This window comes from Blautia acetica, assembly GCF_038739805.1.
Taxonomy (GTDB): Bacteria; Bacillota; Clostridia; order Lachnospirales; family Lachnospiraceae; genus Blautia.
Map to the genome: position 1 here is coordinate 56,590 of NZ_JBBEWO010000007.1, position 57,287 is coordinate 113,876.

Consider the following 57,287-nt stretch of genomic DNA (forward strand, 5'->3'; position numbering starts at 1 on the left):
GCCCCTGCCTTTAAAGCCGCTTCCACTACTTCTCCTTTATAGCTGTCAATGGATACCGGAATGTCAAATTCCTTTTTTACCATTTCAATCACCGGCACTACCCGGTCAATTTCTTCCTGAATGGAAATCTGCACATGACCGGGGCGGGTGGATTCTCCGCCAATATCAATAATGGCCGCACCTTCCGCAATCATATCTGCTGTGTGCTTTTTTGCCTTTTCTATATCATTCCACTTGCCCCCGTCAGAAAAAGAATCCGGGGTTACATTGAGAATTCCCATAATGGAACAGTCCTGTTCCACATCAAACATACGATTTCCGATTTTCATCATAAGAAGTTCCTCCTAGCTTACACCTCTATGGTAAGATTTTTCTTTTCTGTGCTCCATTTACATTCTGCCTGTGCCGAACAAAAGAGACAGGTCCTGGATTTCTTGTCTGCGCGGTATAAGAGTCCCGCCAAATCCGCTCTGGTTCCGGTATCTGCTGTTCTGTGGCCGGAAATTGCCTCCAGAATTGCGTTTTCTTCTTCTTTCGTATAGCCGCAGTCCGGCAGAATCTTTTCTGCCAGAAGCTGGCTTCCCTGGTCATGGGGTATGTTTTGGGTGTATTCCAGCCCTCTGCCGATGTCGTGAAGCAGGGCAGCACCATATATCAGTTCCTTATCCAGAGCCAGACCTTTCTCCAGATTTTCAATATAGGCCAATCTTGCCACATCTAAAAAATGCGCCACATCATGCCCGCAGAAAACCCGCTCTTTTTCCAGTTCCTGTATCTTGGCCACCGCCTGCTGCCACAGCGCATGACTGCAGATTTTATTTACTCTGTCCATATTTACCGTCTTTCCAGCATACGGTAGAAATTGTTCTGCAGCTTTTCATTGTCATCAAAGACGCCTCTGGTAACCACAGTAACCGTTTTTGTACCCGGTTTTTTAATGCCTCTCATAGTCATACACATATGCTCTGCTTCTACAAGCACCATAACGCCCTGAGGTTTCAGCTCCTCCATAAAAGCATCCGCCACCTGCGCGGTCAGACGTTCCTGAAGCTGAAAACGCTTTGCAAACACTTCCACGGTTCTTGCCATTTTGCTCAGTCCCACCACTTCGCCATTTGGAATATAGGCAATGGCTGCGGTACCGTAGAAAGGCAGCATATGGTGTTCGCAGAAGGAATAAAAAGGAATATCCTTTTCCAATACCATATCGTTGTTATCTACATGAAATCTCTTTTTCAGGTGTTTTGCCGCATCATCTGTATAGCCTGCTGCCAGTTCCTTATACATTCTGGCAATCCGGTCCGGAGTCTCTAAAAGTCCCTCCCGGTTAATATCTTCTCCGATTCCTTCCAGAATCAGTCTTACGCCTTCTTCGATTTTTTCTTTATCCATTTTGTTCTTCGTCATTTTCCTTACCCTCACATGAAATTGCTTTTACTGCGTCCTTTAAAAAAGACAGGGAACCAAAGATAATCACTGCGTCTTCTTTGTCCGCGCGTTCCAGAGTCTTTTGGACTGCTTCTTTGATACTTTTGGCCGCCTCCACAGACGGATTCACCTCTGCCACCGCATCCCGCAGTTCTTCAGCCGGCAGGGCACGGGGATTTCCCGGTGTTTCCACGGTTATAATGTCCTTTGCATAAGGTGCGGTCAATGCAATGATTTTCCGGTAGTCTTTATCCCTAAACACACCGAAAATATAGTGCAGGTTTCTGTCCTTGTAATACAGTTCTATGGAACGCTTTAATTCCAGAGCTGCAGCCGGATTGTGCGCACCGTCCAGAATCACATCCGGATTTTGGGCAATCCGTGTAAATCTGCCTCTCCAACAGGCCTTGTGCATACCTGCCCGAACCTGCTCGTCAGAAAGAAGGAAGCCTATTTCCCGCAAAGCCTCCACAGCCTCCAGCGCCAGAGCGCCATTCTCCACCTGATAACTTCCGGCCAGGGAAATTCTCACCTCTTCCCATTTGCCGTAGGTAAAACTCTGCCCGGAAAGTCCATAGGAAATCTGGCTTATCTGTTCCTGCTTTACCGTCCGCAGGCAGCAATGCTGCCTTTTGCAGGTTTCTTCTATCACTTTTTGGGCTTCTTCCTTCTGGGCTGCACAGACTACCTGGGTATGGGGCTTAATAATGCCCGCCTTCTGCACGGCAATTTTCTCCAGGGTATCTCCCAGAAATTCCATGTGGTCCATACTGATAGAGGCAATGACCTCCAAAAGTGTGGTAGTAATCACATTGGTAGCGTCCAGAGCCCCTCCAAGCCCTGTCTCCAGCACTACCACATCACATTTTTTCTCCTTAAAATAGAGAAAAGCCAGAGCAGTCTCCACCTCGAAAATCGTAGGTGTTCCCGCATGCTGCTCCGCCATATCTTTCACAGCCTCTGAAATGGCTGTCACATGACGGGCAAGAGATTCTTTTTCAATTTCTTTCTCATCGACCTGAATCCGCTCCCGATAAGAAAACAGTGTAGGGGATATGTACCTTCCTGTGCGATATCCCGCGCCGGACAGTATCGTTGAAAGATAAGCCAGCACAGACCCTTTCCCATTTGTTCCGGAAATGTGGATAAACTTTAAATCTTCCTGGGGATTACCAAGTCTGACCAGCAGCTCTTTCATATTCTCCAAGCCAAGTACACTTCCGTATTTGGAAATTTCGTCCAAATATACTCTTGCTTCTTCGTAATTCATATTACTCCTATCCGAGACGGTTTCCCACCTCTTAATCTATTACAACCCCTATTATATCCCTTTTTCCCCCATATCTCAACGGGATATTTCAGCAAGTGCCTTTTTAAATTGACGGGCAAAAAGAACCACCGTAAAAATCACGGCAAACGTGTCTGCCACCGGCTCTGCCATATAGACTGCTTTCGTCTTATCCCCGTCAAAAATCAAGGGCATAAGGTAAATCAGAGGAATCAGGAGCACAAATTTTCTCATAACGGCTACTAGGATAGAGGCCTTTGCGTTTCCGATAGACATAAAAGTCATCTGACACGCCATCTGAATACCGAAAATAAACAGAGCGGCCATATAGACACGCAGCGCGGTCTCTGTAAAATTCATCAGGGTTCCGTCAGAAGTAAACATTCCGGCAAAAGCCCTTGGGAACAGCATCACCAGTCCCCACAGCAGCAGGGAATAAAACAAACTGACTTTCAAGAGCAGACGGAACGCCGATTTTACACGTTTTTCATTGCGGGCACCGTAATTATAACTGATAATGGGCTGCGCTCCCTGTCCCAGTCCCTGCAGCGGCAACATGGCAAACTGCATCACACTGGTAAGAATCGCCATGGCGCCTACGGCAATATCTCCGCCGTATCTCTGCAAAGAAGAGTTAAAACAGATGGAGATAATACTTTCACTGGCCTGCATAACAAAAACAGAAGAACCCAGAGCAATACACGGAAAAATGACCTTCCTCTGCAGTTTCAGATTCTTCTTCTGAATACGCAGGAATGTTTTCTTTCCGAAAAGAAATGCCATTACCCAGATACAGGATAATCCCTGAGAAAGGATGGTGGCAAGGGCCGCTCCTTTTACCCCCATGTCCAGACCAAAAATAAAAATGGGGTCCAGGACAATATTGGCAACTGCACCAATCAGCACAGACAGCATACCCGTCTTCGCAAATCCCTGAGCTGTAATAAAAGCGTTCATACCAAGGGTAAGCTGTACAAAAATAGTTCCCAGTGCATAAATATTCATATAGCTGACACCGTACTCAATGGTATCCTCACTGGCCCCGAACGCCATGAGAAAATCTCGGTTCCAAAGCAGCAGCACGGCTGTTAAAATAGTGGAAATCACTATCTGCAAAGTAAAGCAGTTGCCCAAAATTTTCTCTGCAGACTCATTGTCACCTTTCCCCATGGCAATAGAAGCTCTGGGAGAACCGCCGTTTCCAACCAGTGCTGCAAAGGCAGACACAATCATAATCAGAGGCATGCAGACTCCCACTCCGGTCAGCGCCATGGCCCCCGCCTTAGGAATATGTCCGATATAAATACGGTCTACAATGTTGTAAAGCATGTTGATAATCTGCGCGGCAACCGTGGGCAGCGCCAGATTTAAAAGCAATTTTCCAATGGGCTGTGTACCCAGAAAATCTTTGTCACTTTTCATGAAAACTCATTCCTTTCTCAATATTTTCCATAAGCTGTCTGTTGATTCTCTCGTATATCTCTTTTTCTTCTCCGGAAAGACCGGCAAAAAGCTGCTCCTCAAACTTTTGATTCACCTTTTCAATTCCGCTGCAAATGGGAATTGCCGCCTCCTCCAAAAACAAATGCACTTTTCTGCGGTCCGTTGTATCAGCGTTTCGTTTTACAAGCCCTTTTTTTACCAAAAGTTCCACGCCCTGTGATACATTTCCCTTGGGAAGCCTTCGCAGCTCCACAATCTCTGCAGCAGTATCCTTTCCCGGATTGTTATACAGAAATCCGATAATGGCGATTTCTATCTGTGAAAGCCCATATTCTCCCCGAATATTTTCCAGACACTGCTCATACAGCTTTGTCACACACCGCATCAACAGCCGCATATCTGATGCTTCCGGCCTCATTTTCCACCTCTCCTTTCCCGTTGCTGATAGTTTTAAAAAGAACCGTTTTACAAAGAACTATTATAGGCCTTTTTTCTTTTTTGTCAAGACTTTGCCATATTGAGAAAATCTCTCCTGCACAGTATAATAGAGTAACAGAAAGACATCTTTAGGAAGACAGACAACAGGAAAGGGGATACCTTATGCGCGTAAAACAATATCTGAGAAATCAACTGCCCGTTATTTTTATCCATGTTTTGGGTATGCTGGCACTTGCCCTGTTTTTACTGGCCAATGGCAATGCCGTACAGACGGTTCTGTTTATTCTTATGGTCTGGCTGCTTGTTTTGCTTTCATACTTAGTCATTGTCTGCTGTATGCAAAAGACTCGTCTGAACAAATTGTTAGACATGGCAGAGCAGTTAGAGGAACGGTACTTAATACCGGAAATCATGGCTGTACCGGAGAAAGCCGCCGATCAGGTCTTCTACCAGATTATGAAAATGGCAGAAAAATCTATGATTGAAAAAATAGGGGAAATCCAACGGGAACGAAAAGAATATAAGGAATACATCGAGCAGTGGATACATGAAGTCAAAACCCCAATCACAGCCATGAAGCTGCTTTGCGAAAATAACCGTTCCTCCTTTACCCGAGAACTGCTGGCAGAATTGGAAAATGTCCAGCAATTTACAGAACAGGCGCTCTACTATGCCCGTAGTGAACATACAGAAAAAGATTACTCTATACGGGAAATCCAGCTAAGTGATGTGGTACATAACGCCATTGCAGACAACAAATATCTTTTGCGGCAGAGCAATATGAGAATTACTGCAGACAACCTGGAGCACTGTGTTTATACGGATGATAAATGGATACGGTTTATTTTAAACCAGCTTATCAGCAATGCTGTCAAGTATGGTACAGAACAGCCGGCTTTACACTTTTTTACGGTAAGAAAGCAGGAGCATATTCTTTTATGTATAGAAGACAACGGAATCGGCATACCCCCAGGCGACCTGCCCCGCATTTTCGAAAAAGGCTTTACCGGACAGAATGGGCGAACCGGCAGAAATTCCACTGGAATTGGGCTGTATCTGTGCAAGCGTCTTTGTGATAAGCTTGGAATTGGGCTGACTGCTTACTCGAAAGAAAAAGGGACAACTCTTACGCTGTCTTTTCCTGTCAACGATTTTGTTACCGGGGTACAGAACTGACAGGCTCTGCAATTCTTACATTTCTGTAAGAACTGTGTAAGAAAACCTGATACAAAAAAATTCCCAGGCCATTTATAATCCAATACAGAAAAGACTTAAGGAGGTCAGACACATGAGTACCATTTTGAAATTGGAACATATCCAAAAATACTATGGCAATGAAGGGAATATCACGAAGGCCATTCAGGATATCAGCTTTTCCGTTGAGGCCGGAGAATTTCTCGGTATTATGGGGGCGTCCGGCTCCGGAAAAACAACGCTGCTTAACTGTATCTCTGCTATTGATACCGTAAGCGCAGGCCACATTTATTTAGAAGGAACAGACATTACAGAAATAAAGCCAAAGTCTCTTGCCCGGTTTCGCAGAGAAAACTTAGGTTTTGTCTTTCAGAACTTTAACTTATTAGATACCTTGACAATTTCCGAAAACATTGCCCTGGCTTTGGCCATTCATAAAACCCCGGCTCAGGATGTGGAACCCCGCATTTGGGATATGGCGCAAAAGCTGAATATCTGTGATATTCTAAACAAATATCCCTACCAGGTATCCGGCGTCCAGAAACAGCGCTGCGCCTGTGCAAGGGCTCTCATCAACAATCCCAGGCTGCTTTTGGCAGACGAACCCACAGGAGCTTTGGACAGCCATTCCTCTCAAATGCTTTTGTCCACCATGCAAAGTATCCACGAACAGATGGGCGCTACGATTCTCATGGTAACCCATGACGCTTTTACAGCCAGTTATGCCAATCGTATCCTCTTTCTCAGGGACGGGGAAATCTTCACGGAACTGTGTAAGGGACATGACAGCAGAAGTGCTTTTTTCAATAAAATTCTGAATGTCCTTACCATGATTGGAGGAGGGCAAAGCCATGTATGTTAAACTTGTTCTCAAAAATGCCCGCCGGTCTGTAAAAGACTATTTAATCTACATTGTAACCATGACTATCTGCGTTGCCCTGTTTTATTCTTTCCTGTCCATTGCCAGCAGCTATTACAGGCCGGATATAGGAAGTGAATACGACTTCACACTCTTAAGTGACGGCTTGAAAGCAGCCATTTGCCTCATTACATTGCTTGTGCTGTTTTTGATACATTTTGTCAATCGTTATATGCTTCAGCGCAGGCAAAAAGAATTTGCAGTGCAGTCCGTCATGGGTATGGAACAAAAAATCATTGGCAGGATTTTCTTTGCCGAAACCTTTCTCATGGGAACACTCTCTATTGTGATTGGAATTTTCCTTGGTGTGTTCTGTTCCCAATTTATCACTGCCCTGCTGCTGACCTCCTATGGGAAAAGTTATGAATTGACATGGACCCTGTTTCCAGATACGGTTTTGCTGACTGTCTGCTTCTTTGTATGCAGTTTCCTGCTTGTGGGGATGTGGAATATCCACGCCATCCAAAAGGCAAAAATAATGGATATGCTTTTATCAGGCAGGGAAAACGAGCCTGCATTAAAAAGGAGTCGTTGGATTTCTGGTGTGATCATCCTCTTTGAAGGATTGTCCGTGTGGATGCTCCTTACAGGAATACAAAAAGTCTGGTTTTACTATGACTCCCGATTCGCCCTTCCTGTACAAATCATGTTCTGGGGAAACATTCTCTTTCCGGCCATGACTCTGCTTTGGTCTGTGCTGTGCCTGATAAAAAAGAAAAAAGCAAGTGATTCTACACTGCTTTCAAGTTTGCTTGTATGCTCTGTTCTAAATGCATGCACAGCAGCCAGTGTCCCCGCATTGACAAAGGAATACTATCTGGCCTTAGGCAGCGGAACCATCCATCAATATCTGGTATTTGTCCTGATGGATTTGCTTTTCTTTATTTGTGCTTTCCTTTACCTTGCCGGCAGCTTCCTTTTGGCCTGGAAAGAGAAATCGTCCAAACACAGATACCGCCAGGAAGCTCTTTTCTTTTTTGGACAGATTTTATCGAAGCTGAATACAACCAGCAAGACCATGACTCTTATCTGTATAACCTTAGTGCTTGCTGTTTTTCTGTTCATTGCGGCCCCCATTTTGGTAAATTGGGCTTCCGGTTATCTGGATATACGCTCTATGTATGATGTGCAGATTTATTCCGGATACAACGACGTATATGAAGAAGAAAATCTGCCCCATGATACTTATGACCTGGTGACAGATTTTTTAGCAGAACACAAGCTTGAAGCGGCATACGACTGCACTTTTCATCTATACCTTCCAAACAAAGATGATTTTCACAGCCGCTCAAAATACGATTTTCCTGTTGCGGCAATTTCTTTAAGCGACTACAATGCCATACGGGAAATGCTTGGATATACTCCTGTTTCTCTGGCAGAAAATGCGTTTACCACGCAGTGGAAGTCCATTGCAGAGACGGAAGAAATCGACCGCTTTCTGGAAAGTCATACCCGTGTTGCAACAGACGCCGGAACATTAACGCTCTCTAAGCAGTCCTTTTATGAAGACTCCATTGGGGAAACGGCCTACAATTCCTATACCAATGTCCTTTATGTGTTCCCGGATAAGGTGTGTGAGCGCTTGCTTCCGGTTATGCAAAACCGCTATATTACAACAAAGGACACGATTTCTTATGAAAACGCCCGCCAACTGGAAAAAATTTTCACAGCAAAATATCCAGAAGAGACAGATAAAGAAACCAGTTATGGAATTCGTTTAAGCACCCTGCAGATTAACAGCACAAAAGCAAGTAATTTCATCTTACAGGCTGCAATGCTTTATGGTGCTGTGGTAATCATGGTGATTTGCCTTACGATACTTTCCCTGCAGCAGCTTTTGGACGCAGACCAGTACAAATACCGCTTCTCCGTACTTAGAAAATTAGGCGTGGAGGAGCCGCGTATACAGAAACTGGTGCTGAAGCAGTTAGGTGTCTGGTTTGGCCTTCCAGTCCTTGTAGCTGTCATAGTTGCTGCTGTTGTGATTGCCTATTTTGTACAATCTATATCAGCAGAAATCTCTGCGTATATTGGGGTTACCGCCTTGCTGCTGCAGGCAGGCACAACTGTAAGTATTCTGGCCGGTTTATTCCTCTGCTATTTTATAAGTACATGGATACTTTTCAGCCGCTCCATCCATTCATAAGGCATTATATCCGGTATCCCTGTCTGTGTTTTGTAATAATAAAGTCTTGTACTCCCATGCAGGAAAGTTTCTCCCGGATACGATTGATATTCACGCTCAGGGCATTGTCATCTACGTAAAGACGGTTGTCCCACAGGTATTCTATCAAATCCCCTCTGGCGCAGATACTTCCTGCATGGCAAAACAGATAATATAAAATTTTCACTTCATTTTTTGTCAATTCTACACTCTCTTCTCCCCTGGATATGGTGCTGTCCTCCAGATGAAGGGTGACACCTCTGTGTGTCAGACAGGTATTCTGTTCCCTTGGATAGGCTTTTTTGAGAAGGGAATCCATTTTTGCCAGAAGAATGGCTGTATGATAGGGTTTTGTGATAAATGCATCTCCTCCCAGCATAATGCTGTTCAATTCATCCATATCTGTGCTGCAGCTGGTGACAAACACAATGGGCACAGCGGAAAAGCTGCGGATTTTCGCACATAGGGAAAATCCATCTTCTCCTGGCAGTTTAACGTCCAGGAGAATTAAATGGGGGGAAAATTGCTTTACCGTTTCTATGGTTTGACGGAAATCTTCCACAGCCTGCACCTCATATCCGTGGCCTTTTAAAAGTGTTTTCAGTTCTTTTTGTATGACAGAATCATCTTCTATAATCAAAATTTTACGGTTCATTTTCAGAATTCCTTTAAATCATTCATTTTCAGAAAGAATGGCTCCGCTTCCCACCGTGCTTTCTGCTTTTTCTTTTTTACGGTCAAGACCTGCAAAGAAACCGGCAATCAAGGTTCCGGAAATGGAATGCCATACACAGGATACCGCACAGATAATTGCGGACTGCGGGGTGCTGGCAAACTGTGCCGTAGTAGTGGCCAGGTTGGTGGCAAGTCCCGCATTCTGCATACCCACTTCAATAGAGATTGTTCTTTTCTTCGCAGTGTTCATGCCTGTCAGTTTACCGGCACCGTAGCCCAACAGATAGCCAAGTCCGTTATGAAGCAGAACAGCTACAAAAATGACAACACCTGAGTTGAAGAAGTTTGCGCCCTGTGAAGAAATAACACCGCCTACTACGCAGGCCAGACCCAATACAGCAACACCGGGCATCATTTTCTGGATATTCTGGAAAGTCTTTTTCTTTCCCCAGAGATAGTTAAGAAGAAATCCTACGGCAATAGGAAGAATCACGGTTTTGATAATGGACACAAACATGGGCAGCCCCTGAATATTGATTTTTGTTCCGCTTGCCAGAAAAGCAACCAGAAGCGGTGTCATAATCGGGGACAACAGTGTGGATACCGTAGTCATGCCCACAGAAAAGGCCACGTCACCGCCGCACAGGTAGGACATGATATTGGAGGAAACTCCCCCCGGACAACAGCCTACTAAAATCAGTCCCAGGGCAATGCCATCCGGCAAATGCAGGGCACGGCTGACCGCAAAAGCCAGAAACGGCATAATCAGATATTGGGCAGCTGCACCGATACAGATATCCAGAGGACGCTGCGCCAAAATTTTAAAATCCTGGGTCGTCAGTGTCAGTCCCATACTGAACATGATAATTCCGATAATCAAAGACTGGCTGGTAAATTTATTGCCCACCATATCTGTAAACAACTGGAAGTTGACCCAGCCCATCAGCCCCGGAAGGAAAAAGGTGACAACCGCTATGGCAATCACCACGGCCGAAGTGTAATTGGATAGAAATTTGCTTGCTTTTTGTAATGCTTTCATAGAAATCCTCCTTCTTCTGTGCAAACACCCAAGAAAAGTTTCATGAACTTTCACACGACAAAAAGCCCCCTCCGGCTCTTGCCGAAAGGGACGAATATAATCCGCGGTACCACCCTCATTCTGCAGATTTCCTGCAGCGCTCACATACTTCATATGTTTTCCCTTTAACGGAGGATTCCGGCTGAACCTACTGCTTCTTTCAGTCAGCTCCTTAGGGAGGATATTCACATTTCCCGCTATATCTGCTTTCACCAAACGCAGACTCTCTGAAATACCGTTCTGAAATATGACCTTGTTCCCTTCATCGGATTTCGGTGTTTTATCACATTAATATGTTGTAATTGATTTAATAACCATTATAGCCCTGATTTCTGAAATGTCAACTACTTTTTTTATTTTCCGCCATTTTCCTTTCATCATGGAGCTTATGCAAACATAGAAACGACCAGTCCTACAAGCAAACTTGTAACACCTACGATTGTCTCCATAATGGTCCAGGTTTTCAATGTAGTCTTTTCATCAATTTCCAGAAATGTTCCCACCAGCCAGAAACCTGCATCATTCACATGACTCAAAGCCGTAGCTCCCCCGCAGATAGCCAGACACATAGCCCCGCGGTACAACATATTCTCTCCCATGACCGCCGGCATAGAAGCCATGATACCTGATGCCATAGTAATGGCTACAATAGAACTTCCTACAGACGCTCTCACAAGAAGCGCAATGAAAAAAGCCACAAGTATCAGAGGTAAGTCACTGTTCTCCAGCATAGGTCCAATCACATTTCCCAGGCCGGAATCCTGAAGCATCCAGCGGATAACACCACCGCTGGCAATCACCAGAAGAATCATGCCAACCGGGCGCAAAGAGTGCTCCAGTATCTGCTTCAACTGACTTTTGGACATTCCTCTCCGTATTCCAAGAAAATACATAGAGAATAAAGTAGCTATCGTAAGTGCCAGAAAAGGTTCTCCTAAAAATTTCAATCCATCTTTCACTTCTTGTGGAAAAGGTATGTATTCTGCAAGTGTGCTGCAAAGAATCAAGATCAGCGGCACCAGAATAACCCCCAGCACAAGTCCGAAAGAAGGAAGGGTTTCCTCCTTTTCATCATGAATTTCCTTTACATTCTGGGGTAACTCGGTAAAAATCTTATTTCCAATAAATCTGCCCCAGATAATTCCTGCTGTGGTCATGCTGAGAATTGCTGTAGGAACGCCAAGTAAAATCATAGTTCCCAGATTTACGCCAAGAGCATCGGAGACCAGCACAGACGCAGCAGAAGGCGGCACGAAGGCATATCCGCTGGCCAATCCTGCCAGAAGAGGAATCGCATAATACAGGGTGGACTTTCGGGTCTGCTTTGCCACGCTGAAAACCAGCGGAATCAATACCACAACTCCGGCTTCAAAAAATACTGTAGTTCCAATGACCAGTCCGGTGATAGCCAGCGCTGCCCCTGCCTTTTTCTGTCCAAATCTGTTGATTAACGTCTGGGCAACTACTCTCGCACCTCCGCTGGATTCCAGAATGCCTCCAAACATAGAGCCAAGTCCTACCAGTAAGGCAATTCCCTGAAGGGTTTCTCCCACTCCCTTTTCCACAGTCTCAGAAATCATAGACAGCGGCATGCCTGCTCCGATTCCAATGAGAATAGCGGAAATCATCATAGATAACACCGGGTGCAATTTCATTTTGATAATAAGCACCAGCAAAACTACAATTCCAACTGCGGCAGCCACCATCAGTCTTGTTGGGTCGGCTGTAAATGTTGTATCTGCCATTTTTGTATTCCTCCTAAATCATCTGATGTTTTTTCATGTTTTTTTGATTTTCACTTTGTTTTTTTGTTTTTACTTCATTGCAATCTATTTATTCTCCAAATTCATCCGATGTTTAACATTATAATTTTTTCATTTACAAAAAAACAATATCGTAATTTTATCCAATTTTCACTTTTGTTTTTTGTGCATTTTCACGATTTGACAAGAAATCTCCTTCTACTTTATTATATAGAACAAAGGATACATTTAAAAGAAACGAGGAAAACGTATGACCAATCCGATCTCACCAGACGCTTTAGATGAAAAAAGTCTTCCGCAGAAAATAGCCGAGGATATCATTGCATTGATTTTAGAAGAACATCTGCAGCCCGGAGACAAGCTGCCTAACGAATCAAACCTGTCGAATCGGCTCCATGCCGGGCGCAGTTCCATTCGTGAAGCCATGAAGCTTCTCGCTTCCCGAAATATTGTCACTATCCGTCAGGGTTCCGGAACTTATGTAGCTGCTTCTCCCGGAATGGTAGAAGACCCTCTTGGTTTCACTTTTATAGGCGATAAAAAGAAACTGGTGGCAGACTTGCTGGACGTACGCTTTTTACTTGAACCTTCCATTGCTGCAATGGCTGCAAAATGGGCAGATGAAAACGACATCCGGAAAATCACTGCTTTGTGCAGCGAAGTGGAAGATTTACTGCTCCAACAGAAAAATCACATTCAAAAAGATATTGAATTTCATACGGCCATTGCCATGAGCAGCAAGAATCTGGTGGTTCCCCGCCTGATTCCTGTCATTAACAGTTCTATTCCTTTGTTTGTGGAAATAACCAAAAGCCGTCTCTACACAGAGACGATAGAAACTCACAGGGAAATCACAGAAGCTATCTGCGCCCACGACTCTGTCCGTGCGCAGGATGCCATGTACTTGCATTTAGTCTATAACCGGCGACTGATTCAGAAAATGGCAGAAACCTGATATTTTCTGGCCCGCAGATAAAAAGAGAGACTTCTCAGCAGCCCTCCAGGGTCTATCTGAAAAAAGTCTCTCTTCGCTCATTGCTAAAAATATTTTTCCTCTACAGCTCTTTTTTCTCCATAATTTTGACACTGATACTGTAGGAGATTCCCAATGCCAGTACACACAACACGATACTGCCCAAAATATATCCCCATACGGGAATATCTGCCAAAAATCCCACGGCTTTCTCTGCTTCTATGCTAAGATGAAGCAGACGATTGAGCACAGCTATACTTCCCATTACTGCTATCACAATAGCAAAGAGAAAAATTCTTCCCTTTTCACTCCCAAATTTCAGTTGTATGGGAATCATAATTGCAAAAAAAACTATCATAATTACAGCTGTGACTCCTCCTTGAACAAAATAGGGAATCATCAGAAAATCATCATGGAATATGCCATATCCTATACCCAAAAGCTGGCATAACACCAAAGTTCCAACTCCACAGATTATGCCGTACACATATTTTTCTCCTGCGTATTCTCTTCTGCTAACCGGAAGAATCAGCAAAAAGGGCAGGCTATTGTCAATCTCATCATAACTGATAGTAGATATGGTAAAAAAGCAGAAGCCAAAAGGCAGATAGACGGTAAGAAAACCCACATTGCCTCCGGCCAGCGCCGGAATCATTCCAATCAGCAGCAACATCAAAAAAAATCTTCGCTGTCCCTTCATCAGGGCAAAATCTTTCAGTAATAATCCTTTCATATTGCTTCTCCCTTCACCATCATGGCAATCACTTCGTCCACGTTTCCCTTTTCTAACGCAAGGTTAGGATAATTTTCCATATAAAACTGCTTTTCTCTGGTCAGACAACGATAACCATAGCTTTCTTTCATTACCCGCAGCAAATACTGTTTTTCCATGGCATCGAACTGGCTCTGTGTCACCTTTAAAATACCGTACTGCCCCAGCAGTACATCCATTTCCTCATGAAGTACAATCTCTCCGTTGTCTATCATATACAAATCATCACAAAGCCCCTCCAAATCTGTAGAAATATGAGAGCTAATCAAAATGGTTCTCTCTTCGTTTTCCTCCATGTAGGCCCGCAGCATATCCAACAACTCTTCTCTGGCCAGAACATCCAGTCCGGTGGTGGGCTCATCCAAAAGCAGTAAATCTGCTTTATGAGTAATGGCTGCCAGAATTTTCGCCTTTGCCAGCATACCTGTGGAAAACTCTTTGATTCTTTTGTCTGCCGGAAGTTGATAGCGGCGGCAGTATTCCCGGAACATGGCTCTGTCAAACCGGGGGTACATCCGGGAAAGCACGGTTTCCATATCTTTCATCGTAAGATATGTATTAAATCCCCCATTTGCCAGCACCACTCCCATCCGCTGCTTTTCCGCTTTTGTCCAGGTATGTATCTCCTTTCCGAAAACCTCTATGCTTCCTCCGTCTATGGAAATCAGCCCTAAAACAGATTTAAAGGTTGTGCTCTTTCCCGCACCGTTGGAGCCCACCAGTCCGGTAATGCAGCCTGCGGGAATTTCCATGGAACAATTTAACTCAAAGGTTCCGTAAGACTTTCTTAAATCTTTGATTTTCAACATACTCTATTCCTCCATAATCAGGTCGAAAACTGCCCGGATATCTTCCTCTGTCATGCCGTACCTTCTGGCTTTCTCTATGGCATGCTCAAATTCTGCCTCTATTTCCTTCTGCTGCTCCTGCAGCTTGGCATCCCGGTTGGCCTGGGCCACATAAGTCCCCTTTCCGTGTACGGTAATGGTAAAGCCTTCTGCCTCCAGGGTATCGTAAGATTTCTTTACTGTGAGGGCGCTGATTTTCAATTCTTTTGCCAGACCGCGCACAGAAGGAAGAATCTCTCCCGGATTTAATTCTTCGTTTAATATCATAGTTTTTATCTGGTCCACGAGCTGCTCGTAAATGGGGACCATGGATGAGTGATGGATTATAATCTTCATGGTTTTCCTCCTCTTGTAAACAGTATATAACAGCATAGAACTGTTGTCAACTGTTTTATACTGTTATATACTGTTTTTTATTTTTTAAGAGAAAAACCGCTGCGACAGACATTTTTCTGTCTCACGCAGCGGTTTTTCCTGCAACTCTATGTTTCCAATCTATTTGTCATTCGCTGAAGCGAATTCTTTCCATTAAAGACTCTTTTTTCAAAGATTTTCCAATGGCCGTACTGAGGATAACCTGAAGCAGTATCATCACAATAATCAGACCAAGAATCGCCTGGGTAGGATAATGGAAATACTGAATCCCCATGATATGGTTTTCTTTTGCATAGAGGAAAAACAGGTAACCTGTAAAACTGCCCAGACTCACAGAGCAAAGCAGAGTTCCCATGGTATAGAACAGTCCTTCCAGATTCAGCATCTTCACAAGCTGTTTATCTGACAAGCCGATGGCCTGCATCATACCAAGTTCTTTCTTCCTCACATGAATGCTGTTTATCATGGTATTCATCATGTTCATCATACAGATAACACCTAAGATTCCAAGGAAAACATAGCAGGACAGATACATAAAGGACATAGATGTTTTATATTCTTCATACCCCTTCTGCCAGGAATCTGCAAGCTCGATACCACCGGCCTTTTCACAGGCAGCAACCAAGGCCTTTTCCAACTCTGCATCATAGTCCTTGTCTGCAAAAATACTCAGGGCGTCATTGACATTGTATTGGCTCATAGCATTGACTGCGCTCTTGGCAGTGAGAAAAGTTGAATAATTGACAATACCCTCTGAATAATTCCCAATTGCCGCAATCTCCAGGCTTTTCTCCTTTTCTACATTGCCGTCCGAATACTGGAACGTAATTTTATCTCCTACTTTCAGTTCCGGATACCAGTGAAGCGCTGTCTTAGAAAGAATGACTTTATTGCCTTTCTGCAGTTCTTCATAAGTTACTTTTCCTTCTACAATACCCTTTTCCAGTATTTCAGCATAATTTTCCGAGTAACCTACAAGGGATAACTGTTCTTCAAATTTTTTATTCTTCAATGGAATACACGGTTTTACTTCTGTCTTCTCCACACCATCCAGACTCTCAATTCCCCGGATAAATTCCGGTGTCAGAGGATTGTTCTGCTGAACCTGACTCCATTCCAGTTCCGGATGTTCTTTATTTCCGGATTCTGTAATAACAGAAAGATAATACTGTCCGTCAATACTGGAAGCAGCAGACTCTCTGGGAGCTGCGCAGGATAAACCGGCAGACACGGTCACGAAGAAAACTCCGGTAATCGCCATGGAAACAATGGTAATCACTGTTCTCTTTTTATTCCTTGACAGATTGGAGCAGGTCAGGCGGAACAAGTTCAGATATTCGTAACCCTTTCTCGTTCCTTTTCCCTTACGGCCTTCTCCGTTATAGCGAAGCGCCTCTATGGGAGAAATTCGGGCGGCAATTTTCATAGGCTTCAAAAGTGAAAGGTAAACGGTCATAAGCGCCACACCTGCAGCCAGAAAATACAGCCATGCATGAAGATACTGTACTTTGTGATTCTTTACAATCTCAGATATGGCAGTTATCACCATGTCTTCTTTCTTATCCGCATTTATGATTTTATACATCAAAGGAAAAACTCCCTCCAATGTAGCTGTTCCTGCCAACAGACCTGCCGGAATGGCAAACGCTGCCGTAAAAAATCCTTCCCTCAGAACAATCTGGCGAATCTGGTGTTTTGTGGCTCCTATGGCTTTTAATCGGCCGTACTCCTGTACCTTATGAATCATGGATACATAATATATACTGTAAATGGTAATCACTCCGGCCAGTACCACAATCAGCATAATCATTATAATCATAGGAATGGTAGAGGGATCCACATAATTGGCTGCCAGATATTCTGTATTTACCACCAGGCTGTCTTCAGGAATCTCAAAGGCAGCAGCAATGTCTTTCATCTCCTCTTCCATGTCATCTGTTGTAGCTGAAGGTACCGTTGGAAGGCGAAAATAGACGCGGTAGGAAATATCTGTCACGGGAAAATTCTGCTTCACAAATTCTTCAGAAACAAAGGCGCTGTATAACTTCTTGTCTTCATTTATCTGGCTGTCTGCTGTCATACCGCAAATAACGAAATCCTTTTCCCTGCTGTAATCCAGGCCTTCATTTGTTATAGGCTGGTAGGGCACGCGGATAGTATCACCTATCCTTCCCTCCAGTCCCATGGCCTTTAACAGTCCTTCGGACACCACAATTTCATTCTCCTTCTGTGGAAAATGCCCCTCTGCTAATTCTGATTTGTTCAGTTCGGCACAAGTTTCGTCCAGATACACCATACTGATGGTGTATGTTTCGTTTACCATAACAGCCGGGTCACACCGCAGGCCCATACTTTCCAGACGGTCCGAAGCCTTCAGATTCTGTGCAGTCTGGGGAGACACGTCGCGATACAGCCCATGAAAGGTTGGATATACCTGATTTACTGCCGCAAATTCCAGATTCACAACACCAAATCCAACGCCGGGAATCACAAACAGCAGAAGGGTGGTGAGAAAAATGGCGATACCTGTTAAAATATTTCGGCTTTTATTCGCCCTGATATTGGAGAAAGCCGTTCTGGTTACCGTCTTCATTCTGCCGTCACCACCTTACCGTCTTCAATGACAATAATCTCGTCTGCCATCTGAGCAATGGTTTCATCATGGGTAATCATCACCAAAGTCTGTCCGTATTTGGTCACACAGGTTTTCAGAAGTGCAATAACCTCCAATTCTGTCCGGGAATCCAGATTTCCGGTGGGTTCATCGGCCAGAATAATCGAAGGCCGTGAAGCAAGTGCTCTGGCAATGGCCACTCTCTGCTTCTGTCCTCCGGAAAGAGCATTGGGAAGATTTTTCAGCTTATCCTCGATGCTAATGGTTTTTATAATTTCCATAACATAATTATGGTCAACCTTTTTATTATCCAATCCCAGAGGAAGTACAATATTTTCCCATACGTTCAAAGAAGGAAGCAGATTGTAGTCTTGAAAAATAAAACCTATTTTTTTCCTTCGGAATACTGCAAGCTGTTCATCCTTCAGTTTAAAAATGTCTTCCCCGTCAATAAACACCCTGCCTTTATCCGGTCTGTCCAGACCGCCCATTAAATGCAGCATGGTACTTTTTCCGGAACCGGACCTTCCTACAATCGCTGTAAACTTCCCTCTCTCTATCGTCAGATTCGTATGGTCTACTGCCTTTACCAGATTTTCTCCCTTTCCGTAATATTTCTTTAAATTTCTGATTTCTACCATTGGTTTCATCTGTCATGCTCCCTTCTGTTCTGTTCTTTCTGTCTCTACTATGCATAATACAACAGAAGACTTGCAATTTGCTGACAGGAACCTTACAGTTTTGTAATTCTTTTTGTAATTATCCGCGAATAAAGTTTGTTTTGATTTTTTCTTCCGGCTTGGGTGCTTCTATTCCCGCTTTTTTTCCGGCCTCAATGCATTTCAGTGTCCATGCCATATTTTTTCCCAGCACACGCATAATCTGCAGTCCTTCTTCATCCTGTTTTACCTCTTCCGGTGTATTTCCATGCACCATATTCCAGTAATTGGAGGAGATAATTGGCATCTGATGAAAGGCAAAATATTTTGTCAGAACATCTAAGGTCGCGGTTGTGCCGGCTCTTCTGGCAGAAGCTACGGCAGCAGCCGGTTTATACAGCATATCCTTTCCTGCCAGGGAACACAACTTATCCATGAATTCTATAATCTGCCCTGTGGGAGAAGCCCAGTATACCGGAGAACCTACAATAATACCATCTGCTTCTTTCAGCTTCAGAGCAGCTTCCTTTACCAGCTCTTTATCCGGATTTCCTGCCTGAAAAATTTCTGTCTCAATACCATTTTCCTTTAATGCCTCTGCAACTGTACTTAAAGCTGTAAAGGTACAGCCTGCCTTTCTGGGACTTCCATTTAATAACAATACTTTCATATTATTTTCATTCCTTTCTCCATAACTTTTAAATTTCTATCTTATTATACTCTAAGAACGGCTTTTCAGCAATTCCGTCTGTTCATTTTCTCCCAGCAGATACAACTCATGCAAAGCTCTGGTAATAGCCACATACAGCAGTTTGGCTTCCTTTACATTCATTCCGTATCGCAATGTATCCGGCTGCCATAAAACTACGGCGTCAAATTCCAATCCTTTTGTCAGCGTAACCGGAAGTACCATAATTCCATTATGAAAGCCCTCTTCCTGTTCTGTCTGCAGAACTTTCCGTACAGTCTCTGTATCCTTTTCATCTCTGCAGATGACAGCAATCGTTTCAAAGCCTTTCTGCTGTATGTTTTCCAGCAATGCTTTCAGTTGTTTTCCAATGTCTTTTCTTTGCTGCATTTGAACGCAGACCGGATTTCCATGGCGGATAACCGGCTGTATTTTATAATTCCCAAGAGAGGCTTTTTCCAAGACTCTTCCTGCGTACTGGGAAATTTCAATGGTGTTTCGGTAACTCTTAGCCAGCAGATAAAAACTATCCCTGTCATCTCTTAGAAGAATCTTTTTCAAATCTTCCCAGTCATTTAAACCTGTCTCATACCGAATATTCTGAGATACGTCTCCCATAATGGTAAAATAACAGCGGGGAAGCACCTGACGAAGTACATAGTATACCGTCTCTCCAAAGTCCTGGGCTTCGTCCAGAATTATCTGACTGAATTCATCCGTCTCTTTTTTCAGAAAAATTCTCTTTCGGATAAGACACAGCGCCGCTGTATCATACAAATCCATCTGCCCCTTTTCCACATGCGCTATGGTTTCCTTATACCCGCCTTCAAATTTATGTGTTTCATCGCCTGCCTGTTCCAGTTCTTCCAGAAACGTTCTGTATATCTGTATTTCTGTCCACTTATTTTTAGAAGAACAAAAATAATTCCGGTACGCTTTCTGCTTTTCTTTGCGAAATCCCTCTTCCTTTTCCGTACACAAAAACTGAATTCGCTGACGGGTTCGCTGGTTCAACAGCTTCTCTAACTGAAACAGGGACAGATCCGGGTTTCGGCTTCTGGTATCCTGCATATTCTCTTGAGACAGTATCACACCTAATTCCCGGTCCCGAATATCCTGTAAATTCAAATGTTTCTCTATCCACTTTTTCAAAAAGCATTCCAGTGCATATACAAAATCCAGTCTGCTTTTTTTGCAGGCCTTGGTGTCTTCTTCTATGATGCTGAACTTTTTCTTCCAGGACTTTTCCATGAGGTAAGGAAGGAACACGTCCATCCTCATCTGACGCACATGGTTCACGTCCAGTTCCGGCAAACCGCTGCTGATATAGTTCAAAAGCATATCGCTGCTTCCCACAATACAAAATTCCGATGGCTTATATACCTCTTCATAGTTATACAGAATATAAGAAATCCTGTGAAGTGCCACTGTGGTTTTCCCACTGCCTGCCACGCCCTGTACAATCATGTTTTTATATGGCGTAGCACGGATAATTTCATTTTGTTCTTTCTGAATGGTTGCAATGATGTCTCCCAGCACGGCTTCCTTATGCTGAGAAAGATATTTTACCAAAAGTTCATCACTGGCCGCTGTATCATTGTCATAAAATCCCAGCAGCTTCTCTCCCTGCAAATCATAAGTTCTCTTTTTGAAAAGCCGGATGTTTACAGGCTCACTCCCCGGTACTTCATAACTGCCTTTTCCCAGTTCATTTTCATAATAAACACTGGAAACCGGGGCTCTCCAGTCTACAATCATTACCTCATTGGAATTTCGTGTAACACCGTTTTTTCCGATATAACGGCTTTCTGTCACACCATAAGATTCGTCATCATAGTCAATTCTGCCAAAGTATGCCTTGTTCAGCGCTGCCCTGTTTTTCCGCAGAGAATTCTGTATGTGCTCCAGAATATTTTTCTCCGCTTCCAGCAGACCAAAGGAGTCACCCTCCCCTTTCTTCACAGCCTGAAAAAGTTGTGTCACTTCTTTTTTACTGACCGCTTCTTTTTCTTCATACTCCCGAATGTTTTCCCGGATGATTTCCAGACACGACAATAGACGCTGTTGTTCTAACAGCATATCCTGATTTTTTTCCATTTTCTTTCCCTCACTATTCGCAAATTTCACTCTAAAATCTGACTCGGACACCGTTTTCTCAAATTTTACAGCATCCTCCAGTTTAGGCGGTTTACCATTATAGCACAGGATTGAAAAAAATACCAGAAGTTTTATCCTCTCTTTGTCAAGCTTCAGCCAAGGGCAGCATAATGTGAAAACAGCTTCCTAAAATACCGCTTCTATCTTTGACGCAAATGGTGCCCCCCTGCTGTTCCAGAATCTGCCTGGCCAAATAAAGACCTACGCCTGCACCATCACGTTCCATTTCTCTCGCTTCCTCACCACGATAAAACCTCTGAAAAATCTTGTTTCTGTCCTTTCTCGGAATTCCAATTCCCTCATCGAATACTTCAATGAGTACATAAGAGGTCAGCTTCCGCATGCGTATTTCTACTTTCTTCCCTGGCTTTGAATACTTAATGGCATTGTCCAGAACGTTAATCATGGCCTCCTGGGTCCAGCGAAAATCATGATTTGAATAACAGTCCTCCAGTTCTGCCGAAAGTTCTATGTTTTTATCTACAGCCTTCATAATCACCGTATTGACTGCTCCAAGAATGGTTTTCTTCAGACTTCTCACCTGCGGCTCCAAATGAATCATGCTGCCTTCCAGCCTGGACATATTCAGCAGCAGTTCCATGAGTTTTCCCAGGTTCTCCAATTCCTGCTTTCCCTGTATGTAAAACTCCTTCCCCTCTTCTTCTGTAAGTGTATCATCCTCCATCATTTCATAGCATACTCTGAAAGCTGCAAAAGGAGTTTTCAACTGATGGGAAATATCCGTAATCAGGGCTTTTGTACTGCTCTCTTCCTGTTCCAGGCGCTCCTTCATATTTTCTATGTAAGTTCCCAGCTTTTCTTCTTTCTCTCTTAAGCCCCACAAATAATCTGACTGGATGTTCAAAAGTTCTGCGGTATCAAAATTTCCATCCATAAAGCGTTCCATACTGTCTTCCAATACTTTTATCTGCGCCCGTTCCAGATTTTCTTCTGTTTTTGCTCTTTTTCTGATAAAAAACACCGCACCTGCAAAAATCCCTGCAATTATCAGTATCTCCGAAGCAAACAAAAGCAAAATTTCTTTGCTTTCCTTTGCAGAGAAAAAATAGTATCCGTATTTTTCCTGCAGTTCTTTCTGTTTTTCTCGATCCGCCTGTTGGGTATCGGCAGTATTCTTTGCTTCTCTGATTTCTATCCAGACACCTTCTGACCATGGATACCGCAAAGCCAGTTGTGCTGCCTGCCTATTCCTCTCCTCATAACGATACACCAGATAAACCGAAGACAGCAATAAAATTCCTGCCATCACACACCCAAGCACTGCGGCCATGCTTTTTATTTCTTTGTTACTGTGTCTGTCCATATGTATCCCAATCCCCTTACATTTTCTATGGCATTGGTATGCAGTTTGCTTTTCAGCCGGCTAATATTAACCGTCACCGTATTTTCGTCTACAAACTGTCCCTCTCTGTCCCATACCATTTCCAGTATCTGCTCCTTTGTCATAACGGTTCCTTCGTGTTCCATCAGACAAATTAAAAGCTGCAGCTCTTTCTTACTCAATATTACAGGTTCTTTCTGCCTGTATACCTGCATAGTAAGACAGTTCACTTCGATGCCATCCGAAAGCAAAATCTGTCCCTCTTGCTGCCCGGCTCTGCGCATTAATGCATTTACTTTGGAAATCAATACCAAAAGACTAAAAGGTTTTGTCATATAGTCATCTGCACCACAGTCATATCCATTGACAATGTCCACTTCCTGGTCCAGGGCAGTAAGAAAAATAATAAAAACTTCGCTTTTTTGTCTTACCTCTCTGCAAAAATCCATTCCACTGCCATCGGAAAGCGTAATATCGCTAATAACCAAATCTATGCTCCCTTTCTGAAACAGCGCTTTTGCTTCTTTGAGAGAAAAAGCGGACAAAACTTCGTATCCTTCCTTTTCCAGTTTCAGAGAAATTCCCCTATTTAAGGCTTTATCATCTTCCAGTAATAATATTCGTTTCATCGTCTGCACTCCTAAAACAGATATGATATAGACAAAGGTACGGCTGCCGCATTAAGTACCTGTCAAGAATATTCCTGCTTCATGCAGCAGCCGCAACTCCTTTTAAGATATGTTCAGAACTTTGTCATTTAAAATTCATTCCCCGGAAATCTGGGAATTCCTGCAAATCCCTGTTCCAAATCTTTCTCTGTGGGAATATAATCTGTCATCTGCCCATTGTTGAATTTTTCATATGCGTACATATCAAAATATCCAGTTCCGGTCAATCCGAAAACGATGGTTTTTTCTTCTCCAGTCTCTTTGCACCGAATTGCTTCGTCTAAAGCCACACGAATTGCATGTGCGCTTTCCGGCGCAGGCAGAATTCCTTCTATTCTTGCAAACTGCTCTGCAGCCTCAAATACAGATGTCTGTTCTACCGCCCGGGCTTCCATCAGGCCATCATGATACAGCTGAGATAAAATGGAACTCATGCCGTGATAGCGAAGTCCCCCTGCATGATTGGCAGAAGGAATAAAATTATTGCCCAATGTATACATTTTCTGCAAAGGCGTAACCATACCTGTATCACAAAAATCATAGGCAAACTTTCCTCGGGTAAGGCTCGGACAGGAAGCAGGTTCCACTGCAATAATCTGATAATCCTTTTCTCCTCTTAATTTTTCTCCCACAAACGGAGAAATCAGACCTCCCAGATTAGAACCACCTCCGGCACAACCAATAATGATATCTGGTTGGATATCATATTTTTCTAAAGCTGTTTTTGTCTCCAGTCCAATCACTGTCTGATGCAATAACACCTGATTTAACACACTTCCCAAAACATAGCGGTAGCCTTCCTGCTGTACAGCCCTCTCCACAGCCTCTGAAATGGCACAGCCAAGACTTCCCGATGTGCCTGGGTGTTCCCTCAAAATTTTTCTTCCTACCTCTGTCGTATCTGAAGGCGATGGTGTGACTGCAGCACCATAAGTCCTCATTACCTCTCTTCGGAATGGTTTTTGTTCATAAGAACATTTTACCATATATACCTGGCAGTCCAATCCAAGATAGGCGCAGGCCATAGACAGTGCAGTCCCCCACTGTCCTGCTCCGGTTTCTGTAGTAACCCCTTTCAATCCCTGCTCTTTTGCGTAATAAGCCTGTGCAATCGCAGAGTTCAGTTTGTGACTTCCACTGGTATTATTTCCCTCAAACTTATAATAAATTTTAGCCGGCGTCTGCAGCTTTTCTTCCAGACAATACGCCCGAACTAGCGGGGAGGGACGATACATTTTATAAAAGTTTCTGATTTCTTCCGGTATTTCTATAAAAGGAGTTGTGGTGTCAAGCTCCTGTTTTACCAGTTCCTCACAAAAAATCTGTCCCAATTCTGCCTCCGTCATAGGCTGATAAGTCTTAGGATTTAACAGAGGCGCTGGTTTGTTTTTCATATCCGCCCGGACATTATACCATTCTTTTGGCATCTCACTTTCTTCCAGATAAATTTTATAGGGAATTTCCTTTTTTATATTCGACATAGGCTTTCTCCTGTATTTCTATGGTTATTTTTTATATACGGTTATCGTGTAATTTTGATGGAATACGTCTCCCGCTTCTACAGAGACAATATCTGGTTTCTCTGAAATGTCTCCTTCAAAACCGTAATCATCACATCTTCCTCTCCATGGTTCCAGGCAAATATAAGGTGCGCCCGGAAGACTCCAGATACCAAAATTCGTAAATCCTTCACATTCCATAAGAATATATGGAGTACCATCCGGATACGCAATCCCTGCAAGCGTAATCTGAGAACCATCAAAAATCAAAGCATCTTTATCAAACATATGCTCCGTAATCGCACATCCGCTGTAAGCACCGTATGTATCTAAAGGCAGCCTGTAAGTTTTTTCCCCATCTGCATTGCACGAATCTCCATAGACAAGGCGGTATTCCAGTGCTTCTTTTCTGTTGAAGAGAAGCTTATATTCTGTCTGCCGGGTATCCTCCAAAATCGGCACATTAAATCCCGGGTGCCCTCCTATAGTAAAGTACATCTTTTCTTCATTGTTGTTTTCTACGTCCCAGACAACCTCCAACGTTCTTTCTGTCAGCCGATAAGTCACATTTAAAACAAAAGAAAATGGAAAATAAGCTCTGGTAGCTTCATCATCTCTCAAAGAAAATGTCAAAAGATTATCTTCCTGTTTTATACATATAAACTCTGAATCTTTTGCAAAGCCATGTAGGTCTGTATCAAAGCGCCTTCCGTTGTAATAGCAGCAATTTTTATAATGACGCCCTACATTGGGAAATAAAAGAGGCGAATGGCGTTTCCAGAACTTTTCATCTCCATACCATAAAACTTCTTTGTTCATTTCCTTATCAAAAAGACTCTGTAACTCTGCTCCTTTTGAGGAAACTACAATTTTTAAATACTGGTTCTCTATCTTGTACATTGTAAAAACTCCCTTTCCCAGATACCAAGTCTGTAATCTTTTCACTTTTTTATAGTTTATCACAGCCGGACAAGGGATACAAGAAAGTCTTTAAAAGGCTCTGCAATTTCAGACAATATCATCTGTAAAACTCTTCTTCCAGGATTTCACTGCATGTTTTCTGTAAACTGAAATCAAACAAAATCTGCAGCAGTCCAAAACGATTCCTCAAATCTTTTGCAAAATAAATCCCCTTTTTAAAAGTTTCCAAAGACACTTGGATTTCTGCCGGAGAACTGGGTGCTCCCATCGATTTTAAAATCTGTGCAACCGTCTTTGCAGAAGGAAGATTTTCCAGAACAGACCCGATTTCTTCCTGTTTTTCTTCCCACACGCTTCGTCTTCTCAGAACCTCATTATCCGCATTTTTCCCAACCTCCTGTTCCAGCTTTAGAACTTCCGGCGCTGCCGGACCATAGGCCTCCTCAATTTCTTCTGCCCACTTTTTATACGAAAAAGCTGATACTTGCTGCGAAAGCCCCATGTTTTTCTTCTCTTTCAGTATTTCATATAACCGCAGGGCAGCCACTGTTGCCACTCCTACTTTTGTTCCGTGCAAAGGGTCAGATTGGTGTCTCAGCAAAAACATCATTTCCCAATAGTGAGACATATGATGTTCACTTCCTGAAGCCGGACGGGAATTTCCAATATAGCTCATTGCAATACCGCTTAAAACCAGTCCTTCCATAAGAGCAGCTACTGCATTCTTCTCTCTCTTTGCTGCTGCCTCGGCATTTTCTGTTACTTTCTCTATCGATTTTCGAACTAATGCTGTCACTTCCGGACAAAGATACTCCTCATTTATTTCATGAGCCAGCTGCCAATCTGCCAAACATACATATTTCCCAATAATGTCCCCGACGCCTGCAGCAAGCATATGCATGGGTGCTTCACAAAGTACCTGTAAATCTCCGATAATCACTCTGGCCGGTCTTGCTGTATAAGTTGTTTTTAAATGACGGATAATCAGTGGAGATACATTTGAGGCATACCCATCCATAGAAGGAGCTGTTCCCACAACATAATAATCTATTTTCATTTTATAACTGACGTACCTGCACAAATCATTAATCGTTCCGCTTCCTACAGCTATGATTAAATCACAGTCCTGAGGTACCTGTGTAAAAAGGTAAATCAAGGCCTGTTCATCCGGCACCAGTTCCGGCTCATGATAAAGAACCTTGCTAAAGTTGTATCCTGCTTTTGTAAGTTCCTCATACACCCGGAAACCGGCGGCTTTTTCCGTATGCTCGTCACATACCACACACAATTTTTTATAGGAATGACGACTTAAAATCCCCGGCAGGCGGCAAATTGCATTCTCCTCAATAAGAATTTCCTCAATATCACAAAAATGTGTTCTTCCACAGCTGCATTCAATTTCTTTTTGCAAATAAGCCTTCCAATCTGTTTTTTCCATATCTTTCTGTCCTTTCTCTGCTTCAATGGCATGAATTCTAACAGCAGAGTAGCATAAAAGATACTCATGGTCAAATTGGATGTCAAAATATTAATCCGTTCTATTATTAATATTTTAAAATATTAATTACAATTTCCGAGGATATGATGTACTTCCTCTAATAATCAAGCGAGGTTCATATTCTATATGATGAATCATTCCCTCCTTCAAAAAACCGCCTCTTTCCTGTTCTGCTTCTATCTTGTCAAGAAGAAGGCGACAGGCATCTTCCCCTTTTTTGGGGGCAAAATGCTCCACAGTTGTCAAGTCAATCCCTTTCATTCCGGAAATTAATAAATTGTCGCAGCCCACTACGGAAATTTCTTCCGGAATTTTGTAATGCAGGTTTAAAAGTGCATCGCGGATTCCCAGAGCAACCATATCACTGCTTCCGGCTATGGCAGTTAAATCAGGAACTTCTCTAATCATTTCCAAAGCCAGCTCATATCCTGTCCTGTATTCCATATCTTCCTCTTGAAATAAAATGTCCATCTGTTCCGGAAGGCTCTTAATATAAACACTGTCTCCATATCCTGCTTTTTCAAAAGTTTCACAGAAACCTTTCATTCTGGCTCTTCTGGCGGATTGCCTCTGTGTCAGAGGAGTGGATAAAAAGGCTGCTTTTCTGTGTCCCAGTTCCAGCAAATGCCCAGCAAGAAGTTCACCTGTTTTCTTACTGTTCAGTTCCACTGTGTCCATTCCTTCCACAACAGCTTTCTCTCCAATAAGTATAACCGGTATCTTTTCAGAAATCTTTTGAAGAAGTTCCGTAAATACCGGCGTGAAAGTACAAATGACTCCCGATGGATTCAGTTTTTCTATTTTTTTCAGGTACTTCTCCTCTGTTTGATAATCCCTCCTGGTATTACATAAAAACACGTCATACCGATTTTTCTGTGCTGTCTTTTCAATTCCCTGTAAAAGAGAACAATAATACGGATTGGATAAATTGGGACACATGACAAAAATAGTTCCTCTCATGGACACCCTGGTTCTTGAAGCCTTCTTTTCATTCGTATATCCCAATGTCCGAGCTGCCTCTTCCACCCGCTCTATCGTTTCTCTTGAAAAAGAGACATTATATTTTTTATTAAGAATCATGGACACAGCTGACTGAGAAACGCCTGCCTTTCTGGCTACATCTGTAGAAGTAATTTTTTTTCGGTTCATGAATGCCTTTCCTTTCCCCAATTATAAAATATCTTCTCCTATTGTATCATAGCGAAAAAGCATTGCAAGAACTGAACACGCTTATTTATTTTCTGAAGAGTAATATGGAATGCACAAATAGGAGCCCTCATAAATTACATCACTCTTCATGTGGTTAATCTTTTTAACTTCTCTGATATAGTCTTCTGTGGAATCATATTCTTCCGTCTGATATTCCTGAGCTATTTCCCAGAGACTTGTTCCCTCTTTTATTTCGATACTGGTAAAATACTTATGCCGTACAGACTCCTGTGTACCCGCACTGGCCGTATCAGAAGTAACCCAGAGCATTCCTAATACCACTGCACACAATAAAACTATAGCATACAAAAAACTTCGTTTTCTTCTTAATTTACTTCTCATTCTCATACCCTCCGTAAAATCGCGAAAATATGTTTGCGAACATCTGTTTGCTTTCTATCTGCAATCAGCATACTACAAGAACACATGTTTGTCAATACTTTTATCGAACATATTTTCGTTTCACGAACAAACTTTCCGAATATCTGTTTGCATTTTCTGTAAAGCTGTGATATGATAAAAGTAAGATTTCGATGATTCGGAGGTACCAGATTATGTCATATGGAAAAATAAGTCAAAAACAATCTGAAATTTTAGAATATATGAAAAATGAAATTTTAAACAGAGGATTTCCTCCTTCTGTAAGGGAAATTTGCGAGGCTGTGAATCTGAAATCCACATCCTCTGTCCATTCCCATCTTGAAACACTGGAAAAAAACGGCTATATTCGCAGAGACCCAACCAAACCCCGTGCCATAGAGATTGTAGATGACAATTTTAATCTGGTTCGGAGAGAGACGGTTAATGTTCCTATTGTTGGCAAAGTAGCTGCAGGACAGCCGCTTCTTGCCATGGAAAATGTCGAGGGATATTTCCCCATTCCTTCTGAATTTATGCCCAACAACAAAACTTTTATGCTGGTCGTAGAAGGTGACAGTATGATAAATGCCGGAATTTTCAGCGGAGATTATGTGCTTGTAGAACAGCAGCCTACTGCTGAGAACGGTCAAAAGGTTGTTGCACTGGTAGACGACTCTGCAACAGTAAAAACCTTTTATAAAGAAAAAGATTATATTCGTCTTCAGCCGGAAAACGATTCCATGGATCCTATCCTTGTAGGACCGGAGCAGGTTTTCCAGATTCTTGGAAAAGTAATTGGTGTGTTTCGTTTTATGCGTTAATTTCAGCAAAAAAGAAGAACCCCATAGAAGCGTCTCTGATTTTCCACTTGGTATTCTTGAGCACACTTCGTATGGAGTTTCTTCTCTTGCTTTTACATATCTAAATCTGTTCTCTCAACTAAAGTTCCATCTCTCCAGATACGTTCTAAATCATAGAACAGACGGTTTTCTTCATCAAAAATATGAATCACGACATCTCTGTAATCCATAAGAATCCAGTTTGCGCTCTGGTATCCTTCCATCTGTTTGGCTTCTACACCGGCTCTTCCCAGCACTTCATCCACATTATCTGCCATGGCCTGCACCTGACTGCGGTTAGTTCCGCTGGCAATGATAAAGTAGTCTGCCAGTGTTGAAATCTGTTCAATCTGAATAATTTTAATATCCTGAGCCTTTTTATCTTCCATGGCCTCGCAAGCCATGCGTGCTATTTCTTTACTATTCATGGTCTGTGTTCTCCTTTTCCTTTTTTCCAAGGTGCAGCGCTTCATAATATTGAAAAGCCTTTTCTGTATAAGGATCGATAAGTTTTGCACTGGTTTCCAGATAGGAAAGGCTGTCTTTTAAAATGTAATACATTCCTTCATCTAAATCCATAAAAGCTACTTTTCTCACCCAGGACAGATTGGGTGCTCTGTCTCTTCCAGGTTCAATATAGTCCGCTATATAGATTATTTTCTCCAGACTGCTCATATCCTCTTTCCCTGTAGTATGCCAGCGGATAGCAGACAATATTCCCAGGTCATGTATATCGTACTTCTCTTTTGCAATATAAACACCCAGCTTCGCATGAATCAAAAAGGGATTTTGCTTTTCAAAGGTACTGAGTTCAATGCCCTGCTTCCGGCAGATTTTCAACTTCTTTTTATTGGGAATACACTTTGCACAATCGTGAAGCAGACCTGCCAGCCGAGCCTGCTCCATATTGGTTCCATGAGCCATAGCCAGGGCTGCCGCTGTGTACATCACTCCCTGGGTATGCATAAAACGGTCTTTATCCAGATATTTTTTCAATTTTTTCTCAATTTCCGCAAAATCATATTTCATCTTTATCACTACCCTTGTATATATTATTCTCCATGATATAAGATATCACCTGGTCCGGTACATAATAGGCCAATGAACGGCGCTGCTGTATCCAGGTACGAATCTGCTCTGAAGAAATATCAATGTTCAGAGAATTCAGCTTTTCTATTCTTCCCCCGTATTTTTTCTTCAGTGCGGCAATGGTCTCGTCTAAACGCTGATGACTGGTATGATTTCTGGTGGCTACCAGAATTGTACAGACATTCAGAATGCGGAAAGGTTCTCTCCATTTTTCAAAATCATACAGAGAGTCTGCTCCCAGAATAAAAAAGTATTCCGTATCCGGATTTTGGTTTTGCAAATTTTCCAGTGTTCTGTAGGTATAGGTATATCCATCCTGCCGCATTTCTTCCAGAGACAGTTCAAAATGCGGATTTGACGCTATAGCCCTTTTCACCATTTCTGTGCGCTGCTCATCACTGGCCCGGTCTTTTCTTTCTCTTTTATGCGGAGGGTTTCCGGCAGGCATAAACAGCACCTTATCCAATTGAAACTGTTCATATGCCGTTTCTCCCAGAATCAAATGCCCTATATGAATAGGATCAAAAGTACCTCCCATGATACCGATTCTCTTTCTTTTTTCCCGCATAACACTTTCCTCTTTTTTGTTATTCTTTATGGCAGAAATATCTTTTTCTTATTATCCTTGCCTTCTTTATATAACACAATTTTTTTACCAATGACCTGTACGACCTGAGAACGTGTACGCTCTGCAAGCACTGCGGCAATTTCCTTCGGGTCATCCATACAGTTCTGGAGAACACTGATTTTAATCAGTTCTCTTGCCTCTAAGGCTTCTGCAACAGCTGCTGTATTTTCCGGTGTCAAACTGGATTTTCCAATCTGAAAAATCGGTTCCATAGTCATTGCAAGCCCTTTTAAATACGCTCTTTGTTTGCTTGTCATGCTTTATCTCCTGTTTTCCTTATTTATAATAATCAAAGTCAAAGCCATACATACGAACCGTATCCCCTTCCTGGATACCTGCTTTCTCCAAATCTTCCAGAATACCGCTTTCTTTTAAGAATTTCTGGAAGAACAGGAACCCTTTTTCGGAATCCAGATTGGTATAGCCCAGCATTTTTTCTATCTTTGGACCTTCTATAATGAAAACATGCTCGTCTGCTTCGTCCTGTGCTACTGTATACGGAAGATTTTCTGTAATCAGTGCGTCTTCCGGGAAAAACTCCTGCTCAAAAATTACAGGCTCTTTATCTATTGTATCCAAAAGCTGTTTTACATAGTATAAAAGTTCTTTCAATCCTTTTCCGCTTACCGCAGAAATTGCAAAAACTTTCATTCCCTGAGGTTCAAATTCATCACGAATCTTCTGCACCGGGTCTTCATCCCCTGCATACACGGCATCTATTTTATTTGCTGCAATGACCTGTGGACGCTTCATAAGTTCCGGGTCATAGGCTTCCAGTTCTTTATTGATTTTATAAATATCCTCAATGGGGTCTCTGCCTTCTGTGGACGCTGCGTCTACCAGATGAATTAAAACCCGTGTTCTTTCAATATGACGCAGGAACTGATGTCCCAAGCCCACACCTTCTGACGCGCCTTCAATCAATCCCGGAATATCGGCAATAACAAACCCGTTGCAGTCATCTAAATCCACCACACCCAAATGAGGATTCAGAGTTGTAAAATGATAATTGGCAATCTGAGGTCTGGCATTGCTGACTCTGGAAAGCAGAGTGGATTTTCCTACGTTTGGAAATCCGATAAGTCCTACATCGGCAATGACTTTTAATTCCAGCTGCACTTCCAGTTCCTGTGCCGGCTGGCCGGGCTGTGCATATTTAGGGACCTGCATAGTTGCCGTAGCATAGTGCTGATTTCCCTTTCCGCCTCTGCCGCCTTTTAATACAATCTGTCTGGTATTTCCGCCGGACATATCCGCAATAACTTTTCCGCTGACTGCCTCTTTAATAACGGTTCCTTCGGGCACTTTTAAAACAATATCTTTTCCATTTGCCCCATGGCATCTTTTTTTGCCGCCTTCTTCACCGTTTCCTGCGGCATATTTACTTTTATGACGGTAATCGGTCAGTGCATTCAGACCTTTATCCACTTCAAATATGACATCTCCGCCCTTACCGCCATCTCCGCCGTCAGGACCGCCGTTTGGGACATACAGCTCTCTTCGGAAACTGACATGTCCATCCCCGCCTTTTCCGGAGCGGATATATATTTTTGCTCTGTCTGCAAACATAATAACCTCTTTCTTTTATTGAAAAAAAGTGGCTTCAAACCCCTGAAAGATTTGAAGCCGCCTTGTTATCGTAATTACTCTTCAGTAGCCACTGGAACTACAGAAACCTGTTTTTTGTCTCTGCCTTTTCTCTCGAAACGAACAACACCATCAACTAATGCGAATAATGTGTCGTCTCCGCCTCTGCCTACATTTACGCCTGGATGAATTTTTGTTCCACGCTGTCTGTAGAGGATGTTTCCAGCTTTTACAAACTGTCCGTCAGCTCTTTTGGCACCAAGTCTTTTAGACTCAGAGTCACGTCCGTTCTTTGTAGAACCAACACCTTTTTTATGAGCGAATAACTGAAGGTTCATTTTTAACATGTCTTTACACCTCCTCGAATATTACATCGATATACTCCATGTATTCTTCTTCTATCCCCTGTAAACCAAGGATAAGCGAATTCAGAAGCAACGCCGTTTCTTTGGAATATCCCGGCTCTATTTTGAAATCCAGCCCTCCCATCTGCTCATCTACATCCACAGTAAACCTGTCCTCTGTAAACTGCTCAATGGAATTCACTGTATTCTGCGCCAGCACCGATACAGCTGCACACACAATATCACTGCCGCTTTCGGCATATCCTGCATGACCCTGCATGGCAAAACCTAAGATTTTCTGCTCTGAATTCTGATAAATCGTCACTTTAATCATAATGAATTAAGCATTGATTTTTTCAATTTTAACTTTAGTAAACTGCTGTCTGTGACCGTTTTTCTTGTGGTATCCGGTTTTTCTCTTATATTTGTAAACGATAACCTTTTTCGCTTTACCGTTTTCAACTACAGATGCAGTTACACTTGCATTGGCTACGTCTTCGCCAACTTTTAAACCGTCGTTGCTTACAGCAAGTACCTGGTCAAATGTAACAGTTTCACCAGCTTCTGCTCCAAGCTTTTCTACTCTGATAACATCGCCTTCGGCTACTTTGTACTGTTTACCACCTGTTGCAATAATTGCGTACATATGGCACCTCCTATTATCATTACTCGCCAAATATGGTGACCGTATACACGGTACTTATACCTCTTTGTGCGGCATACGCTAATATACTAACAGAAATCCTTTTATTCGTCAATAGATATTTTGAATTTTTCTGCAAAATATCTTAGAATATCTTAGGATTACAACACATGCCCGAACACATTTTCCGGCTTTTTTCATTTTCTCATTTCACTTCTACCAGTTCAATACGGAAATTCAGTTCTTTTCCCGCCATCTCATGATTGGCATCAAACGTAATTGTACTCTCATCTTTTGCTGTCACCTTAACAGGAAATGGCTGTCCAAGCTGATTGGATAAATAAACCTGCTGTCCCGTTTCCAAATCTTCCGCTCCCGGAAGCTGTGCAATCTCAACGGTAAAAATCGCATTGGGGTCCGGCATTCCATACGCCTCTTCCGGCATCAAATGAATCTCCGCAATCTGACCCACTTCCATATCTGCCACTGCTGCATCAAAACCTTTAATCATCTGACCCACTCCGCAAGTGAACTCCAACGGTTCCCCTCTGTCATAGGAAGAATCAAACTGTGTGCCATCATTAAAGGTTCCTCTGTAATGGGTACGGCAGACTTTCCCAACATTACGGCCTGTCAGCACCGGCGCAGAACCACAATGTCCACCGCAGTTTCCGCTACAGCTGTGTCCCTCTCCGTGGTCTCCGCAGCTATGTCCCTCTTCATGGTGATGATTGCAGTTTACTCCTGTGGATACTAATTCCCCTTTCAAGTAAGCTTCCACAGCCTGGTCTGTATCCCCCTGGGCTCCCGCGCACAATTCAATTCCCGCCTCAGCAAGAGCCGTCTGAGCTCCACCGCCAATGCCTCCGCAAATCAATACATCAACAGACTGTTCTGCTAAAAGTCCGGCCAACGCTCCATGTCCGGAACCATTAGAACTCATCACTTCACTGGAAACTACTTTATTGTCTTCCACTTCATATACTTTAAAATATTCCGTCTTTCCAAAGTGCTGAAATACCTCTCCATTATCATAAGTTACTGCTATTTTCATCTCTGTATCCTCATCTTTCATTTTTTTAATCCCGCCAGCAGGATATGATATTAATTTTATCATATAGAAAGCTTTTTGTGTGAATAATTTTTCAGTTTCCGATTCTACAGTCTTTAGCTAGTCAATCCTCCCTCCCACCAATTCCGCAAACTTCTGCATTTCCTGTGTCACCCATTTGTTCCTGCAATAGAGCAGCTGGCTGTACATCACCACCGACGGAAGATTGGTTCGGACTTCCGAAAATCGTTTCTTCTCCAATTCCTCCTTCACCGTAAATGCCGGAAGAAAAGAAAGTCCCATACCCTTTTTCAGCAGATGAATAATGGTTTCCGTATTGCCGATTTCCAGAATCGGCATAATTTCCAAATCCCGCTCGGACAGCAGCCGTTCCAATTCATACTGATAAGCGGCTCCCAATTCTGTCAGCAAAAAGGGCTTTTTTACCAATTCCTGTATAGGTATCTGTTCTTTTCTTTCCTGTAACTGTTCCGCCAGGGTCACAAACAAAATGTGCTCCTTCCTTTCCACAACTTTCACCCATTCCCCGCTGCATATTTTTCTGTCCAGCGTAAAGACAAAATCAATTTCATTGCTCCTCGCCATTTCCATCAGTTCTTCTGTTGTGCCTGATTTTATGGTGATTTTCACTCTGGGATAACTGCTGTGAAAAGTCAGCAGGAAATCTGGCAACATAGCGGTACAGACGGATTCTACCCCGCCAATCCGTAAGGTTCCATCCAGTTCCCCCTTTTCCTTTGCAAAAAACCGGGCTCGGTTGGCCGCCCCCATGATTTCATTGGCATAAGAAGTAAATTCCATTCCCCTTTCCGTTAGAAAAACCCGCTTTCCGATTCGTTCAAACAGCGGAGTTTCCAGTTCTTTTTCCAACTGTTGTATCTGCACAGTCACAGCGGATTGGGAATATCCCAGTTGTTCTGCTGCTTTTGAAAAATTTTGAGTTGCTGCCACCTTCAAAAAAGTGTTGATATTTCTCAGTTCCATGTATCTCTTTCCTTACTCTTCAGCTCTTTATTAATTTTTTTCATATATATTATCAAATATATGAATTTTACAGATATATAACTGTAGTATACAATAAACTTATTCTACCGTAAAGATTTACGGTTGATTTTCAAAAAGTAAAAAAGCCAACAAAATATATGAAATATATGAAAAAATGGCGAAAAAGAAAGGACAAGCAACCATGCTAAACAGTGAAAATGTTTTAAACAGCGCCCAGTTAGAAGCGGCCATAAAAAAATTTGTACACAATTTCTGTCTTGAAAAGCATGATATTCATTCTCAGAAAGTCACCTGGTATACGGAAGAAGGACAAGCAGACAAAATCAAGCAGATTGGAATTTCAAAAGAGGGACGTCCCGTAGATGAAGTCGTTACCGAAATGACAGAAGAAGTGTATCGTTACCGGGGTGATGCGAACCATCCACGGTTTTTTGGCTTTGTACCCGGTCCGGCTTCCTCCATCTCCTGGCTGGGAGATATTATGACTTCCGCCTATAATATTCATGCCGGAGGCAGCAAACTGGCCCCTATGGTCAACTGTATTGAACAGGAAGTTCTGCAATGGCTGTGCCGTCAGGCCGGCTTCACCCAGAATGCGGGCGGTGTCTTTGTAAGCGGCGGCTCTATGGCAAACATTACAGCTCTTACTGCTGCCCGGGACCACAAATTAAATGATGAAACCCTGCACCTGGGCACAGCTTATATCTCGGACCAGACCCACAGCTCTGTTGCCAAAGGTCTGCGGATTATCGGTATTCCGGACAGCCGTATCCGCAAAATCCCTTCCAATTCCACCTTTCAGATGTGCACAGATGTTTTGGAAAAACAAATTCAGGAAGACACCCAAAACGGACTGATTCCCTTTGTTGTTATCGGTACAGCCGGAACCACAAACACCGGAAGCATCGATCCTCTGGAAGAACTGGCAGCCATCTGTTCCAAGTATGAACTCTGGTTTCACATTGACGGGGCCTATGGCGCTTCCGTCCTGTTAAGCCCCCGTTATAAACACCTGCTAAAGGGCACGGAGCTGGCCGACAGTATCAGTTGGGACGCCCACAAATGGCTGTTTCAGACTTATGGCTGTGCCATGGTTCTGGTAAAGGATGTGAGACATCTGTTCCACAGTTTTCATGTAAATCCGGAATATTTAAAAGATGTGGAGGGGGATATGAGGCATATCAATACCTGGGATATAGGCATGGAACTGACCCGCCCTGCCCGCGGCCTGAAATTATGGCTGACCCTGCAGGTATTGGGCACGGATTTGATTGGCAGCGCCATTGAACATGGATTTGAACTGGCTGACTGGGCCGAAGAAGCGCTTCTGGAACTGGACCATTGGGAAATCGTATCGAAATCCCAGCTTGCCATGGTAAATTTCCGCTATACTTCCGAAGATTTGACGGAAGAAGAAACCGACCTATTAAATGAACGCATTTCTGAACGCATGCTGGCCAGCGGTTATGCCGCACTTTTTACCACAGTGTTAAACGGCAAAAAAGTGCTGCGAATCTGTGCGCTCCATCCGGAAACTACCCGGGATGATATGCGCACAACCGTTCATATGCTGGATACCTTTGCCGGCAAGCTGCATACAGAAATGAAACAATTACAAAAATAAATTTCCTAAATACTTTTTTTTCTTTTCCAAACCGGAAGAAAGCCCACGGCTGCTCCGCACACTGCCGGCAGCATCCAGCCCAGGTGCAGATGATAAAAAGGAAGGCTTCGTCCCCATACGGTCAGTATGCCAAGGCTTATGCCTGCACTGTCCATAGCATTGATAAAAGCAAGAACAAAAGCTGCGGCCATACTGAGTATATAGACCATTTTCTTATCCCCAATCCACTTTCTTCCAAACGAAAGTACAATCAGCACAATTAATACCGGATAAATCATCATCAGTACCGGCTGAGAAACTGCTATCAGATATGACAAACCTACATTGCTGACTGCAAAGCTGAACAGACACACCACTGCCGTTATTTTGCGATAGGACACTGATGGCAGCAATTCATGAAAATAATCTGCAAAGGAAGTGGTCAGTCCAATAGAAGTTGTCATGCAGGCCAGAAAAACGGAAACACCCAGCACGATTCCTCCCACAGGGCCCAGCAGATCACTAGCCACAGCATGCAGAAGCGCTCCTCCGTTTTCAAAGGTTGTATGCGTAATGGCACCGATATACGTCAGCATGTAGTAAATACCGCTGAGAATCAGCACCGCTCCGATTCCGGAAATAATCGTATATTTCACTACATTTTTCCGTTTTTTCACCTGAAAACCGGTGACGGCATTGATAATAATAATGGCAAATACAGGACCTGCAGGACCGTCCAGGGCATTGTACCCTTCAATCATACCTTTGAAGAACGCAATATCCTGGTATTCCCCTGCAGCTTTCTGAACAGCACCATATTGTACCGTATTCCCGGATTTGTCTGAAAACAGGCATACCAGATAAAGCAGGGCAATGCTTATAATCAGTACTGGCGTCATATATTTTCCGATAATATCCACAACCTTGCTTGGATTTCCACTGAGATAATAGGTCAGCAAAAAGAACACGGCTGTCACCGCCAGAGAGACCAGCCACGCATACTGCTGCGGCACATACGGGCGAACCGCCAGCTCATACGATACGCTTCCTGTTCGCGGCAGCGCAAAAAGCGGCCCTATCAGCAAATACACCATTACGGATAAAAGCAAAGAAAACCTCCGGCTCACAAGATCCCCAAGGTCCATAATTTTGTTCCCTACCAACACCACCGCAATCATTCCCAGCAAGGCAATACCTGCATCTGTCAGTATAAAACCGGCAAGTGCTTGCAAATAATTTTCTCCCGCAAGCCGTCCCATAGCCGGCGGAAAAATCATGTTGCCTGCTCCAAAGAATACGGCAAATAATGTCAGCGTCAGAGACAGTATCTGTCTCATTGTTAGTTTTTCCATAGATTACTCTCCTGTACTTTTCTCATAGTGATATCTTATTTCTCTTTCATCCCTCTGCTATCTTACCATTATACACGACTGTATACAATAAAAAATTAAAAAACAGGGAAGCAATCTGTCATCACTCCCCCGTTTTCTCAAAGTTCTCTTCTCATATCATACCACACAGCCCCACCGTGCTCCGATTCTGCTATGCCAAAATTCTGGAATTCGTGGCTTTCATAGAATCCTGTCAAATGCGCTTTGCAAGTCAAAATCACACCTTTTTTTCCTCTTTTTCTGCTTTCTGCCACCAGATACTCCAGCAGTCTCCCTGCAATCCCCTGACATCTGTACTCCGGTAATACATTTAAACCAAACACCGTCTGATAAGCTCCCCAGGGCTTATGCAGACTTACATCGTGGTACATTTCATCCGGCAGCTTTGGCTGGTCCGTGGTTCCTCCGTTGACGAATCCAACAATTTTCCCATCTAATTCTGCCACAAAAAAATTCTCTAAAAAAGCACACATCCGCTTCTGTATTTCCTCTTTAGAAGCTGCCTCTGCCGGCGGAAAACACAAAGCTTCTATTTCTGCCAGCAAAGAGGCTTCCTCCGCTCTCGCCTCTCTTATGAAAAACTCCATCTCTTTCCTTTTCCTTGCTTTTATTCCATACAAATTCCCAATTTTCTCAGATTTTCTTCTATCATATCCAGAACTTCTTCACTGTCTGCACTGATAGTATGACAGTGATGCCCGGAAGTGATATTCGTAAGCGGTTTGGATTTTCCCGTCCGAATGTCTTCCAAAAACTGTTTCACCTGCCGTCTGGAACTGATGTTTAGCACAGCCCGTAGTTCTCCGTAAACTTCATGCTGCACAAAAACATCTTCCACTGTTCCCCCGCAATCCACGATTGCATGCAGCTCTTCTTCTATCCGCTCATCTGTATGATACACCTGTATGATCCTCATACATTTCTGGGGACTGCTGCAAATATAGCCTCTGTTCGTAGAAAGAATTTCACAATCCGCCGCTCTTAACAGAGCAATATCCTGCACAATGACCTGTCGGCTCACTTGAAAAATTTCTGCCAGTTTTGTTCCTGACACCGGTTTGTTACTCTCTGAAATATATTTTAAAATTTCTTTTCTGCGTGTTTCTCCATCCATATTTCCTATCCTTTCTTCCCCAGACCGACTCGGTTTCCCGTCTCTTTTACACCTCATGAAGGTTTTTCAGGGAAAGATCCAGAATCGGAGAGGAGTGGGTTAAAGCCCCACTGGAAATATAGTCTACACCAATAGAAATCAGCCTGTCAATATTCTCTTTCGTCACATTTCCGGAACACTCTGTTTCTGCACGTCCATCAATGAATTCTATAGCGGCTTTCATAGTTTCCGGCGTCATATTGTCCAGCATAATAATATCTGCACCTGCATCTACTGCTTCTTTTACCATGTCCAATGTCTCGGTTTCCACTTCAATTTTCCGTACAAAAGGCGCATATTCCTTCGCCATTTCAATGGCCTGACGCACTCCGCCAGCCGCTGCAATATGATTATCTTTCAGTAAAATTCCATCGGAAAGGTTATATCTGTGATTGTATCCTCCTCCCACTTTTACCGCATATTTTTCAAAAATTCTCATATTCGGTGTAGTTTTTCTGGTATCCAGAAGTTTGGTTTTGCTTCCTTCCAAAAGGTCTGCAATCTGCCTGGTATAAGTGGCAATTCCGCTCATCCGCTGGAGATAATTCAAGGCTGTTCTTTCTGCGGAAAGCAGTACACGAATATCCCCTTTTACCACACCAAGAAGCTGTTTATTTTCCACTCTGTCTCCGTCTTTTACATAAAATTCCACCTGTGTATCACTGTCCAGAAGCTGAAAAACACGTTCAAATACTGCCAGACCTGCAATCACACCCTCCTGCTTACAGATTAGCTGCACCTCTCCCGCTTTCTTTTCTCTCATCACTGCATTCGTAGTAATATCTTCGCTTGTAATATCCTCCTGCAGAGCCTGTCTGATTAAATGATCTGCATTCAAATTCATGGTAATTTCATTCATTTTGCCTGTCGCTCCCTTTCTATCTCACACAATACTTCCCGCTTATATGTCTCCGCCAGACTTTCTTCCTGGCTGCTGATACACCTTTCTGCCTTCTGATACAAAGCTTCAAATACAGAAGAATCCCTCTCCTGTAAAAATATTTTCTGACTTCTCTCTTCCTGTATTTTCCCGGCGGCTCTTTTGGCAAACACCAGGCTTTCCAGCAGAGAATTACTTGCCAGACGATTGGCTCCGTGTACGCCATTGCAGCTGGTTTCCCCTACGGCAAACAGCCTGTCCATAGTGGTCTTGCTATCAGAATTCACACGAATACCGCCCATAAAATAATGCTGGGCAGGCACTACGGGAATCCAGTCTTTTGTTACATCATATCCTTCCTCCAGACACCTCTCATAGATATGAGGGAAGTGATTCAAAATCACTTTTTCGCCCAGAACCGTCATATCCAGCCACACATAAGGCTTCCCATCTTCTTCCATTTGTCTGCGGATAGCTGCAGTCATTAAGTCTCTTGGCAATACCTCATTGGCAAACCGTTCTCCTTTGGCATTGTACAGTTTTGCCCCTTCTCCCCGCACAGATTCAGAAATAAGAAACCGTCTGCCCGGGCGGGTGGAATACAAAGTAGTGGGATGTATCTGTATATAATCAATATGTTCTAATTCTACTCCATGGCGCATGGCTATGGCAAGTGCATCTCCGGTAAGATGAGGATAATTGGTGGAATGCTGATACAGACCTCCAATGCCTCCGCTGGCCAGAATGGTTTGTCCTGCTTCGATTCCCAGATGTTTCCCTTCCTCTGTTCTTGCAATAATTCCCAGACAGCAATTGTCTTTTTCAATGAAATCCAGCATGGTTACATGGTCCAGAATCCGTATATTGGAACGCTTCTGTACAGCCTGCAAAAGTTTGCTCGTTATCTCTTTTCCGGTAACATCTTCGTGAAAGAGAATCCTGGCTTTTGAATGACATCCCTCTCTGGTATAATCCAGTTTTCCGTCTTTGGTTGCAAACTCCACCCCATATTCCAACAGTTCTTCAATCACCTCTCTGGAAGAGCGAATCATAATGTCTACAGACTCTCTCCGGTTCTCATAATGGCCTGCTTTTAAGGTGTCTTCCATAAAGCTGTCATAGTCATTTTCATCTCTCAACACGCAGATTCCCCCCTGAGCCAGATAAGAATCGCTGTGTTTAATTTCATCCTTTGTAATCATCAGCACCTGCATATCCAAAGGAAGATGAAGCGCTGCAAAAAGACCACTTGCGCCTGTTCCCACAATCAATGCGTCTGTCTGAATCTTTTCCATTTGTGCTCCCCCTTACTTTGCCAGTTCCAACATGGTATCCAACGCTTTTAAAGCCTTTTGACTCACCACTTCCGGTAACTGTATCTCATACGTTCCGTTTTTCAGACTGTCTCTGACCTTTTCTAAGGTAACCTTCTTCATATCAGAACAACACTGTCCTTCCATAACACAATGGAAAATTTTATCGGGACATTTTTTCTTTAATTCATATAAAACGCCCTCTTCTGTACCGATTATAAATTCCTTCTGAAAAGACTGTTCTGCATGACTGATAATCTCCGAAGTACTGCCGATGAAATCCGCCTGCTGCAGCACCTTCTGCACACATTCCGGATGTACAAGAACCTCAGCCTGGGGATATTTTTTCTTTGCCTGTTCCAAAAGCTGCGGTGTGATTTCCCTGTGTACCGGACAGTATCCGTCGTTTGGAATAATGTTTTTTTCCGGCACCTGCTCTGCCACATAAGCAGCCAGATTTCCATCCGGAATAAAGAAAATATTGCGGTTTGGAAGAGCCTTTACAATCTTTACAGCATTAGAAGAGGTCACACAGACATCCGAAACCGTCTTTAGTTCTGCTGTGGAATTGATATAGCATACCACAGCCAAATCCTGGTAAATTGTTCTCATTTTCTGCACTTTTTCCACGGACGCCATATGAGCCATGGGGCAGTCTGCATCCCCATCCGGCATCAACACGGTTTTTGACGGATTCAAAATTTTCGCACTTTCTCCCATAAAGGAAACTCCTGCAAACACAATGATTTCTGCTTCTGTTTCCTTTGCTTTTTTACTTAAATAGTAAGAATCTCCTATGTAATCTGCAATCTCCTGTACTTCATCCGGTACATAATAATGTGCCAATATCACAGCATTTTTTTCTTTTTTTAATTGTTCTATTTCTTCTTTTATGGACTTCATCTTCTTTTATCCTCCTGCCAAAGCATTTGACAGTTATTATACAACAGCTTTTTACATATGACAAGACAGTTGTTTGTTTTTCTGTAAACACATAGACAGAAGATTCTATTCTGCCGGTTATAAGAAAAGAGGGGGCTGCATGGCATCATAACAGTCCCCTCTTTTCTTATTTTCCTGCCCAGAATTCCACCGCTTTTATCAGAAATTCTGCACATCCTTTTTGCTCTCTGTCGTAGTATTCCTGAAATCTGGAATCCGCCGTATATATGGCTGCAAGTCCTTTATGCGCTTGGGCCGAATACTCTTTCCAGGTATATCCCAGCCAGTTTTTATGCAGCATAACAATGCGTTTTCCCTCTTCACTTTCCGGGGAAACACCTGCTTTTACAGCTGCCTTTAATTGACGGAAAACTTCCTCTTCCAATTCCTGAAATCTTTCATAATCTGCTTTGGAAAGTCCCAGAATCTTCTGCTGTGACGCGTCTACTTCTTCATCTCCATACTTGTTCCGGGCCTCTTCGCCGTATGTTTTTTCCTGTTCTTTCACAAGTTTCTCTTTAAATACCTGGAATTTCATATCATCACTCATATATCCTTCTCCTTTCAAATCCGCAATGGTAAGTTCTACAGTTTGAATCAGAGAAGAAATATGCGCCTGCTGCCTCTGCAAAGCCTTTAAATGCTCATACAGAGCTCTCTCAATGTCAAAATTGGGCTGTGCCAGAATTTTACTGATAACCTCCAGCCCCAAATCCCGTTCCCGGTAAAAGAGAATCTGCTGCAAAAGCGCAACCTCTTTTTCTCCGTAATAGCGGTATCCTGCTTCATTCACCCTTGCCGGCTTTAACAGATGAATTTCATCATAGTACCGCAGAGTTCGGGTGGAAACTCCTGCAAGAGCTGCCAACTGACGTATGCTGTACTCCATATTTTTTCTCTCCTTTCTCCCTGTACTGTCATCTTACCCGTTGACGCTGCGTCAATGTCAAGAGAAAGTTTGAAAATATTTTTCAGGAAAATTTCAGTTCCATTTACGGACAATTTCCAGGATTTCTTCCTCGTATTCTCCGAATAAATCTTCGTGCTTGCCTATGTTTCTCACATTGGTTTCCGCGCCCCAGGCTTCATCAAAAAACTCCCACACATGGTAGGCCACACCTCTGTATTCAAAATCAACACTTCCGCATTGGTCTTCCTCTGTATAAGTATACGGAAAGCCTTTTTCCTTCAGTAAATTCTGTAGTTTTTCTAGTCGCATAGTTTTCCTCCCGGTATCTGTCAGGACTGTCTGGAACACTTTTCTGCGTCAATGGCCAGCACCAGCATCACTACATATAAAGCATCCTCTGGCTGCCCGATATCCATGACATAAGTATCTGTCCAATGAAAAATTTCTTTTCCAATCAGCGCTACGGTCATCCCATTTCTGTCCTGAATTTCATAGTTCCATTCCATGGCATTTCCTTCTATCTGCCATCCCATGAAATCAATGTTGTATTTCGGTCTGAAAAAGGTGAATTCCTTCTGCACAGACCCCATAAAGTCTTCCCCTGTATAGAGGTCAAACCTGGGCAGAAAAGTCAGCACTTTTTCTCTCACCATACCGGCATATTGGCCGCTGCTGTCATATATTTTCAGACAGTGTCCCCAGTCAAGCTGTCCCTTTACAGTAAAGACAACCTCACCCTGCTCATTATAAATATCATAGCTGTCCAACCATGAAAACATCTTTTGTTTAAACAGTAATTTCATGCATTACTCCTTCTTTGTCCGGGATTATCAGTGGCATTTGCTCCAGCCGCAGCTTTTGCAGATATTACATCCCTCTTCAAAAACAAGCGGCTCTCCACATTCCGGACAGTAAATTTTATCGGTCTCTTCCCGCTTGGTAACTGCCTTTGGTTTCGGGGCTTTTTTTACTTTTCCCGAATCTTTTTTCTCTCCCTTCTGGCTTAATTCTTCCTGCATTTCCCTATACATATCCATAAGGGCATTCCCCACAGCCATAGGGCAGCAGGCCCCCTTGCTGGTATCCTTCCTGGTCACTCTGCGGGCCGTATAAGACGGACAAGAACCGCTGGAATTCAACTGGTCCACAATCGTTTCAATGTCAATACCGCCTCTTGCACTGATAGAAATCATACGGGAAAGTCCTACCATAAAGTTATTGCAGCCTCCGGTAGAACCCTTGCTCAAATACGTTTCCAAAAGCGCTCCTGTATGCGGGTCAAACAGGGCAATGCAATGCAGACTGCCGCAGCCCGTTATCAGTTTTCGCTTCTTTCCTACCACATCATCCGTTACCAGAATAATCTCTCCACGCTTTAAGCCTTCTCCGGCTGTGACGGTTTTCGTTTCTTTTGTATTGAGAATACCAATCCGCTTGCAGCCGTCACGGAAGATAGTAATCCCTTTCAATCCCTGTTCAAAGGCATACATATAGAGGCTTTCTGTCTCCTCTACGGTAAAGCTTTCCGGTACATTGACCGTAGAACTAATAGACGCGTCAATGTGCCGCTGCCATATGGACTGCATATCAATACGCTGACGATAATCCAGAGTCATGGCTGTCACAAAATAATCCGGAAGCTGTTTGTCATCTGTAAGATTATGCTCTTTCATATAGCTTTCCACAATTTTAGTATACACTTTATAGTATACATCCGCGCCGTGAAGCGACTCTGTTTTCCGCTCATAATAATTTGCATATACCGGTTCAATTCCTCCGGAAATTCCCAGCATGGTAGACAGTGTTCCCGTAGGTGCAATCGTCAGAAGCTGTGAATTTCTAAGGCCATGTTTGCGTACCAGCTCTCTTGTTTTTTCCGTAGTATTGGCAAGAAAATAAGGCGTTTCCATAATCTCTTCCACCTTACATTGCGGAAACGCTCCCTGTTCTTTAGCCAGCTTTGCAGAAGCGGCAATGGCTGTATCGGCCATGGCAAAGCCAATCTTGTCGCACATCTTTACGGCATCCTCTTCTCCATAAGTCAGCCCCAGCTTAATCAGTGCATCTGCCAGTCCCATGATACCCAGTCCTATCTGTCTCCACTGAGCCACACTTTCTCTCTGCTCCGGCAGGGGATGAAGGGGAAGCCCCTCTTCCAGCACTTCGTTTAAAGCCTTTACAGAAGCCTGTACACAGAGTTTAAATCCATCAAAATCAAAAAATGCCTCGTCCGTAAAAGGATTCTCTACAAACTGCGCCAGGTTTACACTGCCCAAAAGACAGCTTCCTCCTGCCGGGAGAGGTTCTTCTGCACAGGGATTGACTCCCGCATAAGAAAACTCCTTTGTATTGCTCAAAAGATTCCAGCCTGTAATACGGTCCCAAAACAGCGCTCCTGGTTCTGCATAATCCCAGTTTGTTTCCGTAATTCTGCGGAAAAGTTCTCTTGCATTGACCCGTTTTTCAATGACTTCTCCCGTAGTTTCTCTGGTATAATGCAAAAGATATTCTTCATTCTTTTTCACGGCTTCCATAAAATCCTCATGAATACGAATGGAAATATTGGCCTTGGTAACCTTGTCCAAATCCGTCTTTAATTCAATAAATTCCGCCACATCCGGATGGGAACAGTCAATGGAAATCATCAACGCACCGCGTCTTCCATTCTGTCCGATGAGCGCTGTCACCAGAGAATACAACTCCATAAAGGACACGGCTCCGCTGGTTTCTTTCGCTGCATTATTAATCTTTGCCCCCCTGGGACTGAGTTTTGAAATATCCACACCACAGCCGCCGCCATAGCTGTAAGTACGTGCCAGTTTCTTAGCACATTCAAAAATACTTTCAATTTCATCTTCCGGCGGTGCAATCACATAACAGTTAGAATAGGTCACTTTTCTTCCCTGTTTATTCAGCCCCCGGTTGGATAAAATCCGTCCCCCGAACAAAAACTTTTTCTCTTTGATATACCGGCCGATTTCTTCATTGCCGCCGCTGATTCTCTGAATCCAGGCTTCAAAGTCCTCTCCTTCGCTGCAGTATTTCTTTGTCCAGATATCCATTCCAAGCTGGTTTTCCTGTCCCAGCCAGTCTTCGATTGTCATAGTTCGCCCTCCACTACTATATTTAGTTAACATATATTATGTTAGCACAATATATTGGTGGTTTCAAGCCCATATTTCTAGTTGCCACATTCGATGCTGATTTCATTAAATTTCCCCAGAATGTCATCGATTTGAACCTTCTGCTTTTTCTCACCCTTCATATCCATAACCGCTTTTCCCTGGTGCATCATCACCAGACGGTCCCCGTATTCTGCCGCATACCGCAGATTGTGGGTGACCATAATGGCTGTCAGCTTTTTCTCTTTCACAATACGGTCTGTCAACTGCATGATAATGTCTGCGGTCTTAGGGTCTAGCGCTGCTGTATGTTCGTCCAGAATCAGAAATTCCACCGGAGTCATAACGGACATCAAAAGGGACAAGGCCTGCCGCTGACCACCGGACAATGCGCCTACTTTCACCTGCATTTTATCCTCCAGTCCCAGCCCCAGCTGGGCAAGCTGTTCCCGATATTCCGGGATTTTTTTTCTGTTAGTTCCTCTTTGCAGTCCGAAGATTTTCCCTTTGTGTTCTGCCATAGACATGTTTTCCAGAATTGTCATATCCGGACAAGTTCCAAGCGCCGGGTTCTGATAAACCCTCCCAATGGAAGCCAGTCTCTTATACTCTTTTATCTTTGTAACCGGCTTGTTGTTTATCAGAATTTCTCCTCTGTCCGGCTGCATGCTGCCGCATATCAGATTCAGCATGGAAGTCTTGCCGGAACCGTTGCTGCCTACTACAGAAACAAATTCTCCCTTCTGAACCATGAACTGAAAGTCTTCAAACAAACACATTTCATTTACAGTTCCCGGATTGTAATATTTGTAAATATTCTTTAATTCAAGCATCTTCTCACCTCTTCTTTTCCGAACGTTCCAACACCAGAACAAAAATCAAAACTGCCAGAAGAAAGACTGCGGAAATCATCTTCATGGCCTTTGGCGCAAAGTATTTAATCGCAATTCCGGTGCAAGCTTTGTAAAGAACCGCGCCTGCAAAAACAAAGGTTGTAATCTTGAAAAAGTCACTTCCCTTCCCCCCAAAAAGCCTGGTTAACAGCTTATAGAGGCTGGTTCCCACAATAACACTGGCAAGTCCGATAACCATAGCCCCTGTGCCGGAAGAAATGTCGAACACCCCCTGCTGCTGACAGAATACACTGCCGCTTAAAGCCACAAGCCCATTGGAAATCCCAAGTCCCAGTATCTTCACATTCCCCTTATCCTTGGCTAAAGAAGTAACCAGAAGTTCATTATCTCCCACTGCCCTTAACAGATATCCGGACCTGGTCTGCAGATACAAATCCAGGCAGATTTTGCTCACTGCCGCTACAGCCAGAATCAAAACCAGAGAGAAATACGAGGGTACCGTACCACCGAAAATTCCTTTAAAAAAATTGTTTTTAAAAATCGTAGATTTTGAAAATAGAGGTACATTATTGGCGCCTGCCACCATGAGGTTTACGGTATAAAGAGCGGTCATCATAATGATTCCGGAAAGCAAATCCCTCACCTTACATTTCACATGAATCAAACCAGTGCAGACACCCGCCGCTGCTCCCGCCAGAAAGGCAAGAGGCAGAGTAAAACAGGGATTAATTCCCTGTTTTAAAAGAACTGCTGTCACGGCTGCTCCCAGAGGGAAACTGCCGTCCACAGTCAAATCCGGAAAATCCAGAATTTTATAAGTAATATATACACCCAAAGCCAGGATGCCGTAAATCAATCCCTGCTCTACAATACTCAATGCGAAATCCATTGTCCTTCCTCCTGCCTGTGTTACTCTTCCGTAATCTCCGTAAAGACTTCTGTTGCCTCATTTTTCATGTCTTCCGGAATCTCTATGCCGAGATTTTCGGCTGCCTTTTCATTGATGTACAGACTGCTGTCTGTGAGAAGTTCATATTCCATTTCTTCTGCTTTTGCTTCCCCTTTCAATATTTTCGCTGCCATTTTTCCGGTTTCTTTTCCCAGATTGACATAGTCCAGACCCTCTGCCGCCAGACACCCCAGCTTTACCTGTTCAATTTCGCTTCCGAATACCGGAATTTTAGCTTCCTCTGCCTGACTTAAAATTGTGGGAAGTGCGCTTACTACGGTATTATCTGTAAGATTGGTCAGACAATCTACTTTTTCTAAAAGGCCCGCTGCTGCTAAAGATACCTCCGAAGTATTGGTCACTCCTGCTGTTTCAATAGTGAATCCGTAATCTTCTGCGTATTTTTCATACTGCTTAATACTGTATGCGGAATTGGCTTCGCTGGTGGTATACAGGATTCCAATGGTTTTTGCTTTTGGCAGCAATTTGCGAATCATCTGCAGCTGTGCTTCTACGGGAAGCTGGTCACTGGTTCCCGTCACCGCACCTACCGGCATTTTATCTTCTGTTGCAAGTTCCGCTTCTTCCGGATTTGTTACTGCTGTATACACCACCGGAATTTCTGTATTTACCGCAGAATTGTAAGCCGCCTGTGCACTTGGAGTAGCAATGGCACAAATCAAATCCATATCTTCGGATACAAAGTTGTCTGCTATCTGTGCTGCTGTTGCTGTATCTGCATCTGCATTGCTCACCTTAATTTCCAGATTTTTTCCTTCCTCCAGTCCCTCTTCTTTCAGTCCTTCTATAAAGCCTTCCCGGCAGTTATCCAGAGAACCATGCTCTGCAAACTGTGAAATTCCAATAGCATACTTACCGTTGTCTGCGGATACGTCCTTTGCTGTGCCGCAACCTGTCAAAACACCTGCTGCCATCCCCATAACCAATACCATTGCCAATACTTTTTTCTTCATTTTTCCTGTCTCCTTTTCATTTTTCTCAAAAGCCATCCATCATTTTCTGTGAGACAAAAAAACCGCCTCAAGTTCATAAAAAACTTGAGACGGTAATAACATACATTATTATCGCGGTACCACTCAATTTGACGAAATGTCCACTTTCTCACATACTGACATATGCTCCTGATTGATAACGGGTTCGGTTCCCGACGACGCCTACTTTTTTCATTTCGGGCCGCCCTCGAAAGGCCATTCAGCTTCAAAGTCCATACGGCAATCCCACCATCTGCCGCTCTCTGTGATTTCCTTTCAAACCTACTCTTCTTTCTCATCGGTTTCGCTTTTGTTGGTCTTATTCTATGTCGCTTTTTCTATTTTGTCAACCTGTTTTTGGCAATTTTTTTCTGCACGCTTCCTTTGTGATACCTGCCATAACTCTTATTTATAGCTAAGTCCAAAGTTCAGCTCATAATAATTTCCGGCAGCATCTCTGTATGCATAAGCTTTACCGTTTTCGTCTTTCATGGACTCCGGCATATATTTATCCTTGTCATATCCCGGCACATCATTAGGTGAAATGCATACGCCTTCTGCATTTACGGCAATGACACTGTCATCTTTCGGAAGGGTCATGGGCATCTTTCCTACTGGCGCAAATCTGCCGAAAATCACATCCAGAACAGCACTTGGATAGGTATCAAAGCCAGCCAGAAGTGCATCTGCATACGGCTCTGCATTGCCTACCATCCAGGCCAGCGTAAAGTTAATATTGGTTACCACTTTTCCCTTATTTTTGTGTACTGCTTCCGCAATTTCCGCCAGTTCTCTCGCGCCGGAAAGCGTGGTTTCCAAGTGTGTGGTTTTGGCAGGTCTGCCCTCTTCATCTACATCACAGACTTCCTTTCCGTCACAGATATCCAATTCCAGATATCCCGGTGTTGCGTTGAAGTATTCACCTGAACTTGGAGATACAAACAAAAGAGCCAAATCTGCTTCTTCGGGATTTTCAGTCAGCGTAAGAGAGGTCTCTGCCTGCAGCTGTTTTTTCAGTTCCTCTGTTGCTTTTTGTGCATTTTCTTCTGTCTTGTTAAAACATCTTGCATAAACCTTTTTACCGGATACTTTCTCTTCAGTCAAAGGAAGTATACCGTCGTTTTTCAACAGTACCACGGACTGACGGTGTACCTGCTGTGCGTGTGTCCAGTCTTCTGGGTTGCCTACGATTTTCACTGCTTCTTCCGGATTTCTGTATGGATTTTCAAACAATCCCAGTTGAAATTTTTCAATTAAAGTACGTTCTACTGCCCTTGTAAGCGCTTCCTCGGAGAGGGTAATCTGTTCTGCCGTATAGCCTTCCGGAACTTTATGTCCCTGTACGGTATAGTAGCCTTCTTTCCATCTTCTGTAAGCCTCTTTGGCATCTTCCAGGTCATAAGAACCGCTGATAATATCCACACCGGCATTAACGGCCAGAGCTGCTCTCTCACAGATTTCCAGTTCTTCCACACCCCAGGCCATCATCTGCATGATACCGGAATCGCTGTTAATATATCCCTTAAATCCCATCTGTTCACGCAGCATTTTATTGATAAAAAAGTCATTAAAAGCAAAGCCTACAGGTTTCCATTCAATGGGATTTCCTTCTAAATCATACTGCTTCTGACTCTTCTCCTTTGCCGGCTTTGCATAATAAGGCATAATGGAAGAAGTATTCTTTGCAATGGCTGTTTTAAAAGGCGGAATGTGGTAGGTTTCCAGGCTGTTTTCTGTCTGGTAAACATTCCACTGCCCCTGTTTATAATGAGGGTCAAAGCCGTTTTCTCTGGCACTTCCGCCCGGAAAATGCTTGACAGTCATGGCAACGCCGTCTGCTGTTACGCCCTCTTCACTTCCCTGTACACCGGGAATCAGACGCTCCAGAATCTCACTGATAAGCTGGGAATCTTCCCCGAAGGTTCCGTAAGTTCTCTGCCATCTGGGGTCTGTCATACAGTCTGCCATGTACATATAGCCTTTCTTCATACCAACTGCATCCCACTCTCTTCGGATACAGGACGCAAAATCGTCAATGAGTTCTGCACCTGCACCTTTTACGGCAGCTGCAATTCCCAGAGTTCCCGGCCATGCTGCAAAGACACCGGAAGCATCATTCATACCGAAAACCACCTCACCGTTTTCATTTCTGGAGTTGGAAATAACCAGGACTGGCAGGAAATGCTCGCCCTCCTCTGCCACGCTGTTCATCTCATTAATCCAGTCTGCCAGTTCGTCCGGCTTCGGATTTCCTCTTAAAATAAAGTGCCGAACTTTCCAGTCTTTGATGGTTTCTGTAGTTCCTACAGTAGAATTGACAGCAAAAATAGAGCTTCCCTTTTCCACCGGTTTTTCATCTAACAGTCCGGTTTCGTCTACAAATTCTTTATCTTCCTGCTCAATTCCCATTTTCCAGGAACTCAAAAACAGCTGACCGATTTTTTCGTCCACAGACAACTCTGCGGCCAGGGCTTTGGCTCTTTCCTTTGGGGATTTTCTCCAGTCTTTATAGGTATTTAATTTTCCGTCTCCGTTTATATCTCTGAAATACAGTCCGTCTTCGCAGATAACCTGCTGTTGTGTAACACCGATTTCAGGTCCGTTTTCATTTTTATAATAGCGGATTTTTTCGCTTGCTTTCTGCTTTTTAATTTCTGTCATAAAAATTCTCCTTGTTTTTCTTTTTACCTTATAATTGTATCATTTTCGACTTTAAAATTTCAAGGAATTCTTTTCTTAATTTTTTCTAAAAAATCTTTTACAATAGCAGGTTTAACGGCAATACACACAGAGCAGCAAACAGTACCGCCCCGGAAAACACTGCCCATCTGACAACGGGAATATCCTTTTTCTGCAGCACAATGACCATGGAAAACACCAGGAAAAGCCATATCATAAAGATACTGGTAAGGATTCTTTTTACAGTAAATCCATAAACATAAATATACATTCCCATTCTGCTCATAGCGGTCACTAAAAGCAGCAGGGTCAGCAGAGAAAAAACAATGTTCAGGATGCGAAGCCGGTGGTTTTCTCTGCGTATAGTCCTGGAGCAGCCGTTCATAAACAGGAGCAGGCACACGTTCAAAGCAGCCACACCACATAGTTCAAAGAATCCCTGTCTTGCATACTGTGCATAAGTCAAATTTTCCGGGAGAATTCCCAGACATGCAGAAAACAGATACTGTCCCTGGATTATCATAAAGAGTACATACACTAGTGAAATTATCATTGCAAAGGTGTAAATACTGGTATCCGGAATCATATGAAACCCTTCCCCGGACTCTTCTTCCCACTCTTCGCAGACACTTTCATCAATATGTCTCCGATACACACTGCCATAAGAAACGCCGAACATCAAACCTCCAAAAATCAGAGACATTATGAGACAAAGCAGGTTGCTCATCAGCCCTCCGCCTATGGTTATCCGTGAAAAAGCAAGGCCAATAAGACTTGCAAATTCCTTATCTGCACTGGATAAGGCCGGAAGAATAATAGCCAAAACCGGAATGGCACAGACAATTCCCAGGAAGATTTTCTGCCCTTCTTTCTTCTCCTTCTTTCCTTTGTATATCTGAAAAGCAACCCGTATCTGACAGAAAAAATTTAATACAGGAAGAGAAAATAATCCATGCCAAAGGTCTAAAAGTACCCAGGAAGATGTTCTTTTTCCTACCAGAAGCCCATCCATAACAGCCAACGTTCCGTAAGCTGCAGCTACAAACCACAACAGAAACTGGGCAACTGGAATAATGCTGTAAAAACCATAGGATACACCCACACAGAGCAAAATCACAGTCCAGAATATCTTTTCTTTCGTTACCTTCAAACCTTTTAAACGACTGTAACTCCACAGCACAGCCAGATAAAACAGGGTAAATCCCGCTACCTTTAACTGAAATCCGTTTTCTGTCTGTCCCAGAAAAGGAACCTCGTCAAACTCAAATATTTTCCATAAACCATAGCCTAAAAGCAGATATAAAACCGCGAAACACCGGTCCCATTTATCACTCTCTGTTTTCTTAAAAATGGGTGCACTTTCATAAGCCAAGCTCATTTCTGCACTTGCCTTTTCTTGATTTTCCATATCCAAACCTCTTTTCTGTTTTGAAATTTCCCGCTTCAGGCGGAGTTTTTTATTCTTCTGACACGTACTCCAGAATATCCCCTGGCTGACACTCCAGCGCTTTGCAAAGGGCTTCCAAAGTAGTAAAACGAACGGCTTTTGCCTTGCCGTTTTTCAGAACGGACAGATTCGCCGGCGTAATGTCAATGGCTTTTGCCAGGTCTCCGGCACTGATTTTTCTCTGAGCCATTACCACATCTAAATTCACCACAATAGGCATTTTTCCTCATCCTCTCTATATGGTATAATCATTTTCTTCTTTTATCTTTTCTGCCTGGGCAAACACATTTTTTATCACCCGAAGAACCAGCGCCATGAAGAGGGCTGCCACACACAAAGCCCAAAACGCTATGTAATAAAAGCCGCTGATACCAAAAATCACTCCTGCCGCCAGACAGCACCAGGAAAGAATACGGAGACATCTGGTATTCTCTGCAACAAACACCTCATCACGGCTGATATTAGACAGCAGACGATTCATCTGATACAGTGCCGCTGCCACAGGAACTGCCGTCGCATAATTAGTAGCCAAAAGCCAGTACAGTTTCCCCTCTAAAAATGGCGCTCGCAATTCGATAAAAATGCGGTACAGCCACGGAGCCCCTGCACACATCCCCATCAGTATGGCTGTAAAAATACCAATACTGATTCTGGTCAGCTTTAAACTTTTATCCTGATTCCAGTTCATAATCAAACCTCCTGATTTTCTCCCGGACAAAAAAACAGTTCTCTCCGGGATTCCTTTTTCACAGAATACCACAGTTAGAACTGTTTTTCAATATGTTTTTATCGTTTTTCGATAATTTTTTATTTTTTTAAGATATGGCCTCTTTCTCACTCTGCCTTCAGATTTTCATACATTTTTTCTGAAACAGGAACAGGAATCTGAAGCCGCCTGGCCTCTTTTATCAGATAGCCGCTGAAGGTCTCCAGTTCATTCTTTCGTCCTGCCTCCATATCTCTTTTCAGAGAACTGGTGGAGCCTGCGTCCAGGCTCATAAAGCGCTTGTATTCGCTTTCCACATAGCCGTCCCGGATGGAAATCTGCTTTGCCAAAGCAACTGCACAGGCTTCTTCCAACAGGGTTTTAAATTCTTTGCATTTTTCCGGAGAAGTCTGCAGGGTATCGGTCATTTCCATGTAATAGGCAGTCAGCACGTTATAAGCACAGTTAAATATGTATTTTTCCCATACGGCCGCCTGGCTGTCCAACACATATCGACAGTCCACGCCAGCCTCTTTCAGACAGTCACAGGCCCGTTTTACACCTTCTGCTTCCTGGGTTTTGGCATTGGTTTTTCCCACATAAATCTTCGCGTAATTGCCAATCTGAGTAATGGAATAATCCGGATTAAAGAATGCGGTAATGTAAATCACGGCTTCTCCTACAATTCCTTTTTCAAAGAATTTCTCTGTCCGCTCTGCAGTATCCGCCCCGTTCATAACAGGAAGAATGACGGTATGTTCGTCTATGCAGGACTGCAAATCCCGGCACACTTCCTCCAGAGAATAATTCTTTACACAAAGAAAAATAAAATCCTGTACTTCCCGTATCTCCTGTCCGCTTTCCACCACTTTTTTCGCTCTGGCCGTGATTTCTCCGTGATACTGGCTATGCAGACGAATGCCTTCTTTTTCCAGAGATTTTTTTCGCTCTCCTCTGGCTACCAGAGTTACATTTTCATAGGTTTTTGCCAGCATACCGCTTAAATATCCGCCGACGCCGCCGATTCCCACTATCGTAATTTTTACCTTCTTTTCCATACACTCTGCCTCCCGCATTAATCACATGCAGCTTTAAATTCTGTCCAGTTCTGGTTGTAAACTTCCTCTGCTTCTGTACTGACATTCTGGATAATTTCTCCCTTTGTTACAGAATCCGGCACCACTAAATCCGGATTTACCAGGTCATCTGCTGCTTTATTTGTACAGTAGTAGCCCACAAAGTCAAAGCATTTTGCAGCCACTTCCGGCTCCAGAATATAGTTCAGAAACTCATAAGCTTCCTCTGTATCCGGTGCGTTTTTAGGAATAAAGAAGTTCATAATTCCGAATCCCAGTCCCTCCTTTGGATAAACCACCTTCAAATCCGGATTTTCCTGTAACGCAGCAATAACCTGGGATGTATATAAGATAGCCACAGAGGCCTCTCCGTTTAACAGGGCATTCTGGGTATTCGTATCCTGAATCATACGGATATTGGGAGCCAGACTGACCAGCTTTTCCCCTGCTTCCTTTATCACTGTGGGGTCTTCTTCGTTCATGCTTTTCCCCATAGTCAGAAGCACCATTCCTTCCACTGCACGATAACTGGCAATGGTGGCAATCTTGTCTTCCAATTTGGAATTCCATAAATCTTCATACCCTGTTATCTCAAAGTCCACCTGCTCCGGGTCATACACAATCAGAGGAATCCCCGCGCCATGGGGAATGGTATATTTGTTGTCCGGGTCGTAAAACTGGCCCTGATACAGGGGATTGATGTTCCCGTAATTGCTCAGCTTTGACTTATCCAGTTCCTTTGCCAGACCATTCTTGACCACCTGTTCAATGATGTAATCATCACCAATAACCACATCATAATCTTTTCCATCTGACTGCTGTACCTTCTCCAGCATCGTTTCATTGGAGTCAAAATTGGAATTGATAATACGGATTCCTTTCTCTTTCTCAAAGTCATCCAGAACCTCCTGTGGAAAGAGTCCTTCCCATGTATAGAGCACCAACTCCTTATTGTTTTCCTCCTTTTCTCCACCGCAGCCGCTCAGCAGGCTTCCTGCCATAATACTGCAAAGAAGAATTGCTAACACTCTTTTTTTCATTGTTGTATCCATTCCTTTCTCTCTATTCACTTTTTCTATGTTTCCCGGTC

Annotated in this window: 59 protein-coding genes and 2 other annotated features (2 of these 61 only partly in view); of the genes, 6 read left to right on the forward strand and 53 right to left on the reverse strand. The window is 43.3% G+C overall.

Going from position 1 to position 57,287, the window contains the following annotated elements; all coding sequences use genetic code 11:
- The 6 genes from folP to WBS51_RS06705 all read right to left on the reverse strand — a co-directional run.
- Positions 1-329: the beginning of a dihydropteroate synthase gene (folP, locus tag WBS51_RS06680; RefSeq protein WP_294460564.1), read on the reverse strand. 484 nt of this gene lie to the left of the window's left edge; the window shows 329 of its 813 coding nt (coding positions 1-329); it begins with the start codon at positions 327-329; the stop codon falls past the left edge of the window.
- A gap of 20 nt (positions 330-349) precedes the next feature.
- Positions 350-832: an HD domain-containing protein gene (locus tag WBS51_RS06685; protein ID WP_173749714.1), complete on the reverse strand. Its 483-nt coding sequence runs from the start codon at positions 830-832 to the stop codon at positions 350-352.
- A gap of 2 nt (positions 833-834) precedes the next feature.
- Positions 835-1,392, reverse strand: coding sequence for a GTP cyclohydrolase I FolE (gene folE, locus WBS51_RS06690; protein ID WP_207718895.1), 558 nt, complete (start codon positions 1,390-1,392; stop codon positions 835-837).
- Positions 1,385-2,698, reverse strand: coding sequence for a bifunctional folylpolyglutamate synthase/dihydrofolate synthase (locus WBS51_RS06695; RefSeq protein WP_173749716.1), 1,314 nt, complete (start codon positions 2,696-2,698; stop codon positions 1,385-1,387). Before WBS51_RS06695 ends, folE begins: the two co-directional genes overlap by 8 nt.
- A 75-nt stretch (positions 2,699-2,773) precedes the next feature.
- Positions 2,774-4,138, reverse strand: coding sequence for an MATE family efflux transporter (locus WBS51_RS06700; RefSeq protein WP_294460503.1), 1,365 nt, complete (start codon positions 4,136-4,138; stop codon positions 2,774-2,776).
- A complete protein-coding gene (locus tag WBS51_RS06705) occupies positions 4,128-4,577 on the reverse strand; it encodes a MarR family winged helix-turn-helix transcriptional regulator (RefSeq protein WP_294460505.1) in 450 nt (149 codons plus the stop codon). Before WBS51_RS06705 ends, WBS51_RS06700 begins: the two co-directional genes overlap by 11 nt.
- A gap of 182 nt (positions 4,578-4,759) precedes the next feature.
- Between WBS51_RS06705 and WBS51_RS06710 the strand changes: the two genes are divergently transcribed.
- The 3 genes from WBS51_RS06710 to WBS51_RS06720 all read left to right on the forward strand — a co-directional run bounded on the left by WBS51_RS06710 (position 4,760) and on the right by WBS51_RS06720 (position 8,856).
- Positions 4,760-5,773, forward strand: a complete 1,014-nt coding sequence (locus WBS51_RS06710; RefSeq protein ID WP_294460508.1) for a sensor histidine kinase — start codon at positions 4,760-4,762, stop codon at positions 5,771-5,773.
- A gap of 112 nt (positions 5,774-5,885) precedes the next feature.
- On the forward strand, positions 5,886-6,653 hold the full coding sequence (locus WBS51_RS06715) for an ABC transporter ATP-binding protein (RefSeq protein ID WP_291683330.1): 768 nt from the start codon (positions 5,886-5,888) through the stop codon (positions 6,651-6,653).
- A complete protein-coding gene (locus WBS51_RS06720) occupies positions 6,643-8,856 on the forward strand; it encodes an FtsX-like permease family protein (RefSeq protein ID WP_294460511.1) in 2,214 nt (737 codons plus the stop codon). Before WBS51_RS06715 ends, WBS51_RS06720 begins: the two co-directional genes overlap by 11 nt.
- Before the next feature lie 4 nt (positions 8,857-8,860).
- Here the strand turns inward: WBS51_RS06720 and WBS51_RS06725 are convergent, their stop codons facing one another.
- The 3 genes from WBS51_RS06725 to WBS51_RS06735 all read right to left on the reverse strand — a co-directional run bounded on the left by WBS51_RS06725 (position 8,861) and on the right by WBS51_RS06735 (position 12,372).
- Positions 8,861-9,529, reverse strand: a complete 669-nt coding sequence (locus WBS51_RS06725; protein WP_294460514.1) for a response regulator transcription factor — start codon at positions 9,527-9,529, stop codon at positions 8,861-8,863.
- Between the two features lie 18 nt (positions 9,530-9,547).
- Positions 9,548-10,588, reverse strand: coding sequence for a bile acid:sodium symporter family protein (locus WBS51_RS06730; protein ID WP_294460516.1), 1,041 nt, complete (start codon positions 10,586-10,588; stop codon positions 9,548-9,550).
- An 83-nt stretch (positions 10,589-10,671) separates the two neighbouring features.
- Positions 10,672-10,902 (reverse strand) — a binding site (T-box leader).
- Between the two features lie 111 nt (positions 10,903-11,013).
- Positions 11,014-12,372, reverse strand: coding sequence for a GntP family permease (locus WBS51_RS06735; protein ID WP_294580487.1), 1,359 nt, complete (start codon positions 12,370-12,372; stop codon positions 11,014-11,016).
- Between the two features lie 268 nt (positions 12,373-12,640).
- On the opposite strand from WBS51_RS06735, the gene WBS51_RS06740 reads away from it, so the two are divergent.
- Complete coding sequence (locus WBS51_RS06740; protein ID WP_173749724.1) at positions 12,641-13,345, forward strand: FadR/GntR family transcriptional regulator; 705 nt, start codon at positions 12,641-12,643, stop codon at positions 13,343-13,345.
- A gap of 100 nt (positions 13,346-13,445) precedes the next feature.
- Here WBS51_RS06740 and WBS51_RS06745 read toward each other — a convergent pair whose 3' ends face one another.
- The 14 genes from WBS51_RS06745 to yneA form a co-directional block, all read right to left on the reverse strand.
- Positions 13,446-14,096 carry an ABC-2 transporter permease gene (locus WBS51_RS06745; RefSeq protein WP_173749725.1) on the reverse strand — a complete coding sequence of 217 codons (651 nt, stop codon included), beginning with the start codon at positions 14,094-14,096 and terminating at the stop codon, positions 13,446-13,448.
- Positions 14,093-14,944 carry an ABC transporter ATP-binding protein gene (locus WBS51_RS06750; protein ID WP_173749726.1) on the reverse strand — a complete coding sequence of 284 codons (852 nt, stop codon included), beginning with the start codon at positions 14,942-14,944 and terminating at the stop codon, positions 14,093-14,095. Before WBS51_RS06750 ends, WBS51_RS06745 begins: the two co-directional genes overlap by 4 nt.
- Positions 14,945-14,947: 3 nt before the next feature.
- Positions 14,948-15,319: a GntR family transcriptional regulator gene (locus tag WBS51_RS06755; RefSeq protein ID WP_173749727.1), complete on the reverse strand. Its 372-nt coding sequence runs from the start codon at positions 15,317-15,319 to the stop codon at positions 14,948-14,950.
- 166 nt (positions 15,320-15,485) lie between these two features.
- Positions 15,486-17,951, reverse strand: coding sequence for an ABC transporter permease (locus WBS51_RS06760; RefSeq protein ID WP_294460525.1), 2,466 nt, complete (start codon positions 17,949-17,951; stop codon positions 15,486-15,488).
- Positions 17,948-18,622, reverse strand: coding sequence for an ABC transporter ATP-binding protein (locus tag WBS51_RS06765; RefSeq protein WP_173749729.1), 675 nt, complete (start codon positions 18,620-18,622; stop codon positions 17,948-17,950). Before WBS51_RS06765 ends, WBS51_RS06760 begins: the two co-directional genes overlap by 4 nt.
- A gap of 109 nt (positions 18,623-18,731) precedes the next feature.
- Positions 18,732-19,301: a flavodoxin family protein gene (locus WBS51_RS06770; protein ID WP_173749730.1), complete on the reverse strand. Its 570-nt coding sequence runs from the start codon at positions 19,299-19,301 to the stop codon at positions 18,732-18,734.
- Positions 19,302-19,352: 51 nt separating this feature from the next.
- Positions 19,353-21,398, reverse strand: coding sequence for a HelD family protein (locus WBS51_RS06775; protein ID WP_342694057.1), 2,046 nt, complete (start codon positions 21,396-21,398; stop codon positions 19,353-19,355).
- A 163-nt stretch (positions 21,399-21,561) separates the two neighbouring features.
- Positions 21,562-22,800: a sensor histidine kinase gene (locus WBS51_RS06780; RefSeq protein WP_294460533.1), complete on the reverse strand. Its 1,239-nt coding sequence runs from the start codon at positions 22,798-22,800 to the stop codon at positions 21,562-21,564.
- Entirely contained in the window at positions 22,773-23,447 is a 675-nt protein-coding gene (locus WBS51_RS06785) for a response regulator transcription factor (protein ID WP_294460536.1), read from the reverse strand. Before WBS51_RS06785 ends, WBS51_RS06780 begins: the two co-directional genes overlap by 28 nt.
- Before the next feature lie 128 nt (positions 23,448-23,575).
- Positions 23,576-24,967 carry a TrpB-like pyridoxal phosphate-dependent enzyme gene (locus WBS51_RS06790; protein ID WP_173749734.1) on the reverse strand — a complete coding sequence of 464 codons (1,392 nt, stop codon included), beginning with the start codon at positions 24,965-24,967 and terminating at the stop codon, positions 23,576-23,578.
- 24 nt (positions 24,968-24,991) lie between these two features.
- On the reverse strand, positions 24,992-25,885 hold the full coding sequence (locus tag WBS51_RS06795; protein WP_173749735.1) for an aldose 1-epimerase family protein: 894 nt from the start codon (positions 25,883-25,885) through the stop codon (positions 24,992-24,994).
- A gap of 118 nt (positions 25,886-26,003) precedes the next feature.
- A complete protein-coding gene (locus tag WBS51_RS06800) occupies positions 26,004-27,344 on the reverse strand; it encodes a sn-glycerol-1-phosphate dehydrogenase (RefSeq protein WP_173749736.1) in 1,341 nt (446 codons plus the stop codon).
- A gap of 126 nt (positions 27,345-27,470) precedes the next feature.
- Positions 27,471-28,553 carry a LacI family DNA-binding transcriptional regulator gene (locus WBS51_RS06805; RefSeq protein WP_173749737.1) on the reverse strand — a complete coding sequence of 361 codons (1,083 nt, stop codon included), beginning with the start codon at positions 28,551-28,553 and terminating at the stop codon, positions 27,471-27,473.
- Between the two features lie 81 nt (positions 28,554-28,634).
- On the reverse strand, positions 28,635-28,955 hold the full coding sequence (gene yneA / locus WBS51_RS06810) for a cell division suppressor protein YneA (RefSeq protein WP_226853673.1): 321 nt from the start codon (positions 28,953-28,955) through the stop codon (positions 28,635-28,637).
- A 212-nt stretch (positions 28,956-29,167) separates the two neighbouring features.
- Here yneA and lexA point away from each other — a divergent pair, with 212 nt between their 5' ends.
- A complete protein-coding gene (gene lexA, locus WBS51_RS06815; RefSeq protein WP_173749739.1) occupies positions 29,168-29,794 on the forward strand; it encodes a transcriptional repressor LexA in 627 nt (208 codons plus the stop codon).
- Positions 29,795-29,886: 92 nt separating this feature from the next.
- Here lexA and rsfS read toward each other — a convergent pair whose 3' ends face one another.
- From rsfS to WBS51_RS06865, 10 genes are all read right to left on the reverse strand, one after another.
- Complete coding sequence (gene rsfS / locus WBS51_RS06820) at positions 29,887-30,240, reverse strand: ribosome silencing factor (RefSeq protein ID WP_173749740.1); 354 nt, start codon at positions 30,238-30,240, stop codon at positions 29,887-29,889.
- On the reverse strand, positions 30,233-30,841 hold the full coding sequence (yqeK, locus tag WBS51_RS06825) for a bis(5'-nucleosyl)-tetraphosphatase (symmetrical) YqeK (RefSeq protein WP_291683319.1): 609 nt from the start codon (positions 30,839-30,841) through the stop codon (positions 30,233-30,235). The genes rsfS and yqeK overlap by 8 nt, the downstream gene beginning before the upstream one ends.
- The gene (gene nadD / locus WBS51_RS06830; protein ID WP_173749742.1) at positions 30,831-31,469 is read right to left on the reverse strand and encodes a nicotinate-nucleotide adenylyltransferase; all 639 of its coding nucleotides are present in this window, start codon (positions 31,467-31,469) and stop codon (positions 30,831-30,833) included. The genes yqeK and nadD overlap by 11 nt, the downstream gene beginning before the upstream one ends.
- A 26-nt stretch (positions 31,470-31,495) precedes the next feature.
- Positions 31,496-31,786: a ribosome assembly RNA-binding protein YhbY gene (yhbY, locus tag WBS51_RS06835; protein WP_003021144.1), complete on the reverse strand. Its 291-nt coding sequence runs from the start codon at positions 31,784-31,786 to the stop codon at positions 31,496-31,498.
- 19 nt (positions 31,787-31,805) lie between these two features.
- Positions 31,806-33,098 carry a GTPase ObgE gene (gene obgE / locus WBS51_RS06840; RefSeq protein ID WP_294460560.1) on the reverse strand — a complete coding sequence of 431 codons (1,293 nt, stop codon included), beginning with the start codon at positions 33,096-33,098 and terminating at the stop codon, positions 31,806-31,808.
- Positions 33,099-33,172: 74 nt separating this feature from the next.
- Complete coding sequence (gene rpmA, locus WBS51_RS06845; RefSeq protein WP_072449350.1) at positions 33,173-33,463, reverse strand: 50S ribosomal protein L27; 291 nt, start codon at positions 33,461-33,463, stop codon at positions 33,173-33,175.
- Positions 33,464-33,467: 4 nt separating this feature from the next.
- Positions 33,468-33,794: a ribosomal-processing cysteine protease Prp gene (locus WBS51_RS06850; protein WP_173749744.1), complete on the reverse strand. Its 327-nt coding sequence runs from the start codon at positions 33,792-33,794 to the stop codon at positions 33,468-33,470.
- Between the two features lie 6 nt (positions 33,795-33,800).
- Positions 33,801-34,106: a 50S ribosomal protein L21 gene (rplU, locus tag WBS51_RS06855; RefSeq protein WP_072449352.1), complete on the reverse strand. Its 306-nt coding sequence runs from the start codon at positions 34,104-34,106 to the stop codon at positions 33,801-33,803.
- Between the two features lie 202 nt (positions 34,107-34,308).
- The gene (locus tag WBS51_RS06860) at positions 34,309-35,157 is read right to left on the reverse strand and encodes a NifB/NifX family molybdenum-iron cluster-binding protein (RefSeq protein WP_173749745.1); all 849 of its coding nucleotides are present in this window, start codon (positions 35,155-35,157) and stop codon (positions 34,309-34,311) included.
- Positions 35,158-35,274: 117 nt separating this feature from the next.
- Positions 35,275-36,159 carry a LysR family transcriptional regulator gene (locus tag WBS51_RS06865; RefSeq protein ID WP_291683318.1) on the reverse strand — a complete coding sequence of 295 codons (885 nt, stop codon included), beginning with the start codon at positions 36,157-36,159 and terminating at the stop codon, positions 35,275-35,277.
- A gap of 202 nt (positions 36,160-36,361) precedes the next feature.
- Between WBS51_RS06865 and WBS51_RS06870 the strand changes: the two genes are divergently transcribed.
- A complete protein-coding gene (locus WBS51_RS06870) occupies positions 36,362-37,804 on the forward strand; it encodes a pyridoxal phosphate-dependent decarboxylase family protein (RefSeq protein ID WP_294461707.1) in 1,443 nt (480 codons plus the stop codon).
- A 5-nt stretch (positions 37,805-37,809) separates the two neighbouring features.
- On the opposite strand, the gene brnQ is transcribed toward WBS51_RS06870, so the two are convergent.
- The 20 genes from brnQ to WBS51_RS06970 form a co-directional block, all read right to left on the reverse strand.
- Complete coding sequence (brnQ, locus tag WBS51_RS06875) at positions 37,810-39,135, reverse strand: branched-chain amino acid transport system II carrier protein (protein ID WP_294461710.1); 1,326 nt, start codon at positions 39,133-39,135, stop codon at positions 37,810-37,812.
- Between the two features lie 137 nt (positions 39,136-39,272).
- On the reverse strand, positions 39,273-39,761 hold the full coding sequence (locus WBS51_RS06880; RefSeq protein WP_294461712.1) for a GNAT family N-acetyltransferase: 489 nt from the start codon (positions 39,759-39,761) through the stop codon (positions 39,273-39,275).
- A gap of 20 nt (positions 39,762-39,781) precedes the next feature.
- The gene (locus WBS51_RS06885; protein WP_173749750.1) at positions 39,782-40,288 is read right to left on the reverse strand and encodes a transcription repressor NadR; all 507 of its coding nucleotides are present in this window, start codon (positions 40,286-40,288) and stop codon (positions 39,782-39,784) included.
- Between the two features lie 46 nt (positions 40,289-40,334).
- Positions 40,335-41,186, reverse strand: a complete 852-nt coding sequence (nadC, locus tag WBS51_RS06890) for a carboxylating nicotinate-nucleotide diphosphorylase (protein WP_294461714.1) — start codon at positions 41,184-41,186, stop codon at positions 40,335-40,337.
- Positions 41,183-42,502: an L-aspartate oxidase gene (locus WBS51_RS06895; protein ID WP_173749752.1), complete on the reverse strand. Its 1,320-nt coding sequence runs from the start codon at positions 42,500-42,502 to the stop codon at positions 41,183-41,185. The genes nadC and WBS51_RS06895 overlap by 4 nt, the downstream gene beginning before the upstream one ends.
- A 12-nt stretch (positions 42,503-42,514) precedes the next feature.
- Positions 42,515-43,423, reverse strand: coding sequence for a quinolinate synthase NadA (gene nadA / locus WBS51_RS06900; RefSeq protein WP_291683571.1), 909 nt, complete (start codon positions 43,421-43,423; stop codon positions 42,515-42,517).
- A 166-nt stretch (positions 43,424-43,589) separates the two neighbouring features.
- Complete coding sequence (locus WBS51_RS06905) at positions 43,590-44,351, reverse strand: MerR family transcriptional regulator (protein WP_291683570.1); 762 nt, start codon at positions 44,349-44,351, stop codon at positions 43,590-43,592.
- Between the two features lie 93 nt (positions 44,352-44,444).
- Positions 44,445-44,681, reverse strand: a complete 237-nt coding sequence (locus tag WBS51_RS06910; RefSeq protein ID WP_173750247.1) for a kinase — start codon at positions 44,679-44,681, stop codon at positions 44,445-44,447.
- A 20-nt stretch (positions 44,682-44,701) separates the two neighbouring features.
- On the reverse strand, positions 44,702-45,175 hold the full coding sequence (locus WBS51_RS06915; protein ID WP_173750246.1) for an LURP-one-related/scramblase family protein: 474 nt from the start codon (positions 45,173-45,175) through the stop codon (positions 44,702-44,704).
- A gap of 27 nt (positions 45,176-45,202) precedes the next feature.
- The gene (locus tag WBS51_RS06920; protein ID WP_291683569.1) at positions 45,203-47,476 is read right to left on the reverse strand and encodes an adenosylcobalamin-dependent ribonucleoside-diphosphate reductase; all 2,274 of its coding nucleotides are present in this window, start codon (positions 47,474-47,476) and stop codon (positions 45,203-45,205) included.
- A 77-nt stretch (positions 47,477-47,553) separates the two neighbouring features.
- Positions 47,554-48,327 (reverse strand): ABC transporter ATP-binding protein, encoded by a 774-nt coding sequence (locus WBS51_RS06925; RefSeq protein WP_173750244.1) that lies wholly within the window; start codon positions 48,325-48,327, stop codon positions 47,554-47,556.
- 4 nt (positions 48,328-48,331) lie between these two features.
- Positions 48,332-49,237 (reverse strand): ABC transporter permease, encoded by a 906-nt coding sequence (locus WBS51_RS06930; protein WP_291683568.1) that lies wholly within the window; start codon positions 49,235-49,237, stop codon positions 48,332-48,334.
- A 20-nt stretch (positions 49,238-49,257) separates the two neighbouring features.
- Complete coding sequence (locus tag WBS51_RS06935) at positions 49,258-50,271, reverse strand: ABC transporter substrate-binding protein (protein WP_173750242.1); 1,014 nt, start codon at positions 50,269-50,271, stop codon at positions 49,258-49,260.
- A gap of 82 nt (positions 50,272-50,353) precedes the next feature.
- Positions 50,354-50,597: a binding site (T-box leader), on the reverse strand.
- Between the two features lie 97 nt (positions 50,598-50,694).
- A complete protein-coding gene (locus tag WBS51_RS06940) occupies positions 50,695-52,950 on the reverse strand; it encodes a glycoside hydrolase family 3 protein (protein WP_291683567.1) in 2,256 nt (751 codons plus the stop codon).
- Between the two features lie 97 nt (positions 52,951-53,047).
- A complete protein-coding gene (locus WBS51_RS06945; protein WP_294461733.1) occupies positions 53,048-54,376 on the reverse strand; it encodes a DUF4153 domain-containing protein in 1,329 nt (442 codons plus the stop codon).
- A 49-nt stretch (positions 54,377-54,425) separates the two neighbouring features.
- On the reverse strand, positions 54,426-54,635 hold the full coding sequence (locus WBS51_RS06950; protein WP_173750239.1) for a helix-turn-helix domain-containing protein: 210 nt from the start codon (positions 54,633-54,635) through the stop codon (positions 54,426-54,428).
- A gap of 15 nt (positions 54,636-54,650) precedes the next feature.
- The gene (locus WBS51_RS06955; protein ID WP_173750238.1) at positions 54,651-55,103 is read right to left on the reverse strand and encodes a DUF2975 domain-containing protein; all 453 of its coding nucleotides are present in this window, start codon (positions 55,101-55,103) and stop codon (positions 54,651-54,653) included.
- 146 nt (positions 55,104-55,249) lie between these two features.
- Entirely contained in the window at positions 55,250-56,179 is a 930-nt protein-coding gene (locus WBS51_RS06960; RefSeq protein ID WP_173750237.1) for a ketopantoate reductase family protein, read from the reverse strand.
- Between the two features lie 17 nt (positions 56,180-56,196).
- Positions 56,197-57,237 (reverse strand): polyamine ABC transporter substrate-binding protein, encoded by a 1,041-nt coding sequence (locus tag WBS51_RS06965; protein ID WP_291683565.1) that lies wholly within the window; start codon positions 57,235-57,237, stop codon positions 56,197-56,199.
- Between the two features lie 22 nt (positions 57,238-57,259).
- A protein-coding gene (locus WBS51_RS06970) for an ABC transporter permease (RefSeq protein WP_291683564.1) crosses the window boundary here: on the reverse strand, positions 57,260-57,287 show its 3' portion. The gene runs 764 nt beyond the window's last position; the window shows 28 of its 792 coding nt (coding positions 765-792); the start codon falls outside the window, past its right edge — the gene reads right to left on this strand; the stop codon is at positions 57,260-57,262.

Excerpts from the sequence above, each read along its gene's own strand:
- folE (WP_207718895.1), bottom strand. The coding sequence starts at position 1,392 with ATGGATAAAGAAAAAATCGAAGAAGGCGTAAGACTGATTCTGGAAGGA.
- WBS51_RS06735 (WP_294580487.1), bottom strand. The coding sequence starts at position 12,372 with ATGGCAGATACAACATTTACAGCCGACCCAACAAGACTGATGGTGGCT.
- WBS51_RS06720 (WP_294460511.1), top strand. The coding sequence starts at position 6,643 with ATGTATGTTAAACTTGTTCTCAAAAATGCCCGCCGGTCTGTAAAAGAC.
- WBS51_RS06910 (WP_173750247.1), bottom strand. The coding sequence starts at position 44,681 with ATGCGACTAGAAAAACTACAGAATTTACTGAAGGAAAAAGGCTTTCCG.
- WBS51_RS06880 (WP_294461712.1), bottom strand. The coding sequence starts at position 39,761 with ATGGAGTTTTTCATAAGAGAGGCGAGAGCGGAGGAAGCCTCTTTGCTG.
- WBS51_RS06865 (WP_291683318.1), bottom strand. The coding sequence starts at position 36,159 with ATGGAACTGAGAAATATCAACACTTTTTTGAAGGTGGCAGCAACTCAA.
- WBS51_RS06685 (WP_173749714.1), bottom strand. The coding sequence starts at position 832 with ATGGACAGAGTAAATAAAATCTGCAGTCATGCGCTGTGGCAGCAGGCG.
- nadD (WP_173749742.1), bottom strand. The coding sequence starts at position 31,469 with ATGCGGGAAAAAAGAAAGAGAATCGGTATCATGGGAGGTACTTTTGAT.
- rpmA (WP_072449350.1), bottom strand. The coding sequence starts at position 33,463 with ATGTTAAAAATGAACCTTCAGTTATTCGCTCATAAAAAAGGTGTTGGT.
- yqeK (WP_291683319.1), bottom strand. The coding sequence starts at position 30,841 with ATGAAATATGATTTTGCGGAAATTGAGAAAAAATTGAAAAAATATCTG.
- WBS51_RS06895 (WP_173749752.1), bottom strand. The coding sequence starts at position 42,502 with ATGGAAAAGATTCAGACAGACGCATTGATTGTGGGAACAGGCGCAAGT.
- WBS51_RS06870 (WP_294461707.1), top strand. The coding sequence starts at position 36,362 with ATGCTAAACAGTGAAAATGTTTTAAACAGCGCCCAGTTAGAAGCGGCC.
- WBS51_RS06785 (WP_294460536.1), bottom strand. The coding sequence starts at position 23,447 with ATGAAACGAATATTATTACTGGAAGATGATAAAGCCTTAAATAGGGGA.
- WBS51_RS06950 (WP_173750239.1), bottom strand. The coding sequence starts at position 54,635 with ATGCCTATTGTGGTGAATTTAGATGTGGTAATGGCTCAGAGAAAAATC.
- WBS51_RS06935 (WP_173750242.1), bottom strand. The coding sequence starts at position 50,271 with ATGAAGAAAAAAGTATTGGCAATGGTATTGGTTATGGGGATGGCAGCA.
- brnQ (WP_294461710.1), bottom strand. The coding sequence starts at position 39,135 with ATGGAAAAACTAACAATGAGACAGATACTGTCTCTGACGCTGACATTA.
- rplU (WP_072449352.1), bottom strand. The coding sequence starts at position 34,106 with ATGTACGCAATTATTGCAACAGGTGGTAAACAGTACAAAGTAGCCGAA.
- WBS51_RS06925 (WP_173750244.1), bottom strand. The coding sequence starts at position 48,327 with ATGCTTGAATTAAAGAATATTTACAAATATTACAATCCGGGAACTGTA.
- WBS51_RS06905 (WP_291683570.1), bottom strand. The coding sequence starts at position 44,351 with ATGGAGTACAGCATACGTCAGTTGGCAGCTCTTGCAGGAGTTTCCACC.
- WBS51_RS06730 (WP_294460516.1), bottom strand. The coding sequence starts at position 10,588 with ATGAAAGCATTACAAAAAGCAAGCAAATTTCTATCCAATTACACTTCG.
- WBS51_RS06770 (WP_173749730.1), bottom strand. The coding sequence starts at position 19,301 with ATGAAAGTATTGTTATTAAATGGAAGTCCCAGAAAGGCAGGCTGTACC.
- rsfS (WP_173749740.1), bottom strand. The coding sequence starts at position 30,240 with ATGAATAGTAAAGAAATAGCACGCATGGCTTGCGAGGCCATGGAAGAT.
- WBS51_RS06700 (WP_294460503.1), bottom strand. The coding sequence starts at position 4,138 with ATGAAAAGTGACAAAGATTTTCTGGGTACACAGCCCATTGGAAAATTG.
- WBS51_RS06945 (WP_294461733.1), bottom strand. The coding sequence starts at position 54,376 with ATGGAAAATCAAGAAAAGGCAAGTGCAGAAATGAGCTTGGCTTATGAA.
- WBS51_RS06745 (WP_173749725.1), bottom strand. The coding sequence starts at position 14,096 with ATGAAAGGATTATTACTGAAAGATTTTGCCCTGATGAAGGGACAGCGA.
- WBS51_RS06930 (WP_291683568.1), bottom strand. The coding sequence starts at position 49,237 with ATGGATTTCGCATTGAGTATTGTAGAGCAGGGATTGATTTACGGCATC.
- WBS51_RS06800 (WP_173749736.1), bottom strand. The coding sequence starts at position 27,344 with ATGGAAAAAACAGATTGGAAGGCTTATTTGCAAAAAGAAATTGAATGC.
- WBS51_RS06965 (WP_291683565.1), bottom strand. The coding sequence starts at position 57,237 with ATGAAAAAAAGAGTGTTAGCAATTCTTCTTTGCAGTATTATGGCAGGA.
- WBS51_RS06960 (WP_173750237.1), bottom strand. The coding sequence starts at position 56,179 with ATGGAAAAGAAGGTAAAAATTACGATAGTGGGAATCGGCGGCGTCGGC.
- WBS51_RS06740 (WP_173749724.1), top strand. The coding sequence starts at position 12,641 with ATGACCAATCCGATCTCACCAGACGCTTTAGATGAAAAAAGTCTTCCG.
- WBS51_RS06765 (WP_173749729.1), bottom strand. The coding sequence starts at position 18,622 with ATGAAACCAATGGTAGAAATCAGAAATTTAAAGAAATATTACGGAAAG.
- WBS51_RS06695 (WP_173749716.1), bottom strand. The coding sequence starts at position 2,698 with ATGAATTACGAAGAAGCAAGAGTATATTTGGACGAAATTTCCAAATAC.
- WBS51_RS06940 (WP_291683567.1), bottom strand. The coding sequence starts at position 52,950 with ATGACAGAAATTAAAAAGCAGAAAGCAAGCGAAAAAATCCGCTATTAT.
- WBS51_RS06795 (WP_173749735.1), bottom strand. The coding sequence starts at position 25,885 with ATGTACAAGATAGAGAACCAGTATTTAAAAATTGTAGTTTCCTCAAAA.
- yhbY (WP_003021144.1), bottom strand. The coding sequence starts at position 31,786 with ATGACAAGCAAACAAAGAGCGTATTTAAAAGGGCTTGCAATGACTATG.
- WBS51_RS06780 (WP_294460533.1), bottom strand. The coding sequence starts at position 22,800 with ATGGACAGACACAGTAACAAAGAAATAAAAAGCATGGCCGCAGTGCTT.
- WBS51_RS06860 (WP_173749745.1), bottom strand. The coding sequence starts at position 35,157 with ATGAAAATAGCAGTAACTTATGATAATGGAGAGGTATTTCAGCACTTT.
- WBS51_RS06705 (WP_294460505.1), bottom strand. The coding sequence starts at position 4,577 with ATGAGGCCGGAAGCATCAGATATGCGGCTGTTGATGCGGTGTGTGACA.
- WBS51_RS06805 (WP_173749737.1), bottom strand. The coding sequence starts at position 28,553 with ATGAACCGAAAAAAAATTACTTCTACAGATGTAGCCAGAAAGGCAGGC.
- WBS51_RS06775 (WP_342694057.1), bottom strand. The coding sequence starts at position 21,398 with ATGCTGTTAGAACAACAGCGTCTATTGTCGTGTCTGGAAATCATCCGG.
- WBS51_RS06755 (WP_173749727.1), bottom strand. The coding sequence starts at position 15,319 with ATGAAGATTATAATCCATCACTCATCCATGGTCCCCATTTACGAGCAG.
- WBS51_RS06920 (WP_291683569.1), bottom strand. The coding sequence starts at position 47,476 with ATGACAATCGAAGACTGGCTGGGACAGGAAAACCAGCTTGGAATGGAT.
- WBS51_RS06885 (WP_173749750.1), bottom strand. The coding sequence starts at position 40,288 with ATGGATGGAGAAACACGCAGAAAAGAAATTTTAAAATATATTTCAGAG.
- yneA (WP_226853673.1), bottom strand. The coding sequence starts at position 28,955 with ATGAGAAGTAAATTAAGAAGAAAACGAAGTTTTTTGTATGCTATAGTT.
- WBS51_RS06710 (WP_294460508.1), top strand. The coding sequence starts at position 4,760 with ATGCGCGTAAAACAATATCTGAGAAATCAACTGCCCGTTATTTTTATC.
- obgE (WP_294460560.1), bottom strand. The coding sequence starts at position 33,098 with ATGTTTGCAGACAGAGCAAAAATATATATCCGCTCCGGAAAAGGCGGG.
- lexA (WP_173749739.1), top strand. The coding sequence starts at position 29,168 with ATGTCATATGGAAAAATAAGTCAAAAACAATCTGAAATTTTAGAATAT.
- WBS51_RS06790 (WP_173749734.1), bottom strand. The coding sequence starts at position 24,967 with ATGTCGAATATAAAAAAGGAAATTCCCTATAAAATTTATCTGGAAGAA.
- WBS51_RS06760 (WP_294460525.1), bottom strand. The coding sequence starts at position 17,951 with ATGAAGACGGTAACCAGAACGGCTTTCTCCAATATCAGGGCGAATAAA.
- WBS51_RS06715 (WP_291683330.1), top strand. The coding sequence starts at position 5,886 with ATGAGTACCATTTTGAAATTGGAACATATCCAAAAATACTATGGCAAT.
- nadC (WP_294461714.1), bottom strand. The coding sequence starts at position 41,186 with ATGAATGAAATTACCATGAATTTGAATGCAGATCATTTAATCAGACAG.
- WBS51_RS06750 (WP_173749726.1), bottom strand. The coding sequence starts at position 14,944 with ATGTTGAAAATCAAAGATTTAAGAAAGTCTTACGGAACCTTTGAGTTA.
- WBS51_RS06850 (WP_173749744.1), bottom strand. The coding sequence starts at position 33,794 with ATGATTAAAGTGACGATTTATCAGAATTCAGAGCAGAAAATCTTAGGT.
- WBS51_RS06725 (WP_294460514.1), bottom strand. The coding sequence starts at position 9,529 with ATGAACCGTAAAATTTTGATTATAGAAGATGATTCTGTCATACAAAAA.
- WBS51_RS06955 (WP_173750238.1), bottom strand. The coding sequence starts at position 55,103 with ATGAACTGGAATCAGGATAAAAGTTTAAAGCTGACCAGAATCAGTATT.
- nadA (WP_291683571.1), bottom strand. The coding sequence starts at position 43,423 with ATGAAGTCCATAAAAGAAGAAATAGAACAATTAAAAAAAGAAAAAAAT.
- WBS51_RS06915 (WP_173750246.1), bottom strand. The coding sequence starts at position 45,175 with ATGAAATTACTGTTTAAACAAAAGATGTTTTCATGGTTGGACAGCTAT.